Source organism: Pseudomonas sp. Ps21-P2 (genome assembly GCF_039672565.1).
Taxonomy (GTDB): domain Bacteria; phylum Pseudomonadota; class Gammaproteobacteria; order Pseudomonadales; family Pseudomonadaceae; genus Aquipseudomonas.
In genome coordinates this window covers 114,368-170,360 of sequence record NZ_JBDFPL010000006.1, presented here as the reverse complement: position 1 = coordinate 170,360, position 55,993 = coordinate 114,368, and the positions used below count along the sequence as shown (strand labels likewise).

Genomic DNA, 55,993 nt, shown 5'->3' with positions numbered 1-55,993 from the left:
GGCTTGCAGGCCGGAGCGGACGATTACCTGCTCAAGCCCTTCGACCTGCGTGAACTCAGCGCGCGCCTGCACACCCTGGTGCGCCGCATGGCCGGGCGCAGCGTCAACGTGATCGAACACGGCGTGCTCAGCTACGACCCGAGCAGCCGGGAAACCCGCCTTGCCGGTCAGCCGGTTGATCTCTCCCGTCGTGAACAGGCCTTGCTGCAAGCGTTACTCAACAACAGCGGCCGCGTGCTTTCTGGCGAACAGTTAAAGGACTGCGTGTACGGCTTCGGCGACGAAGTCGAGAGCAACGCCCTTAACGTTCACATTCACCACCTGCGGCGCAAACTGGGCGGCCGGATCATCGAAACCGTCCGCGGTCTGGGCTATCGCCTCGGCCCGGCCGGCCTTGATTCGGAGTCAGCGCCATGATGAGCCTGCGCACGCGGCTGAGTCTGATCCTGGGCTCGGCGTTCATCCTGATCTGGGTGCTGGCCGCAGCGTGGATGCTGAGGGACTTGCGCACGCAGATGATGCAATCCCTCGATCAACGCCTTGAGGCCTCGGCGCGCATGGTGGCCGGGCTGCTCGAACAGATGCAGATGCCCACCGGCAGTGAAACCCGCTCGCTGCGGGCCGACGATCCGGCGCTGCCCAGTGGCATGGCCTGTCAGCTGAGTTCCCTGCGCGGGCAGGTCCTGGCGCGCACCGACAGCTCGCCGAGTGAACCGCTGAAGGCCGACGCCAGCGGCTTCCATGACCAGATGATCAACGGCGACCACTGGCGCGTGTACACGATGATGCATGACAACGTGCGGGTGACGACCGCCGACCGGCAGATCGAGCGCGACGTGCTGGGGCATTCGGTGCTCCTGGCGGCGTCGGTGCCGGTGCTGGTCGCGCTGTTCGGCAGTCTGGCGCTGGTCTGGTTCGGCATCGGCCGGGGGCTGGCGCCGCTCAACCGCATGCGCGACGCCTTGAATCGCCACAGCGCCGACTCGGTCGAACCGCTGGACGTGCCGAACCTGCCCAGTGAGTTGCAGCCACTGCTGGTCAGCCAGAATCAGCTGTTTCAGCGCATCGCCCAGACCCTCGAGCGCGAGCGGCGGCTGACCGGGGACGCTGCCCATGAACTGCGCAGCCCGCTCACGGCCATCAAGACCCATCTGCAAGTGGCGCGCATGACCGACGGCCAGAAGCGTGACACGGCGCTGGCCCATGCGGAGGAGGGCGCCGACCGGATGCATCGCACCCTCGAACAGCTGCTGCTGTTGGCGCGGGTCGAGGGCAGCCTGTCGTTTGACGACGGAGTGCAGTGCGACGCCGAGCAGGTCGCGCGGCTGGCCATCCACGATGCCAGTCACGGCGACGAACAGCGCATCGAACTGATCCTGCCGTCGCAGTTGTCCCGCGCCGCCGTGCAGATGCCGGCGGCACTGGCGGTCGCCGCGTTGCGCAATCTGCTGGACAACGCGCTGCGCCACAGCCAGGCCGATGCGAAGGTGGAACTGAGTGTCGAAACCTTCGACGGGCAGGCCCATTTCCGCGTTCGCGATCACGGCCCCGGCATTCCCGAGCCGGACCTGGACAAGCTCACCCAGCGCTTCTGGCGCAACGGCAAGAGCCCCGGCGCCGGGCTGGGATTGGCGATTGTTCAGGCCATTGTTCAGCGTTGCGCGTGCTCGCTGCGCTTTGACAGCCGTCACGACGGTTTGCGGGTGGAGCTGAGCATGCCGTTGCGGCGGGATGTCGCAGGCGAGTGACGTGTGGGAAGGGTCTGAAAGTGGAGTCGGCCGACGTTGGACGTCAGGCCGAGGGTTTGCTGAATGTTCGCTACTCCGGCATGGCCGAAGAGTGGTGGGAGGTAATCAGCCATTGGTTATTCACAAGTGCGTAAGTAAAGGTGTACCGCGCCTGGACTTCTGAATTGTCGCTGAAACGAAACGTGTAAAGGCCGGTATCGATTGCGCTATTGCAACTTGTAATAACAGTGCTGCTGTCGAGGGTGCCGACCGGTTTGTTTTTAAGGAAGTGATTGAAGTAATCGACTTTGCCGGCAAGATCTGTTCTGGGCTGGTTGGAGAGGGTCGGCAACAGCACGGCGTCTGGCGTGTAGTTCGCGGCGACCTTTCCGGAATCGCCAGTCTGCAGTGCGTTGTTCCAGCGGTCGAACAGGATTTTCGCTTGTTGCTCATCAAGTGTTGCGCATTGTGCGGGAGCGTTGTTTGCACTCGCGTAAGTGCTTGCAGTGAGAAACGTGATGACGGCAAAAGTCTTGAGCACGCGTTACCTTCCATGGGCGGTTGAATGTGGGTCGAGAGCCTAATGGAGGGTTAACGGAAGTTGTACTCCCATGGATTTACAATACGTTTCGCACACTAATTCGTCCGTTTTCGGTGTGGGAATTGTCTGGTTTGTTAGGTAAGAAGCGTTGCTGATTTGTGCAGGAAGTTAAGCGGGTTTGTAACTTCCATCATCCGGCCCCGCAGGCTTTTGGTCCGACAAGCCTTTGATTCTGCTCTCTAATCCCGGACAATCGCGCCCCTTTCCCTGTAGAGAACCGGTCAGGGGCGCCGACTGCCACGTTTTTCGACGCGCTTTTGACCATGTAGCTATCACCGGCAACGGAGAATCGACCGGATGAATGATCAGGCCAACAGCGTCGAACACACCGTCGACGCCGCACCCGCGAGCGTGACTACCTGGAACCGCAACGACACCACCTGGATGCTCGGACTGTTCGGCACCGCCATCGGCGCGGGCACGTTGTTTCTGCCGATCAACGCGGGCATCGGCGGGTTCTGGCCGCTGGTGATTCTGGCCCTGCTGGCCTTCCCGATGACCTTCTATGCGCACCGCGGGCTGACCCGGTTCGTGCTCTCGGGCCGGGATGGCGCGGACATCACCGAGGTGGTCGAGCAGCATTTCGGCAAGAAAGCCGGTGCCCTGATCACGCTGCTGTATTTCTTCGCCGTGTTTCCGATCCTGCTGATCTACAGCGTGGCGCTGACCAACACGGTCGGCAGTTTCATGGAGCACCAACTGCACGTGCAGCCGCCGCCGCGAGCGCTGCTGGCGTTCGTGCTGATCCTCGGCCTGCTGGCGGTAGTACGTTGCGGTGAGCAGATCATCGTCAAGGCCATGAGCCTGATGGTGTACCCGTTTATCGTGGCCTTGCTGTTCCTCGCGGTGTTCCTGATTCCCCACTGGAACGGCGGCATTCTCACCACGGCAAGCAGCCTTCCGGCACCTTCGGCGCTGCTGCACACGCTGTGGCTGGCGATTCCGGTGATGGTGTTCTCGTTCAACCATTCACCCATCATTTCGGCGTTTGCCGTCGACCAGAAGCGCCAGTATGGCGAGCAGGCCGAACCCCGCAGCGCGCAGATCCTGGCCCGTGCCCATCTGCTGATGGTGGTCATGGTGCTGTTCTTCGTCTTCAGCTGCGTGCTGACCCTGGCGCCGGAGCAACTGGCGGAAGCCAAGGCGCAGAACCTGTCGATCCTGTCCTATCTGGCCAACCATTTCAGCAACCCGACCATCGCGTTCGCGGCGCCGTTGATTGCATTCGTCGCGATCACCAAGTCGTTCCTGGGCCACTACATCGGCGCCAGCGAAGGCCTCAAAGGTCTGGTGATAAAGACCGGCCGCCGTCCTTCGCCACGTACGCTGGACCGGCTGACCGCAGGCTTCATGCTGGTGGTCTGCTGGCTGGTGGCAACCCTCAACCCAAGCATTCTCGGGATGATCGAAACCCTTGGCGGCCCGGTGATTGCGGCGCTGCTGTTCCTCATGCCGATGTACGCCGTGCGCAAAGTGCCCGCCATGCGCCGCTACGCGGGAAAACTGTCGAACGTGTTTGTGGTGGTGATAGGGTTGATCTCGATCTCGGCGCTGGTTTATTCGTTGATGCAGTGATCAACAATCGCAGTCAGGGAAGCGGCGAACATGGCCAATAGCGACACACTCGATTTTACCCTGCGCCCTGCCACGCAATCGGATGTGCTCACGATTGCGGTGTTGGGGATGCAGGTGTTCATGGATACCTATGCGACCGAGGGCGTGCGTGACGCCATCGCTCGGGAAGCGCTCGAGTCGTTCGCGCCCGAAACCATTTCTTCGATTATCGAGCGGCCTGACTCCATATTCCTGCTCGCGGAAGTCGATGAGCATCTGGTCGGCTTTACGCAGATCTGTCTGCAAACGGGTCACCCTCTGGTTAGCGACCAGCATGCGGCCGAGCTCAAGCGCCTTTATGTGCAGGAGCGATTTGCCGGGCATGGGATAGGGTGGCAGTTGCTCCGCAGCGCGGAACGTGAAGCAGCGGCCAGGGGCGCTTCAAAGATATGGGTGACGGTTTGGGCGAGGAACACCCGTGCCTTGCAGTTTTACCCTCGACAGGGCTACGAAGAAACCGGCATGGCGGTACATCGCCTGCAGGCTGAATCCCACCCAAACGTGTTTTTCTGCAAGTCGCTTAGCGTGTCAGGACATGTCCAGCCTGTGGTTTGACAGGGCGCCAGAGTGCGCCCCATGATCCTGCTCGTTTCTGATCGATTCAGCTCTCTATCGAGGCCTTATGTCCGCCAACCCCGAAGCATTCCCCGGCGAGCGTCAGCGTTTGATCTCCGAGCGTCTGGCCGTGCACGGTCGGGTGATTGCGGCGGAGCTGGCGGCCGAGTTCAATGTGTCCGAGCATTCCATTCGCCGCGATCTCGGCGCTTTGGCGTCCGCCGGCCTGTGCAAACGCGTGTACGGCGGGGCGATTTCTCTGGCGTCGGACGGGCCGATCGCTGCGCGTGTCGAGCATGAGCCCGGGCGCAAGCGTCAGTTGGGTATCGCGGCGGCGGGATTGATCAGCGCCGGGCAGCACGTGTTTATCGACGGCGGCTCGACCAATCTGGCGATCGCCAAAGCCCTTGATCCGCACATGCCGTTGACCGTCACCACCAACGCGCCGCTGATCGCCGTCGAGCTGATGAAGCTGCCGTCGGTGGAAGTGATTCTGCTCGGCGGGCGCCTGAGTCCCGTGGCGGGCAGCACCTACGGCTTCACTACGATTCAGCAACTCACCCACTTCAACTTCGATCTGTGCTTTCTCGGCGCCTGTGCGCTGGATGCGCTGAAGGGCGTAACCGCGTTCGACATGGACGTCGCCGAGTTCAAGCGCGCCGTGGTGGCGCGCAGCGGTCAGGTGGCGGTGGCGGTGATCAACGAGAAGCTCTCCAGCATCGCGCACTATCAGGTCGCGCAGTGCGAGGAAGTCGGCGCGCTGGTGGTTGAACATGACGCGCCGGCTGATCGGCTGGAGCTGTTTCGCGGCAAGGTCGCGCAGATCGTTACGGCGCGGGCAGCGCACTGAGCACAGTCGATTCCTGCCAGGCAACGGTGCGATTGCGGCCCTGGTGCTTGGCGGCATACAGCGCGGCATCCGCGCGTTTGACGAAGTCTTCCATGGTCTGGCATTCCTGCGCTTTACAGCCATAAACCCCCAGGCTGATGCTGACGATGCCGATCGGATTGCCCTGATGTTCGAGGGCTCGGGTGAGCACGGCCAACCGGATCTTTTCCGCCAGGCTCACCGCGCCGTGCACGTCGCTGTAGGGCAGGAACACGGCCATTTCTTCCCCGCCGTAGCGCACCGCCAGGTCGCCGGTACGGTTGAGGTTGCTGCGAATGCACTCGGCCACGGCGACGATGCATTTGTCGCCGGCGACGTGGCCGTAGTTGTCGTTGTAGCTCTTGAAAAAATCAATGTCGATCATGATCAGGCTCAGCGGATGCAGGTTGGGCTCACCGTTGCGAAACTCCAGGCTGAGGATCTCCTGAAAATGCCGACGATTGGCCAGGCCGGTGAGGCTGTCCTGCAGCGCGAGTTTTTCCAGCGAGTGGCTGGCGATGCGCAGCTGTGATTCGGCGTTGAGGCCGAAACGGATCTGCTGGAACAGCAAGACGCCAAACAGCAGGTTGGCGACCACTACGCAGATGATGATCGCCAGCGAGCGCCATGCGTATTGCCGCCACTCGTCGAGCACTTCGCGCTGGGACAGGCCGGCGAGCACCACCATCGGGTAGCGGTCCAGTTTCTTGTAGCCATACAGGCGCTGTTCGTGGTCAAGCATCGACACGACGTTCGCCGTGCCTTCGTAGTGTTCCCTGACGTGAAGACGGAACAATTCGCCGTCGGCGATGGACGTACCGCGTACGTTTTCGAGAAGCGGGCGTCGCGCCAACAAGGTCCCGTCGGCCATTGCCAGGGTGATGACACCATGCTTGCCGATGTCGAAGCGCTCGAAGAACCGCTCGAAGTAGTTCAGCTCGACGGTGGCCAGCACAACGCCGGCGAAGTTGCCCATCTCATCGTTCACCCGTCGCGACACCGGGATGATCCAGTCGCCGGTGGAACGGCTCTGGATGGCCGCCCCGATATGGGGGAGGGTGCTGTCGATGGATTGGTGAAAGCGGAAATATTCTCGGTCCGCGTTGTTGGCGTTGGCCGGCATGTGGTTGAGAGAGGTTGCCGCCCAGTTGCCGTCCTTGTCGTAGATGAACAGGCCCTGGATCTGCTCGACGCTGGCGGCCGTGGCGCGCAGATAATCGTGCATGCGCGAACCACTGGCGGCGCCAAAGCCATCGAAGGAAAGCCGTTCGACCACCGACGACACGGCGATGTGGGCCTGGTCGAAGGCGTCATCGGCGTGCTGCGCCATTGAGCGCGAAAGGTTGGCGACGTTGGTATTGGCGATTTCCAGCTCGTGCATGCGCGTCTGGCGTAACTGCCAGACGGTGATGCTGGTGATGGAGATGCACACCAACAAGGTAAACAGCCCCGCCAGCCACAACACCGGCATGCGTTTGAGTCGTCGGTTTCTGACGCCGAACTCCGATCCTTCTACCTGTCTCAAACCCCACCCTCGCTGACTGCCACGATTTCAGACCCGCCACTGTGACGAACAATCCTCTCGTTCGGACACGCAGCATCGCAACAGCGACCCGTCTGACTCACAGCGTAGGACAAGTGCGGGATTTTGAAGGGAAATTTATGGCGTATAAATCATCTGCGGGAGATGTGCCGCGGTGTGGGCGTGACGTGGTTATAGGGCCGTGTGCGAGTTTGGCTGAGGTTGACATGTGGGAGCGAGCTTGCTCGCTAAGGGGCCAGTACATCCGCTAAATGTTCAGCGGGTGGAATGCCGTCTTCGCGAGCAAGCTCACTCCTACAGGGATCGCGTTCACCGGGCTATAACTGCGTTCTTGGGGCCGCGTGCGTTCCCAGCAATACGTTGCAGGTTATCAATCAGACCCGACGCCCTTGCACCTCATCCAGATTCGCCTGCCAGTCCTTCTGCGCCATCGTGGTGTGTTCGGGGATCGGTGCCTTGAGCAGCACGAAGTAGGCGACCGCTGAGAGCAACGCGACGATGGCGCTGACCGCGAAGGCGGTGGCGAAGGTGCCGGAATATTGCACGCTGAACCCGGTGACGATCGGCGCGATGGAGCCGGCGATGTAGCCGCCGAAATTCTGGATTGAACCCAGGGACGCCACGCGTTTGGTGTCGACCACGGTATTGACCACCATCCACGCCGTGGCGCTGGACAGGTTGATGCCGAACAGCGCCAGGCAGAGCAGGGCGACGCAACCGCTCAGGCCGGTGACGAACGTCAGCGGCAGGGTGAACACGGCGGCAAACACCAGCCCGCCGATCACTGTGTATTTGCGGCTGTTGAGCACGCCGACGCCGCGCTTGACCAGCCGATCGCAGATTCGCCCGGCGGCGATGGTGCCGATCGCGCCGAACACATAAGCGAACGACACCACCCAGGCGGTTTGATAGGGGTCGAGGCCGTGTTCGCGCTGGAAGTAGCCGGGCAACCAGGTCAGGTGCAGCCAGAGCATGTAGATCACGCCCATGAAACCGAGGAACGTGCCCCAGGTGCTGCGGTGCTTGAACAGGTCGAGCCAGCCGGCGAAGAACGAAGCCTTCGGCCCGGCGTCGGCCTGAACCACCTGAACGGTCGGTTCGCGTCCCTCGGCTGCCAGCTCCTTCAGGTACTGCGCACGGCTTTTGTAGAACATCAGCCAGCACAGCGACAGCACGATGCCGAGCACGCCGGTGATGATGAACATCCCGCGCCAACTGAAGTTGACCATGAACAGCGTCAGCAGCGGCGGCGCCAGGCACGGGCCGATGCAGGTGGCCGACCAGACGATGCCCGTCGGCGTGCCGCGCTCGTGCTCTTCGAACCACTCGTTGAGGGTTTTGGCGGCTGACGGAAACATCGGTGCTTCGCCAATCCCCAGCAAAACGCGCAGGGCGAAGAAGCCGCTGAAGCTGTTGACGAAGCCCGACGCTGTCTGCGCGATAGACCACACCATCAGCGCGCCACCCAATGCGATCTTGCTGCCGAGCTTGTCGATGATCATGCCCATCGGCAACTGCGCGAAGGCATAGGCCAGCGAGAACGCCGACAACAGAATGCCCATCTCTGACGGGCTGATGAGCATGTCTTTCTGGATCGTCGTGTTGGCAATGGACAGCGCGCTGCGGTCCAGATAATTGACCACGCCGAACAGCATCAGAAAGACGATGGTGATCGTCTGGTAGGTCTTGAGGGATTTCATTGCGCACCTTTTTTATTGTTGTAAGGCTTGAAAGCTTCCCGGCTGAAGCCGGTCCCACGAAGAGCGTCGATTGCTCGACAGACCTCAGGTCACCGCACCGATGTGCCACGGAACAAACTCGTTTTGCCCATAACCGTGCTGCTCGCTTTTGCTGCGGGCGCCGGAGGCGATGTCCAGCATCATCTGGAACACATACGCGCCGCGTTCTTCAATCGTCGTGGTGCCGTCGGCGATGCCGCCACAATTGACGTCCATGTCCTCCTGCTGAAATTCGAACACGCGGTTATTGGTCGCCAGCTTGATCGACGGCGTCGGCGCGCAACCGTACGCAGAACCGCGACCGGTGGTGAACGCGATCAGATTAGCGCCGCCGGCCACTTGCCCCGTGGCAGACACCGGGTCGTAGCCAGGGGTGTCCATGAACACCAGGCCTTGGGCGCGAACGGCTTCGGCGTATTCATACACGCCCATCAGGTTGGTCGAGCCGGCCTTGGCCACCGCACCCAAGGATTTCTCCAGAATGGTCGTCAGCCCGCCCGCCTTGTTGCCGGCGGAGGGGTTGTTGTTCAGCTCGGCGTTCATGCGCTGGCAGTAGTCCTCCCACCAGTGAATCCGCTGGACGAGCTTCTCGCCGATGGCCTGACTGGCCGCCCGCCGCGTCAGCAAATGCTCGGCGCCATAGATTTCCGGGGTCTCAGACAGAATCGCCGTACCGCCCGCCGCCACCAGCCGGTCCACCGCATTGCCCAGCGCCGGGTTGGCGGTGATGCCGGAATAGCCGTCGGAGCCGCCACATTGCAGACCGACGATCAAGTGCCGGGCGCTGACGGTTTCGCGGGTGATCCGGTTGGCCTGGGGCAGCAGCGATTGCACCTGGGCGATACCGCTGGCGATGGTCTTCGACGTGCCGCCGGTGCCCTGAATGGTGAACGCGCGCAGTTGGTCGCTGGCCTTCAGGCCCTGGCTGTCGAGCATGTCCTGGATCTGGTTGGTCTCGCAGCCCAGGCCCACCACCAGCACCGCCGCAAAGTTCGGGTGCACGGCGTAGCCCGCGAGGGTGCGACGCAGCAGGTCGATGGCCTCGCCTTTGGAATCGATGGCGCAACCGGAGCCGTGGGTCAGCGCGACCACGCCGTCTATGTTGGGGTAGTCCGCGAGGGCTTCTGGGAAAATGTCGCGACGAAAGCGGTCGGCGATGGCCCGGGCCACGGTGGCCGAGCAGTTCACCGAGGTGAGTATGCCGATGTAGTTGCGCGTCGCCACACGGCCGTCGGCGCGCACGATGCCCTGAAAGAACGCCTCGGTTTTCGGCGTTTCGTGGGCATCGACGCCAAAGGCGTAGTCACGGGAGAAGTCGCCCATCTCGACGTTGTGCACATGCACGTGCTGCCCGGCGTCGATGGGCTGTGAAGCGAAACCGATGATCTGGCCGTAACGCCGCAGCGGCTGACCCTGCTCGACCCGGACCGCCGCGACCTTATGCCCGGAAGGAATCGGCTGCGAGACCGTGACGTTTTCTTCGTCCAGGTGCGTGCCTTCGTTCAGCGCCTGGCGAGCGATCAGCACGTTATCGAGGGGGTTCAGGCGGATGAACAGCGCGCTGCTGTCGAACGCGGCGGTTTTGGCAATGAGTTCCATGCGGCCTCTCATGACGGTGGCGGCCTGCGTCAGCAGTGCGAGGCAACGGCTCCCCGTGGGAAGCGCACCGTGGCTGGCCGGTTATTGTTATCACGACGTACACGACGCCGCTTTAAAAGCGCGGACGTTGTTGGCCGATTTTCAGCCACTCTATGAAGCCAGCGGGTAATTTCCCAATGAAAGGTTTCGATTACGCGATAACGCAGGGTTATCGATTCACGCCGCTATGGGAGACTTTAGAAATGTCAGCAGCGCCTTCACCGCTGCCGACATCGGTCGGGCTTTCGACGTCATCAGCCCAAGATTGGCCATGCTCAGCGGCAGCTCGACCGGCAGGATAGCGATCATGCCGTAACGGGCGTAATGCTCGGCGACGTCATTGGGCACCACGGCGATCATGTCCGAAGATTCGAGCATCGAGGTGGTGGCCAGAATCGAACGGGTTTCGATGATGTCCAGCGGCTCAATCAATTGCGCCGCCTGCAACGCGTTTTCAACCTGGCGCCGCATGGGGCTGCCGATGGGATGAAGGATCCAGGTCAGCGGCGCCAGCTCCGTCAGAGTCAGGCCGCTGTGGTCGACCAGCGGGTGCCCCGGCCGGGCGATGATGCGCATGCGTTCGCCCTGTTCGAACAGCTGAATGTCGAGGCTCTGGCCGTCGAGCTGATCCGGCAGCCGACCCAGCACCACATCGAAATCGCCACGAATCAGTGCAGGCAGCAGCTCATCGCTGGTGCCGACTTCCAGGGCGATGCGCACTTTCGGGTGCGCGGTCTTGAACGCCAGCACGCCGCGGGTCAGCAGCGTCGGCACCGGGCCCATGACCGTGCCGATGCGCACCATCCCCGTCGCCCCTCGTGCCAGCTCGGCCAACTGCGCTTCGGCGTATTCGAATTCATGCAGCGCGCCCTGGGCGTAGCGAATCATCACCTCGCCGAACAGCGTCGGCTGCATGCCGCGCGGCAAGCGCTCGAACAGTTGCACGCCGAGGCGTTCTTCCAGCTGTTGCAACAACAGGCTGGCGGCGGGCTGGGTGGTGTGAATGGCAGCGGCGGCCTTGCGCAGATTGCCCAGTTCGCCCAACGCGTTGAGCAATGCGATCTGCCGGCTGGAAATTTTCAGCATCGGGAAGGTGCCAGGCAGACCGGCGGAGGGTGACGTGTCTGACATATCGGATTTGGTATCGATGATTAGGATTTGGCGATTATGCCTGTATCGCGGTTCGGTCTACAGTGAGTCCATCAAGGGCTGCCTTGCTGCTGCCCTATTCTAAAAACAACAAGGGTCTTCCATGCAGATCACCTCCATTTCCGTCCGCGACATCCGCTTCCCCACCTCCCTGTCCCTCGACGGCTCCGACGCGATGAACAGCGCGCCGGACTATTCCGCCGCCTATGTCGTGCTGCACACCGATTCGTCCGACGGGCTGGAGGGCCATGGCCTGACGTTCACCATCGGCCGTGGCAACGAAATCTGCGCGGCAGCGATTCACTCCCTGGCGCCCTGCGTGGTGGGGCTGACCCTGGAATCGATCACTGCGGACATGGGCGCCTTCTGGCACAGCATCACGGCAGGCGACAGCCAGTTGCGCTGGTTGGGGCCGGAAAAAGGCGTGATCCATCTGGCCACCGCCGCGCTGGTCAATGCGGTGTGGGACCTATGGGCCAAGGTCGAGGCCAAGCCGGTCTGGAAGTTGCTGGCCGACATGACCCCCGAGCAGTTGGTTAAGTGCCTGGACTTCAGCTACGTCACCGACGCCATCACCCCCGAAGAGGCCATTGCGCTGCTCCGTCGGCAAGTGCCGGGCAAAGCGAAGCGCGAGGCGCAGATGCGGGAGGAGGGCTATCCGGGCTACACCACCGCGCCGGGCTGGCTGGGTTATTCGGAAGAGAAGATGCGCCGGCTGGCCCGCGAAGCCGTCGCCGAAGGCTGGACCCACATCAAGCAGAAGATCGGCTCGGACATCGAAGAAGACATGCGCCGCGCCGCGATCCTGCGGGACGAACTGGGCTGGGAGCGCACGCTGATGATGGACGCCAATCAGGTCTGGAGCGTCGAGCAATCGATCAGCAACATGCGCCGGCTGGCGGCGTTCGAGCCTTGGTGGATCGAAGAGCCGACCCACCCCGATGACATCCTCGGCCACGCGACGATCCGTCAGCGCATCGCGCCGATTGGCGTGGCCACCGGCGAGCATTGCCACAACCGGGTGATGTTCAAGCAGATGTTCCAGGCCGGCGCGCTGGATTTCTGCCAGCTCGACGCGGCCCGACTGGGCGGGCTGAACGAAGTGCTGATCGTGCTGCTGATGGCGGCCAAATTCGACATCCCGGTATGCCCCCACGGCGGCGGCGTTGGGTTGTGCGAATACGTGCAGAACATCTCGCTGTTCGATTACATCGCCGTATCGGGCTCCCTGGACAAACGCGTGCTGGAGTACGTCGATCACCTGCACGAGCATTTCCTTGATCCGGTGGTCATCCGCCGCGGCCGCTACATGCCGCCGCAGCGGCCGGGGTACAGCATCGAAATGCACGCCGAGACGCTGGAGCGGTACCAATATCCCGATGGCGCAGTGTGGGTGGAGCTGGCTGCCAACAGATGATTTAAATGTTGGTCACTCCGTCTCACGGATGCTGCACGGTGGCGCAGCAAACATAGATCCTGTGGGAGTGAGCTTGCTCACGAAGACTGCGTTTCAACCGCTGAAGATTTAGCGGATGTACTGGCCCCTTCGTGAGCAAGCTCACTCCCACGCGCTCGTCATCGCCACGAATATCGGTGACATGGCCCTATTTGAGAAACCCCGCGCTGCGCCAACAGACACCCCCATGTCGCTGTGGACACGGGCCTTTCCCGGGCATGACCGGTATGATCCGTCGCATCTACCCGACCACGGTGCGACATGAATTCCTCCGAGCCCGGCAACGTCATTCCTCCCGCCCATGCCCCCGTCACGCCGCCGGAGCGTGATCGGCTGTCGGCTTCGCTGCTCGGTGGCGGCTGCGAGCCTGACCCGCGCTTCACCCTCGCCAACGAACGCACCTTTCTCGCCTGGATCCGCACGGCGCTGGCTTTTCTGGCCGGTGGCATCGCGGTCGAAGCCTTCACCAGCGACGTGTTCAGCCCCGGCCTGCGTCGGGCTGTGGCCCTGTCGTTGCTGGTATTGGCCTTGTTGGTGAGCGCCAGTGCCTGCGTGCGCTGGCTGAAGGTCGAGCGGGCGATGCGTCAACGCAAGCCGCTGCCGTTGCCGGTGCTGGTGCCGATTCTGTCGATGGGGGGCGCACTGGTGGCGGCGGGGCTGATCGTCTTTCTGATTTACGGCGCGTCGTGAACCGGCGCGGACATGCCGTATCGTCGACGCCCTTGCGCCACGACGATCCCGGCCTGCAACCCGAACGCACACTGCTGGCGTGGCGCCGCACGCTGCTGACGTTGATCGGCGTGTGCCTGTTGTTCCTGCGCTGGATTCCGCCGTTTGGGTGGGTGGCCCTGCTGCCGGTCATCCTTTCCCTGATCGCGGGCATCCTGATCCAGATCGGTCTCAACGCCCGCTACCGCAAAAGCGCCCGAGGGATGACTCAAGAGCGCATCCCACCGCCGTTGCGTGAGGTGGCGGTGCTGGGTTGTACGGTGATGGTGTTGAGTCTGGTGGGGATTGTTGCGGTGGTGTCTGGCTGAAGAAGGGCATGGGTCTAATGAAATCCCTGTAGGAGCGATCGGAGTGGCGCCCTACCTTGCCCGCAAAATCAGGTCTGTCAGTGACCTGTCAGTTGTCTGACACGCCGCAATCTCTCAGCTGACTCGATCCCTGTGGGAGTGAGCTTGCTCACGAAGACGGCATTTCAGCCGCTGAAGATCTTGCGGACGTTCCTGCCCCTTCGCGAGCAAGCTCGCTCCCACAGGTTTTGCGTCAGCCGTAGGATCGAGTGGGACCGGCTTCAGCCGGGAAGGGGCCTCCACCAAATCCCTGTCAGATCAATAAGCCGCCACCAACCCATCTTTCCTCGGATCGGTCCCGCCCACATACCCATGGGCCGTGCGCTGGATGATCTGTGCGCCGCCGAAGGCAAACACGCCGCTCGGGTCTTCAACCTCCACGTCATGACCCTTGGCGCGCAGCGCTTCAATCACCTTCGGATCAAACGAGCGCTCCACCGCGACCTTCAGGCCTGACTCGATACGCCAGCGCGGTGCGTCGGCGGCGGCTTGGGGGTTCTGCTTGTAGCGCAGAATGCGCAGCATCATCTGCAAATGCCCCTGGGCCTGCATCGGCCCGCCCATCAGGCCAAAAGACATCAACGGCGTGCCGTCGGCGTTCATCACGAAGCCCGGAATGATGGTGTGAAACGGCCGCTTGCCGGGTGCCACGGTGTTGACGTGATCAGGGTCCAGGGTAAAACCCGCCCCCCGATTCTGCAGGCTGATGCCCGTGCCCGGTACCACCACACCGGAACCGAAACCCATGTAGTTCGACTGGATGAACGAGACCATCATGCCGCTCTCGTCCGCCGCCGACAGGTACACCGTGCCGCCGGCCTTGGGCGCGCCGTGCAGCGGGTCTTGCGCCTGTTCGCCCACCAACGCCGCGCGGTCGCGCAAGTAGGCCGGGTCGAGCATGTGTTCCGCGGCGACGCGCATGTGATCGTTATCGGTGACGTGCTGGTTGAGGTCGGCCAGCGCCAGCTTCATCGCTTCCAGCACAGGGTGCACGGTCTCGACGCTGTCCACCGGCTGCTCACCCACGCCCAGCGCTTCGAGAATGCCCAGACCCGCCAGCGTGGCAATGCCCTGACCATTCGGCGGCAGCTCGTGGACCACGGCGCCGGCGTACGGTACCGACAGGGTGTCAATCCAGTCCACGCGATGGGTGGCCAGATCCTCAAGGCTCATCACACTGCCATTGGCGTTGGCGTGGCTGATCATCGCCTGGGCCAGCTCGCCGCGATAGAACGCTTCGCCCTTGGTCTGAGCAATCAGCTCCAGGGTTTTCGCGTGATCCTTCAGCGTGACTTTCTCGCCGGCCTTTGGCGCTTTGCCGCCTTGCAGAAAGCACTCGGCAAAGCCCGGTTGATCCTTCAGCAGCCCGGCGCCGCGCCGCCACAGTTCGGCAATGATCGGCGTGACCTGATAACCGTCCCGCGCATAGCCGATGGCGGCTGCGGCAAGGGTCGCGAACGGCAGCTTGCCGTAGCGCTCGGACAACGCGACCCAGGCCGACACCGCGCCCGGCACCGTCACCGAGGCCCAGCCGCGCTGGGGCATTTCCTGCTGACCGGCAAAATGCTCCGGCGTCCAGGCGTTCGGCGAGCGGCCCGAGGCGTTCAGGCCCTGCAGCGTCTTGCCGTCCCAGACGATGGCAAAGGCGTCGCTGCCGATGCCGCAGCCGGTGGGTTCGACCACGGTCAGCACCATGGCGGCGGCGATGGCGGCATCAACGGCGTTGCCGCCCTGACGCAGCATGTCCAGCCCGGCCTGTGCGGCCAGCGGTTGCGAGCAGGCGACCATGTTGTTGCCCATCACCGGCGAGCGGGCGGACGCGTAAGGTTGGCTGTAATCCAGATCATCGAACATGCAGTCGTTCTCTTCTTGGCAGTTGATCGGTTATCGAGTGGGCGGCTTCGGCGGATGAGCGCGAGCGCTGTCAGCTTTTCGGGTCGAGGGCATCGCGCAGCCCGTCGCCCAGCAGGTTGAAACACAGCACGGTGATGTAGATCGCCACGCCCGGCGCGATGGACATCCACGGCGCCTGTTCCATGAAGTTCTTCGCGGTGTTGAGCATCGAGCCCCAGGACGGCGAGGGCGGTTGCTGACCCAGGCCGAGGAACGACAGGCTCGCCTCCGCCAGAATCGCCGAGGCGATGGTCAGCGTCGCTTGCACCACCAGCGGCGAGAGCACGTTCGGCAGCACGTAGCGCAGGATGATCCAGCGGTCCGGCAGGCCGATGGCACGGGCGCCTTCCAGGTAGTCTTCGTGACGGATCGCCAGCACCTGACCGCGGGTCAGACGCGAGAAAATCGGCATCGCCGACAGCCCGATGGCAATCATGGCGTTACTCAGGCTCGGGCCGAGAAACGCGCCCAGGGCAATCGCCAGCACCAGAAACGGACACGACAGCAGCGCTTCCATGATGCGCGAAATCACCGCGTCGAGTTTGCCGCCGAAGTAACCGGCCAACAGGCCCAGCGGCACGCCGATGACCATGGCAATCGCCACCGAAACCCCACCGGCCAGCAGTGAACTGCGCGCGCCCCAGAGCAGGCGGGAAAACAGGTCACGGCCCAGCTCGTCGGTGCCCAGCCAGTAGATCAGCGAAGGCGCCTTGCGCACGGCGAGGAAGTTGGCCTTTAGCGGATCATGGGGCGCAATCCACGGCGCCAGCAGCGCGGCAAGAATGAAGATGATCAGCACCACCGCGCCGACCACCGCGCCCTTGTTGGCGAGGATTTTCTTCACAAACGGCGAACGCGTGCGCGGCCGCAATGGTTCTTTCAACGGTGCCTGGGACGGCGCATTCAGCGGCGCTGAAGGATGGGTCGCAATCGAAGTCATCAGGCAGTCCTCAGACGCGGATTGATCAGGCGATAGAGCACGTCGGCCAGCAGATTCAGCAGCAGGAAGCCGATCGCGACGCACAGCACCACGCCTTGCACCACGGCGTAGTCGCGGTTGAACACAGCATCGACAATCATCTTGCCGAAGCCGGGAATGCTGAACACCTGCTCGGTCAGCACCGCGCCGCCGAGCAATTCACCGAACAGCAATGTGGTGAGCGTGACGATCGGCATCAGCGCGTTGCGCAGGGCGTGCTTCAGAATCACCGTCCGCGGGAACAGCCCTTTGGCCCGCGCCGTGCGCACATAGTCGGCGCGCAGCACTTCGAGCATCGCGCTGCGGGTGTGGCGCATCAGCACGCCCGACAGCCCGGCGCCCAGCACGAAGGCCGGCAGGATCAGGGTTTTCAGGTTCTGCCCGACGTCTTCACCCAGCGGCACGAAACCCGACGCCGGAAGCCATTGCAGCTTCACGGCGAAGATCATGATCAACAGAATCCCCAGCCAGAAGTGCGGAATGGAGATCCCCGACAGGGCGAACACGTTGGCCGCGTAATCCACCGACGTGCCCTTGCGCACCGCTGAAATCACTCCGGTGGGAATGCCGATCACCAACGCGATGATCAACGCCAGCACCGCCAGCTCGATGGTCACAGGCAGCTTCGACGCCAGCAGCACGGTCACCGGTTGTTCGGTGCGCAGTGAAGTGCCGAAGTCGCCCTGCAGGACATTGCCGACCCAGTGCACATATTGCAGCGGCAGCGGGTCGTTGAGCCGGTATTTCTCGCGCAGGTATTCCATCACCGCCGGGTCGCGCTCTTCACCCGCCATGGCCTGGACCGGATCACCGGGCAGCAGCTTTTGCAGGGTGAAGACGAACAGCGAAACCAGGATCAGCGTCGGAATGGCACTGAGCAGGCGTCGCAGGATGAAAGTCAGCATGACGAATCCTCGCGGCCGAAGCGGTTATCCACGGGCGCCGCTGTCATTTGAAAGCGACGTTGGTCAGGCGAATCAAACCATCGGGATTGGGCACGAAACCGGTGAGGTTGCTGCGCATGGCGATGATTCGTGGATCGAAATACAGGTAGCTGGTCGGCACGTCTTCGGCGAGCAGGCGCAGGGCCTCGAAGTAGATGGCCTGACGCTGGGCCTGATCGTTCACGGTGCGCGCCTTGTTCAGCAGATCGTCGAGTTTCGGGTCACAGAAATGCCCGTCGTTCTGGCCGCCCTTGCAGGTCACGAACTGGTGGATATCACCATCCGGATCAGGACGGCCCGACCAGGCGCTCATGCCGATCTGGAAGTTGCCGGTCTGTTGCTCGCTGAGCAGCGTGGCGTATTCGGTGGCGATCAGATTGACCTTGAAGCCCGCTTCTTCAGCCATCGCCTGAATGATCTGGCCGACCTGCTGGGCGATGGGGTTGTTGGCGACTTTCAGCTCGACGCTGAGGGGCGTCTTCACGCCGGCTTCGGCGAGCAGTTTTTTGCTGGCTTCGACGTCGCGGGTCGGGACCGGCAGATCCTTGTCGTAATACGGACTGTTTTTCGGGAACGGCTGGGCGCTCGGCGCGTACAGGCCTTCGAAGACCACCTGATTGATCGCGTCACGGTCGATGGCCAGCTCGAAGGCCTTGCGCACGCGCTTGTCCTTGCCCAGCGGGTTGTTGGCCTTGTCGCCGTTGTTGGTGTTGTACATCAACTGCATGTAGCCCAGGCCCGGCGTGCTGAACACCTGGACGTGGCTGTCGGCCTTGGCGGTCTTCACGTCGGTGGGCGCGACGCGCTCGATGATGTCCAGGTCGCCGGAACGCAGGTTCGCCAGGCGCACCGAGGTGTCCGGAATCGGCAGGAAAATCACCTTGTCGAAGTGGTACGCCTGCTTGTTCCAATAGTTGTCGAAGCGCTCCAGCACGATGCGGTCCTGCTGCACGCGCTGAACGAATTTGTACGGCCCGGAACACACCGGCTTGGAGGCCACGTCGGTCGCTGAGGCCTTGGGTGCGAGCATCATGCCGGCGCGGTCCGACAGTTGCGAGATCAGCGTGGCGTCGGGCTGCTTGACCTTGATCGCCACGGTTTTCGCGTCGATCACCTCAACGCTGTCCACTGACGCCAGTTCGCTCTTGCGCAGGGAGTCGGGCAGGGTGCGGGCGCGGTCGAGGTTGAACTTCACGGCGGCGGCGTCGAACACCTCGCCGTCGTGGAAGGTCACGCCGTCGCGCAGAGTCATGGTCAGCGTCTTGCCGTCCTCGCTCCAATTCCAGGCGGTGGCCAGTTGTGGCGCGTAGGTCAGATCAGGATTGACGTCCACCAGCTTGTCGCACAGCGCGGTGTAGACCAGACGCCCCGAGTAGGTACGCGAGCGGTGCGGGTCGAGCATGTCAGGGTCGTCCTGGATGCCGATGCGCAAGGTGGTTTCGGCGACAGCCGCATTCGCAGCGAGTAGCAACAACGTGGTTGTCATCAGGTGGGCGAATTTCATGGCTGACTCTCCAGAGAAAGGGCTTGATGGCTTTTGAACAGGTTCAGGCGCTGGCTGTAGGCGGCGCTAGGCGTCGGCACGATCAGCGAACCGGCGCCGGCGTTGGCGATTTCGCGCCAGTAATGGCAGGCCACCTGACGCCCCGGCTCGACGGTTTCGAAGAGCGGCTTCACTTCGCGGCACAGCGGCTTGGCGTGGGGGCAACGGGTGTGAAAACGGCAACCGGACGGCGGCTTGCTCGGGCTTGGCATGTCACCGCCGAGCAGCGGGCGCGGGCGACGCAGGTCCGGGTGACTGACCGGCACGGCGGCCATCAGCGCCTGGGTGTAAGGGTGAAACGGCGTTTCGAACAGCGCGTTGACCGGCGCCAGTTCGACGATCTCGCCGAGGTACATCACGGCCACGCGGTCGCTCATGTGGCGGATCACCGCGAGGCCGTGGGCGACGATCAGCAGGGTCAGGCCGAACTGATGCTTGAGGTCTTCCAGCAGATTGACCACCTGGGCCTGCACCGAGACGTCCAGCGCCGAGACCGGCTCGTCGCCGAGGATCAGCCGTGGCTCCGAAGCCAGCGCCCGGGCGATGCCGATGCGCTGGCGCTGACCGCCGGAAAATTCGTGGGGGAAGCGGCTGCCGTGCTCCGGCGCCAGACCCACCGTGCGCAGCAGCTCGGCAACCTTGTCCTGACGCGCGCTGCGGCTGTCGTCGCGGTGCAGCCAGATCGGCTCGCCGATGATCGATTCGACACTCATGCGCGGGTTCAGCGAGGCGAACGGGTCCTGGAAAATGATCTGCAGATCGCGGCGCACCTGACGCAGCTTGTCGGCGGGCAGATTACCGAGGTTGCGGCCTTCATAAATAACGTCGCCCGCAGTGGGCTTGAGCAGGTTCAACAGCACCCGGCCCAGGGTCGATTTGCCCGAGCCGGATTCACCCACCAGCGCCAGAGTCTCGCCCCGGCGCACGGCCAGGGACACCTCGTTGACCGCCTGCACCGGCGGCTTCTTGCGCTGGAACAGTCCGGCTTCGCTGTGAAAGTGTTTGCTCACCGCGATGCTTTCCAGAATCGGCTTTTCGAGGGCCGACTCCGCACTCCCGGTGTCGACGATTTGTTGTCCTGACAGGCTCATGCGCTGACTCTCAGATGCTGTTCAAGTGGCACGCGGATGCAGGCGGCGAAATGCCCGGCGGAGACTTCCAACAACGGCGGGCGGGCTTCCCGGCAGGCGCCGATGACGAACGGGCAACGGCTGGCAAAGCGGCAACCGCTGGGCATTTCAGCCGGCGTCGGGACGCGTCCGTTGATCGTCGCCAGCCGCCCTTCGCGAGGGCCGACCGAGGGCATCGAACCCATCAGTCCGATGGTGTAGGGGTGCTGCGGATCATCGAACAGGGTTTTGACCGAACCGCTTTCGACGACGCGGCCGGCGTACATCACGATGACCTCGTCGGCCACTTCGGCGACCACGCCGAGGTCGTGGGTGATGAGCATCATCGAGGTGCCGGTTTCAGCCTGCAGGCTGGCGACCAGCGAAAGAATCTGCGCCTGAATGGTCACGTCCAGGGCGGTGGTAGGTTCGTCGGCGATGATCAGTGCAGGGTCGTTGGCCAGTGCCATGGCGATCATCGCGCGCTGACGCATGCCGCCGGACAATTCGTGGGGGTAGGCGTCGAGGCGCTGGAGGGCATCGGGCACGCGGACCTTTTCCAGCATTTCCAGCGCGCGCTGGCGGGCGGCGCTGGCGGACAGGCCCTGGTGGCGAATCACGCTTTCGGCGATCTGATCGCCGATGGTGAATACCGGATTGAGCGAGGTCATCGGCTCCTGAAAGATCATCGCCATGCGATTGCCGCGCACGTCCAGCAGGCGCTCGTCGGACATGCCCAGCAGCGGCTCGCCCAGCAGGTTCGAAGCACTGGCCTGGACCGTCGCGGTGTCGGGCAGCAAGCCCATCAATGCCATGGACGTCACGCTTTTGCCGCAGCCGGACTCGCCGACGATGGCCAGGGTCTTGCCCGGCTGAATGGCGAACGACACGCCGTCGACGACGTTGGCCGGGGCATCCTTGAAGCGCACGGTGAGGTCGCTGACGCTCAGTACCGATGGGGTGTTCGCGGGTGAAGCACTCATACGCTGGCCTCGAGGTCTTGCTGGATGACGTGATCGAGCGCCTGTTGCAGCGCACGCAGGTGACCGCGCATGGCGGTGGCGGCCTTGGCCGGGTCGCGACTTTCGATGGCGCCGATGATGTCGTGGTGATCGTGGCTGTAGGTGCTCAGGCGGTCGGTGTTGCGGGCGCGCTGGCGCAGGTCGCGCCATGCCGGATCAAGCCGGATCGCGTCGAGCATTTCGAAAATATCGAGCATCAGGCGGTTGCCGGCGGCTTCAGCGATCCCGCGATGCAGCGCGCTGTCCCACAGCTCAATGCCTTCGGCGTCGGGTTCGCTGGCGTGTTGCTGATGGGTCGTGCGCTCGGCCAATCGGCGCAGGATCGCCATCTGTTCGCCGCTGGCGCGCAGGGCGGCCAGAGAGGCGAGCGCCGGCTCCAGATAGATACGGGCTTCCATGACTTCGCTGAAATTGGTCCGGCTCGACAGCTTGGCAAAGCTCATGGCCGCGCTCGGCGGGGTAGGGCCGACGAAAGTGCCCTTGCCCTGCCGCCGCCAGATATGACCCTCGGCTTCGAGCACCGCCAGCGCGCGGCGAATGGCCCGGCGACTGACGCCGAAATCCACCGCCAGGTCGCGCTCGGTCGGCAACGGCCGCTGGGGAAACGCCGCCTGCTGCGCAACCAGCTGGCGCAGCGCGTCGAGGGCCATCTTCGACGAAGTGTCGTGGGTTGCGTCGGTGTCGATGCTGTCCATCTGCGTCTCTCGTCACGGGGTGAACCGGAGGCCTGGCCGTTTTGTGAAGCACGGCTGGGCTGTAGAGGACGAGTGCAATAGCGATGCCAATGGAAATTGGTTCACTGGCGAGGTCCGATGGCCGGACGTGCGGACAGGCGTGCTCCCGGCGCTTCGGGACAATCGGCAATGGTTCGGAAGTCTGGTTCGCGGGGAGGGCCGGAATTGGTTCAGGCGGGAAGCGAACCAATTTCAGCAATGGGCCAGGCAGGGCGCCTGTTTATGGTTCGGCTGCGTTATTAAGGGGCGTTGATTGGGGCGATTCTGGCCGAAGCCAGAATCAGGGCTGACATCAATCCCACTGCGGCGCGAGGCTGGCCGGGCTGGTCAGGCGATGACCGCGGTCCAGCTGGGCAATCTGTGCCATGTCGTCTTCGCTGAGCTTCAGGTCCACGGCTTTCAGGTTGCTTTCCAGATTGGCGCGTTTGGTCGACGACGGGATCACCGCGTAACCCAGCTGCATCGCCCACGCCAGCGTCACTTGTGCAGGCGTCGCATTGTGGCGCTGGGCGATCTGCTCGATCACCGGGTCCTTCAGCACTTCGCCGTAGGCCAGGGTCATGTACGACGTAATCTTGATCCCGTGCTGTTTGGCGAAATCGGCCACGGTGCGGTTTTGCAGGTAGGGGTGCAACTCGATCTGGTTGGTGGCGATGTTTTCGGCGCCGACCGCGGCAATGGCTTCTTTCATCAGCGCGACGGTGAAGTTAGAGATACCGATCTCGCGAGTCAGGCCTTGCTGTTTGGCTTCCAGCAGCGCGCCCATGAATTCGGCGACCGGCACCTGGCCCTTCGGCGATGGCCAGTGGATCAGCGTCAGGTCGACGTGATCGGTTTTCAGCTTGGTCAGGCTTTCCTTCAGGCTCGGGATCAGCTTGTCGGCGGCGAAGTTGTCGGTCCAGATCTTGGTGGTGATGTACAGCTCGTCACGGGGCACGCCGCTTTGCGCGATGGCCTGACCGACCTCGGCTTCATTGCCGTAGATCTGCGCGGTGTCGATCACCCGATAGCCCAGGTCGAGGCCGTTGCTCACCGAGTCGATGACGACCTGATCTTTCAGGCGGAAGGTGCCGAGGCCAAATGCGGGAACAGTCATGGGAAGACTCCAGGGTTCAAGGGGGAAGGGGAGGTATGAATCAGATGCCCAGTATCCCGCGTCGGCTGGCAGGGAAAAACCACAGCGCGGGCACGGGACTTTTGACGGGGGATCATGAATGCCATGGAGTTTGGGGCAGCGTGTAGGTGTGATCGTTCAGTGAAATGTGATTTCCGCAGGGGCCGCGCCTCTCCTCAGACGCTGCGATGCATGTAGGAAATGAAGATCCTGTGGGAGTGAGCTTGCTCACGAAGACCTTGGTTCAGCCACAGGAAATTCTGCGGATGTGCCAACGCCTTCGTGAGCAAGCTCACTCTCATCAAACAAAAAATAAGTCTCTGATTTCGTTTCACTATTCAAGAAGCCTTTACTAAGTCCAGCCCCAGCTTCCGGGCCTTGCGCAGCAAGGCCCGGTACTGCTTTTCCTTGCTCCGTTCTTCAAACGCTTCGATCCCCTGCTCAACATAGGGCTGCCCCTTGGTCAGCATGGCGTAGATCAAGCGTGCAAGTTGGTGAGCCGTTGCCTTGATGGCGCAGCTGGTATCCATCCGCGCCAGTCGGGCCCTGTGGCTGGCGCCGATAAAGCTTTTGTCATTTCGCGCGTTAGAGGCCGCTTGCTTGAGTGCCTGAGCTGCGTTGTTGAGGGTTTTCTGGCCTTTACCCGACAGTGAGCGACCACCCGAAATCCGTGTCGGTGGTGCCACGCCCAGCCATGAGCAGAAATGCTCCATCGTGGGAAATCGGGACAGATCCGGTCCAATCTCACCGGCAATGACCAAGGCCGTATCGACGCCGATGGTCGGTATGGCGGTGAGATCAACGCCCATGACGCGCCAAAGCGACTGATGCAGGGCCGCCTGATCTGCTGCGCAGCGGTGAGGGCTACGCAGGATTTTTCGTGAGGGTTGGGGGGCCTCCTCGCGCTCGGGCAATTGACTCAGTGCATCCGTAATAGCCTTGTCGCATGCCCCAATCTGCTGTTCAAAGAAGTCATAGCATTGCACTTCTTGTTCGAGCGCATGCAGGTGCTCTAAACGCCAATTACCGTGGAGGCTGCGGGCTACAGTCTCTTTGCTGGCCTTGATCCGCCGATCAGTCAAGTCGGCCAGAACAGACGGATCGCGCTCGCCGGCAATGATTGCGCGAAGGATTTTCATGCCGGTCACGCCCGAAATATCGCTGATGACGTTGGCGAGTTGGATGTTCATCTGGCTCAGCGCTTTCTGCATACGGTTCACGGTTTGAGCTTGGTTACGAACTTTGCTGGCTCGTTGGCGAATGAGCGCCCGCATAGAACAAATCGCATCGTCAGGGCGAAACGCTCCGCGCAGTAGGCCATGGCTCATCAGTTGCCATATCCACTGGCAATCGAGGACATCGGATTTACGACCGGAAATCTGCCGCGTTGCGCGTGAGTTGACCAAATAGACCTTGAAGCCTCGCGCATCAAGAAGCTCAAACAGCGGAATCCAGTAGACGCCAGTGGCTTCCATGGCCACGACCTCGATCTTCAGCGCTTCAAGCCAATCGGCCAGCTTGACCAGGTCGTCGGTGAAGGTAGAAAAGCTGCGTACCGGTTGCTCGTGGTCCCGATCAACGGCGACCCAATGCTCACGGCTACCGATGTCGATACCGGCACAATGGGGATGGACCAGTTCAAAACGCTGTCTGGATTGCTTGCGCGCCATGCTGTTTCCTCGCAGGATGATGGGCGCGCGGGGCACACGGTGGCGAAAGGGTTCACTCTCTCATACGTGGTCACGGCTAGCCGTGCCGACAAGGACTCTACGCCGATACCGTGCGGGCCACTCTCCCACGCGGGTGCTGTCACACCAATGTGAGTACCGGCCTCTGTCCCGCGCTCCTCAATCCTAGCAAAGCAAAGAGCGGCCACCCCTGACGGGGCAGCCGCTCTTTGCTTTTCAAGGTATCAGCATCACAACGGGAGATGAGTCGTGCACCCAGTTTGCTGCGCGACAGCGCGGCGCGTAGCGGCGGGACGACTCCCACAGGTATCGCGTCTGACTCCAGATTACACGTGCGCCGCAGGCCGTGATGGAAGCGCGCTAGCACATGAACCTCAGATCAAACATGCCCATCCCGCTTTACGAAATGCTTGTGCATGTCCGCCGTCAGCGCTTCCACCCGTTCGGTCAGCACTTTGGTCATTTCGGTGAGTCGGGTGTTCTGCTCCAGCAGCTCGAGCATCTGCGCGGTGTTTTGCGCCGCGCGGGCCATACGCTCTTCGTTGGCCGTCGCCAGCGCTTCACGGTGCTCCGCGTCGGCATCGGCACTGGCCTTGTCCCGGGCGGCCTGTCGGGTCTGGGCCAGCAGAATAAGCGGCGCGGCATAGGCCGACTGCAGGCTGAATGCCAGATTGAGCAGGATGAACGGGTAAAGATCGAACGACACCAGCCCGCTCAGGTTGGCGCCCACCCACAGCAACACCAGCAGCGTCTGTGCGCCGAGAAAAGTGGGCGTGCCGAAGAAGCGCGCGAACGCTTCGGCCTTGAGGGCGAAGGCATCGGTGCCAAAGGTCGGCGCCAGGTGCGCGTGGCGTTTGTGAAAGCGCAGGTGATCCACCGGCGCGTTGGCGGCGGGCGTGCCCGGTTCTGCGGGCGAAGGGACAGGCGGTGCAGTGGGCATGAGACTTTCCTGAAGACAAAAACATCTGCCCACTATAGGCCCACGCCCATTGGCGTTGTACTGAACCTCTGCTGAACCGGCGTCTGTCGCGAGTGAGCGGCGTCAGTCCACCGGTTCGGGGTACAGCGGCTTGGAGCGCTGCATGATGCTGGCGTAGTCGTAAACGTACTGGCGGCCGGCGTGACTGGTCATGCGCAGGCGGTCGATCAGTTGTCGCTCTTTCTTGTTCAGGTATCTCAACCCGTGGTGGTCACTGGACTTGAGGCGATCACGTTCATGGGCGTCAGGGAAAGTGATGACGTTCGTCATGAAATATCTCCTTGGTTAAATCCGTGTCCCCGGCTCCGTGTTCCGGGGTTCACCCTTTGTGGTGCGACCCTGCACCTTACCCACAAAAAGTCAGACGCTACAACCCTGCAAATGATCAGTGGGTCACAGGATTTGCGTGATCTCGAACGATTGACGGCTGCCGTTCACCACCACTTCCACCTCATCGCCATCGAACTTGCCAAGCAGGCTCTGACCCAGCGGCGAGCGTGCCGTGATCACCGTTATCACCTGCTCGTCCACGGTGATTTTTAGCCCCGCCGCGTCAGGCGCCAGAAACAACCGCTGTTCCGCACCGTTGTCCGCCAGGAGGGCAATAAGATCGCCGGTCTGGATGCCGCGCTGTTCATCAAACGGCTTGAGCACCAGGTTGCAACACAGGTTCAGCGACTGGCGGATTTCCTCCACGCGCCGCGCCTGACCCGCCGCCAGATACGACGCCTCCAGTCCCAGGGTGTCGTACTTGTTCTCGGCGATGTTCTCTTCGTGGGTCGCGGTTTCGTAGGCGGTTTGTGCGGCCCGCACCGCCACATCGAGATCGACCTGGAGCTTCTCGACGATGCACTGCAGGACGGTTTGCTTGTTCACGGGCATGGCGGACATGGAGTGTTCACGGACATGGGATGGCTCGACAAAGGGGATTCAACCGCAGAACTGATAGACGCTCGCACGGCTTTTCTCGCTGGGGGCGGTCTGGTTCTGCTGCATCCAGAACTGGCACTTGGGCCCGTTGAAGCTGCGTTGCCGCTCCGCCTGTACGGCCTCCTGGGTCTGTCGCGCTTCGCTGTCGCGCAGAATCTGCCGGTACTGATCGAACATCGGGTTATCACTTTCCGGCTTAGGCTTGGCCGCAGGCGGGGCGGTGATCTGCGCGGCCGCATTGTTCAGCGCCTGGGTATGCTCGGCGGGGAGCATTTTATAGATCAGCCACAGGCTCACCAGGACGGCGAGAAAGCCCAGCCAGATACCGGCGGCGATCGTCAGGATCAGCTTAAGCGGGCGCAGCGTGACGGACAGTTCGCGGTGGTTGACGTACATGACAGACTCCAGACTTGTATGCATGTGGCCAGCGGTGGCAGCGATTGTCGCACGACCGGGGCTGGTGATTCTGCGCCGCAATGAAGGACAATCGGTTTTTTTGAACATCCTCAGGGAGCCCGGATGAAAGCCTCTTGGGATATTTTCTGCAGCGTTGTCGATAATTTCGGCGACGTCGGCGTGACCTTTCGCCTGGCCCGACAACTGGTCGCCGAACACGACCTGAATGTTCGGCTCTGGATCGATGACCTGAACGCCTTCGCGCGGCTTTGCCCGGGCGCCGACCCGCTGGCGCAAGCGCAAGTACGCGACGGCGTGACCGTCTGTCACTGGCCGAAGGAATGGCCCAGGACCTGGCAACCGGCCGAGCTGCCGGACGTCGTGGTCGAAGCCTTCGCCTGTCGCCTGCCGCCGGACTACATCGAGGCCATGCTCGGGCGGGAGAGGCGGCCGCTGTGGTTCAACCTCGAATACCTCAGCGCCGAGGACTGGGTCTCCGGTTGCCACGGCCTGCCGTCGATCCAGTCCTCGGGCCTGCGCAAATATTTCTTCTTCCCCGGCTTCACCGACAAGACCGGTGGGTTGCTGCGTGAGGCGGGCCTGATCGACAAGCGTCGGGCGTTTCAGGCGGATTCTGCCGTGCGGCAATCCTTTCTCCAGCGCCTGAACATTGCGCCCCACGCCGATGCGCGGCTGATGTCGCTGTTTGCCTACGAACACGCCGGCCTTGGCAGCTGGCTGGATTGCCTGGCCCGGGCTGATCGGACGACCCATCTGCTGGTGCCTGAAGGCCGTATTCTGGGCGACGTTCAGCGTTGGTTGGGCGTGGATGAATTGAAGGCGGGCGCCGTGCATGTGCGCGATGGCCTGACGATTCAGGTGCTGCCGTTTGTGCGCCAGGAAGACTACGACCGGCTGTTGTGGTGCTGCGAATTCAATGTGGTGCGCGGCGAAGACTCATTCGTCCGCGCGCAATGGGCGGGGCGGCCGCTGATCTGGCACATCTACGAGCAGGATGACGACGCCCACTGGGCCAAGCTCGATGCGTTTCTGGAGCTGTACCGGGTGGGTTTGTCGGAGGAGGCGCAGCAGGCGCTGACCGAGGTCTGGCGCAGCTGGAATGGCGGAAAAGACATGACCCAGGGCTGGAATGCGCTTGAACAACATACCGACGAACTGGCCGCCCATGCCCAGCGCTGGTCTCTGGAACAGGCCTTGCAGGACGATCTGACGACTGCGCTGGTAAGGTTTTACCAAAGTTGGATATGATACGCGGCCTTGTATTAAGCCCTGTACGAAAAGTGGCTTTTCGTACAGGGCTTAGAAAGATCTTTCATCCAAATTCGGATACTCGTAATGAAAACTGGTAAAGAGCTTAAACCCGGTACCGTGATCAAGCTGGAAAACGACCCTTGGCTGGTTCAGAAAGCTGAATTCACCAAGTCGGGCCGTAACAGCGCGATCATGAAGACCAAGCTGAAGAACCTGCTGACCGGCTACAAGACCGAAATCGTCTACAGCGCCGATGACAAGCTGGAAGACGTGATCCTGGACCGTAAAGAAGCCACGCTGTCTTTCATCAGCGGCGACACTTACACGTTCATGGACACCACCGACTACACCATGTACGAACTGAACGCTGAAGACATCGAAGCCGTTCTGCCATTCGTCGAAGAAGGCATGACCGACGTCTGCGAAGCGATCTTCTTCGAAGACCGTCTGGTTTCCGTAGAGCTGCCGACCACCATCGTGCGCACCGTCGACTACACCGAAGGTTCGGCTCGTGGCGACACGTCGGGCAAGGTCATGAAGCCGGCCAAACTGGCCAACGGCACCGAGCTGCAGGTAGCTGACTTCATCGAAATCGGTGACAAGATCGAAATCGACACCCGTGAAGGCGGTTCCTACAAAGGCCGTGCCAAATAAGCACTGCGTTTGTAATGCCGGTAATGTGATGCCGGAAACGAAAAAGCCCGACCATCGAGTCGGGCTTTTTTGTGGGTGATGTAAAAGCGAGCTGCGAGACACGCTGACCTTGTAGGAGCAGGTGACGCCGCCGCAGATGCAGCTGTCGACAAAGAACTGGGGGAGCGAGCTTGCTCGCGAATAGGCCGGTACATCCGCCAAGTCTTCAGCGGCTGGAAATACGTCTTCGTGAGCAAGCTCACTCTCACAGGGACTGCGAATGCTGCGCGACAGTGCGGGATATGAACGACGGAATCCAGCAATGCAAACGGGTCGACCATTGCTGATCGACCCGTTTTTATACTGCATTTACTTCAGATGAACCTTCAGCTCTTGCGACGCCTGCAGCAGCGCCGAGCGCACTTCCGGCACCTGGCTGACCACGTTCAGCAAGCCGTAGTCGTGAATCATGCCGTTGTAGCGAACCGCTGTTACCGGCACACCGGCCTGGTCCAGCTTGCGAGCGTAGGCTTCACCTTCGTCGCGCAGCACGTCAGCACCCGCCGTTTGTACCAGGGCAGGCGGCAGGCCTTTCAACTGATCGGTCGTGGCCCGCAGCGGTGAGGCATAGATCTCGGCGCGCTGTTTCGGGTCGGTGGTGTAGTTGTCCCAGAACCACTTCATCATGTTGCGGGTGAGGAAGTGACCCTCGGCAAACTGATCGTACGAACCGGTATCGAAGTTGGCATCGGTCACTGGCCACAACAGCACCTGGTAACGGATGGCCGGGGTGCCTTTGTCTTTGGCCATCAGGCTGACAACCGCCGCCATGTTGCCGCCGACGCTGTTGCCTGCCACCGCCAGACGCTTGCCGTCGACGTTGATTTCCTTGCCATGCTCGGCAACCCATTTGGTCGCCGCATAGGCCTGGTTGATCGCCGTCGGGTAGTGGGCTTCAGGCGAAGGCGTGTAGTTGACGAACACCGCCACTGCGCCCGAACCCTCTACCAGATCCCGCACCAGACGTTCGTGGGTCGGATAATCGCCGAGCACCCAGCCGCCGCCGTGGAAGTACATGAACACCGGCAAGGTGCCTTTGACGCCAGCCGGACGAACGATCGTCAGGCTGATGTTCTGGCCGTCCACCGAAATGGTCTTCTGGCTGACATCGGCCTTGGGCAGGGTCAGCTTGACCCCGGCCTGGGCACCGGTCAGTACGGCGCGGGCATCTTTGGGCGAAAGCTGTTCGATCGGCTTGCCGCTTCCCGAATTCAGTGCGTCCAGAAACGCCTGCGTGTTGTGCTCGACGCCCGTGTCGGTCGCCGCGAAAGCGTTGCCGACGGACAGTGCGAGGAGCGAGCCAGCCAGAATCTTGCCAAACGTGTTCATGTTCTTCTCCCGGTCAGACGAGGTGTGGGGGCGGAGGTCTTACGCCAGGGTTTTACACAGTCACGTGCAGACGAACGTCGACGTTGCCGCGTGTGGCGTTGGAGTAAGGGCAGACCTGGTGGGCTGCATCGACCAGCGCCTGGGCTTCGGCTTGTTCAAGGCCCGGCAGGCTGATGTGCAGGTCGATGTCCAGACCGAAACCGCCAGGGATCTGGCCAATGCCGACGTGGGCAGTGATCGAGGCGTCAGCCGGGATGGTTTTCTTGCTCTGACCGGCGACGAATTTCAGTGCGCCGATGAAGCAGGCCGAGTAACCGGCAGCGAACAGCTGCTCAGGGTTGGTTGCTTCGCCGCCTGCGCCGCCCAGTTCTTTAGGGGTGGCCAGTTTGACGTCGAGGATTTTGTTGTCGGAAACAGCGCGGCCATCACGGCCACCGGTTGCGGTTGCGACTGCAGTGTAGAGAGCTTGCATGGTAATTCCTCACGTGCTGATGGTTAGGGATTTAATCTTTAGCTTGGCGCTAAATGTTTGTGCGTTAAGCAAGTGAGGGAGAATGTACTGCGCTAATGTTTAGTGCGCAAGATAAATCTTTGAGATTTTTTCAGAGGGCCGATTACGCGGTTTATCAGATGCTTTCGTGCAGATTTCCACGCAACGCGAGCAGGTCTTTCTGCAGGGCCTTGAGCTGCTCAAGGTTGATGCCGCTGGCGGCCAGAATGCACTGCGGAACGCTTTGGGCTTTTTTGTGCAGCGCCTTGCCTTGCTCGGTCAGGGTCAGCAGCACAACGCGCTCATCTTCCTTGCTGCGGGTCCGGCGGATCAGGCCTTCGACTTCCAGCCGTTTGAGCAGCGGCGTCAGCGAGCCAGGATCGGTGAGCAGACGGGTGCTGACTTCTCCGACGGTCAGGCCGTCGCGCTCCCACAACACCAGCATCGCCAGGTATTGCGGGTAAGTCAGGTTAAGCGCCTGCAGCAACGGCTTGTAGACCTTGGTCATCATTAGCGACGTCGAGTACAGGGCGAAACACAGCTGGATATCCAGCAGCAGTTCGTCGCAACTGCCAGCGCCGGCCGTGTGGGTGGGCTCGTTGGCGTTCATGGGTGTCCCTCGCTCAGTCAGTAATGCCCGGTAATTTAGTGCCCTGATGTTTAATGCACCAGATAATTTCGGTAATCGCCCGGCGCGTGGCTCTCTATCGATCGGAGGTAAACGTTGCTGTTTGCGTCGGTTGGGCATCCTGGATATCGCCAAAGCGGATTTCCTCGACGGCGCTGACTGCGTAGCATGCGCGCTGAAATCGATTCAGAGGATCGCCCGTGATTGTCGATGTATTGATGTACCTGCTGCTGGGCGCCGCCATGGGCACGCTGGGCGGACTGTTCGGCATCGGCGGCGGGCTGGTGGCCATTCCCGCGCTGGGCGTGTTGTTTGGGCTCGATCAGCAACTGGCCCAAGGCACGGCGTTATTGATGGTGCTGCCCAATGTGCTGCTGGCGCTGTGGCGTTACAACCAGCGCAATCGGGTGTCGGTGCGTCATGCGCTGATGCTCATCGTGCCCAGTTTCACGATGTCCTGGCTGACCTCGCTGTGGGCCGTGCGCGTTGATCCGCAAAGCATGCGCCTGGGCTTCGTCGGGTTTCTCGTCGTGCTGACGCTGTTCAACCTGATCCAGATGGTGTGGCGCAAAGGCAGCGCCAGCGCCGAGCTGCGTCACACCCGATGGTTGTGGCTGCTGGGCCTCGGTTCGGGTGTCACCGCCGGGCTGTTCGGCGTTGGCGGCGGGGTGATTGCGACGCCGATTCTGACCGGACTGTTCGGCGCGACCCAGGTGGCGGCCCAGGGCCTGGCGCTGGCACTGGCGGCGCCGAGCACCACGATCACGCTGGCGACCTACGCGTTGCACGGCCACGTCGACTGGCTGATGGGCATTCCGCTGGCGATTGGCGGGCTGGCCAGCATCAGTTGGGGCGTCGCGCTGGCCCACAGTTTACCGGAGCGCGTGCTGCGCTCGCTGTTCTGCGGCTTTCTGGTGATCTGCGCGATCATGCTGTGCTTCAAGCTGTGATCTAACGCAATGAGTACTTGTTACAGCCTGAACCCTTCAGCAATGTGATCGGCCAGGCATTCGGTGATCGGCGATGGGTTATTGGGGTTGCGCAGCAGCACGATGCTCGCCGACGGCAACTGCGGCAGCCCGTGCTGTTCACCCAGCACTTCCAGGTCCGAGGTGATCAGGCTTTGCAGCTGAGCCGTTACTGCCAGTCCTGCGCTGACCACTGCCATGATCGCTGACAGGCTCGCGCTGGTGTAGGCCACCCGGAATTCACGGCCGGACGCCTGCAGCGCGTTGATTGCCCACTGCCGGCAAAAGCAGTCGGTGTTGAACATCGCCAGTGGCATCGGCGTCTGCTCCTGTGGGCAAAAGCCTGCGCCGACGGCCCAGACGAAGCGCTCCTGGCGCAGGATCTGGCCGATTTCCTTGCCCGGCTCACGGGTGACGATGCTTAAATCCAGGTCCTGGCGTTGCAGTAACTGTGACGACGATTCGCAATGCACTTCCACCTGCACCAGCGGATACGCCTGGGCAAAGCGCTGCAGAATCCCCGGCAGAAAGCGCATCACGTAATCATCCGGCGTACCAATCTTCACCGTGCCGACCATGTGCGGCTCGCGCAGGGTGTTGAACACTTCGCTGTGCAATTTCAGGATCCGGCGCGCGTAGCCCAGCAGCACCTGGCCTTCCGCCGTGAAGCTGATGGTGCGGCCGTCTTTGAGAAACAACGGGCGCCGCACCACGTCCTCCTCCAGCCGTTTCATCTGCATGCTCACGGCCGACTGCGTGCGATTCACCACCTCGCCGGCCTTCGTGTAGCCGCCCTCATCGGCGATCGCGACAAAGGTGCGCAACAGCTCGCTGTCGATACTCGGGTAAGTGGTCATGCATCAATCTCCCAGATGCAGTGCATAAGAAACATTCGTTGGATTGATCTTAGGCGCGGCGAGAGAATCTGCCCATCCCCACTGGAGGGCAAGACGATGAAAGGTCAAAAAGGTTACGTACTGGTCGCAAAACCTCTGTCGCGGGAATCCGCGCCGGAACGTTGGTGGAAATCGGCTGTGGCGCAGGTCGCTCGCTGGCGCAAGCTGCATCACCAGCGTGTCGAACTGGCTGCGCTGAGCGATGACGCGCTGAAGGACATGGGCCTGAGTCGGGCGGATGTCTACGAAGAAGTGGAGCGTCCTTTCTGGGATGACCCGATGAAGCACTGACAGAGCAGCGGGTGATCGGTTAGCGTTGGGCACCGCCATGGAGGTCGAAATGCCCGCCGAACCGCCGATCAACCCGCCACTTTCCCTCAAGCACGCGCGCCGTCTGGCGCTGGCCGCCCAAGGTTTTAACAGTCGCCAGCCGCCTGCGACGATCAAGGCGGCGCACGTCACGCAACTGATCCAACGACTCGGCGTGCTGCAGATCGATTCGGTCAATGCGCTGGTGCGATCGCACTACTTGCCGCTGTTTTCCCGGCTCGGCCCTTATTCGCGCACATTGCTGGAGCAGGCGGCGTGGAGCCAGGGTCGGCACCGCAATCTGTTTGAATACTGGGGCCACGAGGCGTCGTTGCTGCCGGTCGAGCTGTACCCGCTGATGCGCTGGCGGATGCAGCGCGCGTCCCAGGGCGAGGGCATTTATCAGCAACTGGCGAAGTTTGGCCGCGAGCAGCAGACCGTTATCGCCCGGGTGTTGCAGACCGTCCGCGAGCAGGGTGCGTTGGGCGCGGGCAGCATCAGCACCCGGCAGGATCGCGCCGGACCCTGGTGGGACTGGAGCGCCGAAAAGCATGCGCTGGAATGGTTGTTTGCAGCGGGTGAGGTGACGGTTGCCGGCCGTCGCGGTTTCGAGCGGCTGTACGATTTGCCCGAGCGGGTTCTGCCGTCGGCGGTCGTCAATCACCCTGACGTCGAGGAGTCCGATGCCCAACGGGGCCTGTTGCTGCATGCCGTCAAAGCGCTGGGCGTGGGTACCGAAAAGGACGTCCGCGATTATTTTCGGCAGGACCCGGCACCGGCCAAGCGCGGGTTGGCGGAGCTGGTGGAGGAGGGCGCGGTTCAGCGGGTTCAGGTGCAGGGCTGGAAGCAACCGGCGTACGCCCTTCCGGGTCTGACCGTGCCGCGCAAGATTGCCGTCAGCGCGTTGCTGTCGCCGTTTGATTCACTGATCTGGGAGCGGGCGCGCACCGAGCGGCTATTCGATTTCCACTACCGGCTGGAGATCTACACCCCGGCGCACAAGCGGGTTTACGGCTATTACGTGCTGCCGTTTCTGCACAACGAACGCATCGCCGCGCGCATCGACTTGCGGGCTGAAAGGGCGGCGGGGCGTCTGGCAGTTCATGGGGTTCACGAAGAGCAACCCGGACTGGATGACGAAGGCATGCACGCCCTCGCATTCCACTTGCGGCAACTGGCCAACTGGCTGGAATTGCCAGATGTGCTGATCAACTGCCAGCGCGCCAGTGCGGCGCGCTTGCGGGAGGCGTTCGTGGCCAGCGGCTTCGATCATCTGTGACGGCAGCTGCCTGATTTTGTAGGACCGGCTTCAGCCGGGAAAGGGCCAGCGCGAGCACCCTCAATTCTAGGGTGTGACATCCGACGCTTTCCCGGCTAAAGCCAGTCCTACAGAAATAGCGCGCCGTTGTGGGACCGGCTTCAGCCGGGAAGGGGCCAGCGCGAGCACCCACAATTCTATGGTGTGACATCCGGCGCGTTCCCGGCTAAAGCCAGTCCTACAGACGCACCAACCCCTTTACCGGCGCACCTGCTTCAACGTCTCGGCAATCAAAAACGCCAGTTCCAGCGACTGATCGGCATTCATCCGTGGATCGCAGTGGGTGTGGTAGCGGTCCGACAAGCCATCTTCGGTAATCGGACGCGCGCCGCCGATGCATTCGGTGACGTTCTGACCGGTCATCTCGATGTGGATGCCACCGGCGTAGGTCCCTTCCGCCTGATGCACCTGAAAGAACTGCTTCACTTCCGCCAGGATCTGGGCGAAGTCGCGGGTCTTGTAACCGCTGCTGGCCTTGATCGTGTTGCCGTGCATCGGGTCCGAACTCCACAGCACCTTCTTGCCTTCGCGCTCCACGGCACGGATCAGCCCCGGCAAATGGTCGCCGACCTTGCTGGCGCCCATGCGCGCAATCAGGTTCAGGCGGCCCGGATCGTTGTCCGGGTTGAGGATATCGATCAGGCGAATCAGGTCATCGGTGTTCATGCTCGGGCCGACCTTGACGCCGATCGGGTTCTTCACGCCGCGCAGGAATTCCACGTGAGCGCCATCCAGTTGCCGCGTGCGGTCGCCAATCCACAGCATGTGCGCCGAGCAATCGTAGAATTCATTGGTCAGGCTGTCGCGGCGAACGAAGGCTTCTTCGAAATTCAGCAGCAGCGCTTCGTGGGCGGTGAAGAAACTGGTTTCGCGCAGCTGCGGCGAGGTGTCCATGCCGCAAGCGCGCATGAACGCCAGGGTCTCGTCGATGCGATCGGCGAGCTGGCTGTATTTGTCCGACAGCGCCGAGTTGGCGATGAAATCCAGGTTCCACTTGTGCACTTGATGCAGGTCGGCGAAACCGCCCTGGGCGAAAGCGCGCAGCAGATTGAGGGTCGCGGTGGACTGGTGATACGCCTGCAGCAGACGATCCGGGTCGGGCACGCGGCTCTTCTCGTCGAAACCGATGCCGTTGACGATGTCGCCGCGATAGGCCGGCAGCGTGATGCCGTCTATTGTCTCGTCGTTGGAAGACCGCGGTTTGGCGAATTGCCCCGCCATGCGCCCGACCTTGACCACCGGGCAGCCGGCGGCAAAGGTCATGACGATCGCCATTTGCAGCAGCACCTTGAAGGTGTCGCGGATTTTTGCAGCGGAAAACTCGAAGAAGCTCTCGGCGCAGTCGCCACCCTGCAGCAGAAAAGCCCGGCCCTCGGTCACCTCGGCAAACTGCCGGCGCAGCTCGCGTGCTTCCCCGGCAAACACCAGCGGGGGATAGCTGGCGAGGGTCTGCTCGACACGGCGAACATGGTCGGCGTCAGGGTATTGAGGTTGCTGCTGGATAGGCAGGTTCCGCCAGCTGTCGGGGCTCCAGGGTTGGCTCATGTTGAACTCGAAGTCAGTGCGATCGGACAGGCATGTTAGCAGCTCACCCCGAGAATTTGCGTGACCTGCGGGGCGCGATTCGCCGACAATCCGCGCTTTTCCGGGGCGCCTATTGCGCCCGTCTGCACCCGAGGTCCGCCGCGCGGCTACGGCGATCGCTGAGTGCGGCGAGGCCGATCCCTGCGGGGGCGATCCCGAATCACTCTGACCATGGGCACGAGAACAGCAATGACCGAGGAACGCGTAGAGCACGTGTTGGCCGAAGTTCACGACGAATTCGGCAAGATCCGTGTACTTGAAGTGGCCGATTACCGCTTCCTGGAGTTCGGTGACGCCATCGAGCAGAGCTGCACGTTCACGGCCGATCCGGCCTGGCTCGAATACGACTACACCCGCGCCATGTTCATTGGCGCCCTGTGCCATCCGGCCCCGGAAAGCGCGCTGTTCATGGGGCTGGGCGCGGGCACGCTGACCCAGGCGTGCCTGAAATTTCTGCCCCTGGACGACGTCGAGGCCATCGAACTGCGCCCTGACGTGCCGCGTCTGGCCATGGAATACATGGGCCTGCAGGACGATCCGCGGTTGTATGTGCGCATCGGCGATGCGCTCGATCTGCTGCCGACCGCCGAAGACGCGGACCTGATCTTCGTCGACCTGTACACCGACACCGGTCCCGCCGTGGGCCATCTGGCCTGGGGGTTTCTCGAGAAATGCCAACAGCGCCTCAACCCCGGCGGCTGGCTGATCATCAATCAGTGGGCGTCGGACGATGGCAAACCTTTGGGCGCGGCGCTGCTGCGCGGTTTGTACCACCGTCATTACTGGGAGCTGCCGGTGAAGGAGGGCAACGTCATCCTCATCGTGCCTGCCGACCTGGACCAGACGCTGGACATCGACGCCCTGACCCTGCGCGCCGAAAACCTCGCGCCGCACCTGGGCTATTCGCTGTTGCCGCTGATCAAGACGCTGCGGCCTGCGACCTGATCAGCAACCCCTGAACAGCGGCGGGCGTTTTTCCAGCAGCGCCTGCAGGCCTTCTTTGGCGTCCTCGCTGTCGAGCACCCGCCGGACCAGCGCCGGCAACGCCTCGGCCGCCACGTTCTCACCTTCGAGCAGCGCCTGACGCGCGGACTCCAGAGTGGTGCGAATCCCCAACGGTGCGCGGTCGGCAATGTGTTGGGCCAGGCGCAGCGCCGAGGGCAGAAGGTCCTCGGGTGCCATCACTTCCTGCACCAGGCCCATGCGGCAGGCTTCGTGGGCGTCGAATTCATCGCCCGTCAAAAGCCAGCGCATGGCATTGCCCCAACCTGCGATCTGGTGCAGCCGCAGAGTCGCGCCGGCGCAGGCAAAAATGCCGCGCTGCACTTCCAGATGGGCGAAGCGGGCATTGCTCGCGCACAAATTGATATCGGACGCGAGCATCAGCTCGATGCCCATTGTCAGGCACCAGCCCTGGGCCGCGACGATCACCGGCTTGCTGACCCGCGGACCGCTCGACAGCCCCCAGGGATCGTGACCGCCGGGCGGCAGCGTCCAGCCCTCTCTCAACGCCGGCCCGGCCTCAACCAGATCGAGCCCGCCGGTGAAATGCTCGCCATGGGCAAACACCACCGCGACCCGTGCCTGGTCGTTACGCTCGAACTCGCCGTAGGCCAGGCTCAGTTGATTGAGCATGTTCAAGTCGAAGGCGTTGCGTTTGGCGACCCGGTCCAGGCCGATGAGCATGATTGCGCCGCGCTGTTCCCGGCTGACGTGGCCTTTGATCGAAGAGGGCATGTCGCTATGTCCTGCAGATGAGGAGAAAGGGAGGGTGGGGTGTCGCACTGTCTGGGTGAATCGTTTAAGCTCTGCTCGCAACCGATACCGGGCACTTGAAAAGTAGACACTGACGCAGCTTTGCGCAAAGCCTGTGACAGTTGGCCGCAAGGGGCTGTTTCGCAAAAAAAATCCTCACTTGTTTCAGCAATTCCGGTATAGTGCGCGCCGGCCTTTCATAGGGCCCTCGTCACGGTTTAGGTTCGCGAAGCCATCTTCTCGAACCGGTTCGGTCACGAACCACCCCATGACGATCCATTCATCAATACGTTTTCGCAAATCCCCGCCGACAAAGCAGCCAGGGTGACTCTAGGGTCTTACACGGCACGCGCAGCTTTGAAGCATGGGTCTTTGCGGATGCACTCAGAGGCAGACCCATGACCCAGGAATCCGGCGGCTTCGCCGCTCTTAACCTTCACCCGACCATTCTTGCAGCTGTTATCGCTACCGGCTACGAAGAGCCTTCGGCCATTCAGCAGCAATCGATCCCGATTATTCTCGCTGGTCACGACATGATCGGTCAGGCGCAGACAGGTACCGGTAAAACCGCCGCCTTCGCTCTGCCCATTCTGAGCCTGATCGACCCGACGAAACGCGAGCCGCAAGCGCTGATCCTCGCGCCGACTCGTGAGCTGGCCCTGCAAGTGGCCACCGCGTTCGAAACCTACGCCAAGCAAATGCCGGGCGTGACCGTTGTGGCTGTCTACGGCGGCGCGCCGATGGGCCCGCAGCTGAAAGCCATTCGTAACGGCGCTCAAATCGTCGTCGCTACCCCGGGCCGTCTGTGCGACCACCTGCGTCGTGACGAGAAAGTCCTGGCGACCGTGAACCACCTGGTTCTCGACGAAGCCGACGAAATGCTCAAGCTGGGCTTCATGGATGACCTCGAAGTCATCTTCAAGGCCATGCCTGAGACGCGTCAGACCGTACTGTTCTCGGCGACCCTGCCGCAGTCGATCCGCGCGATCGCCGAGCGTCACCTGAAAGACCCGAAACACGTCAAGATCCAGAGCAAGACCCAGACCGTCACCGCGATCGAGCAGGCTCACCTGCTGGTTCACGCTGACCAGAAGACCTCTGCCGTTCTGAGCCTGCTGGAAGTCGAAGATTTCGACGCCCTGATCATGTTCGTGCGCACCAAACAGGCCACTCTGGACCTGGCCAGCGCCCTTGAAGCCAAAGGCTACAAGGCTGCTGCGCTGAACGGCGACATCGCCCAGAACCAGCGTGAACGCGTCATCGACTCCCTCAAGGATGGCCGTCTGGACATCGTTGTTGCGACTGACGTTGCTGCCCGTGGTCTGGACGTTCCGCGTATCACTCACGTGTTCAACGTTGATATGCCGTACGACCCGGAAGCCTACGTTCACCGTATCGGCCGTACTGGCCGTGCCGGTCGCGAAGGTCGCGCGCTGTTGCTGGTAACGCCGCGTGAGCGTCGCATGCTGCAAGTGATCGAGCGCATGACTGGTCAGAAAATCGCCGAAGTCCGCCTGCCGGATTCCCAGGCCGTTCTCGATGCCCGCATCAAGAAACTGACCAACAGCCTGTCGCCGCTGGTCGCTGATGCCGAAGCAAGCCATGGCGAATTGCTGGACCGCCTGACTGCCGACATCGGTTGCACCCCGCGTGCCCTGGCCGCTGCTCTGCTGCGCAAGGCCACCAATGGTCAGGCGCTGACCCTGAGCGCGATCGAGAAAGAACGTCCATTGGTGCCGAACAACGCGCCACGTGGTGATCGTCCTGAGCGTCCAGCCGGCGATCGTCCTGATCGTGGCGACCGCGAACGTCGTGCCCCGGTGCCGTTGGCCGAAGGCCGTGCTCGCTGCCGTACCGCGCTGGGTGCCCGTGATGGCATCGCTGCGAAAAACCTGCTGGGCGCCATCCTCAACGAAGGTGGTCTGGCTCGCGAAGCAATCGGTCGCATCCAGGTGCGTGACAGCTTCAGCCTCGTCGAGCTGCCGGAAGACGGCCTCGAGCGCCTGCTGGCCAAGCTGAAAGACACCCGCGTTGCCGGCAAGCAGCTGAAGCTGCGTCGCTATCGCGAGGACTGATCTGCTCTTGAGCTGATCGTCTGAATAAAAAATCCCCGACTGGTTCGGGGATTTTTTTTGTGTTCAAACTGTATGGCCAACAAGTAAATACAGACTGCGTGAATGGGACTGACCGTTAAAGCGACCCGCTCGCCCATGAAAGTCTCTGATGCGTGTCATCTTCAATAGACCGTCATTCGACGTTGCAGGTGAGTTGGCAAATATGGCGGTCATCAAAGAATTTCCTGCCAGCCAACGCCTCAATCGCTAAAGCCTGCTGAGGATTCAGGTTGTAACCTTCGTCGCCACGTTGTGGATTCAACCATCCCATGATGTCGCTCAGGTCGGCATCGCATCCCTCCGGCAGGCTGATTTCAAGCTCCAGCAGTTCGCTCTCTCTGTCGAATACTTCAACGATGTATTTCAAGGTTCAACCTCGCGTGTGCTGTCTGCACTTTTGGTTTGAGTGCCTGTTTCTACGTCGAACTCTCCCAAGTGTTTTCCTCGCTTGTTGTATTTTTCAACTGTCCCGTGCTGGCTGTCCCATTCGAAAATCTCGCCTGCCTGGGTTTTCCACCGTTTGCGCAGACCTCCACCGCCCTTGATCGACGTCTTCCGAGGCGCAACCTTTGCATCGGGAAATGCCGCGAGCTCTTTCGGAGGCGGATGATACCCATGATCCCCATTAAAAGGCCGCGCATACACCACATACATCGACCTCAGCCCCGAATCAGCGGGGAAGACCAGGATGCAGTCTTCTGCGGTGATGTCGTCGCCGGGGAGGCCTTCGAGCTGGCTGTCGGCGTCGTCCGGGATCGGGTGGACGAGAATGGTGCCTAAACGGGCATCGCTGTTTTCAGGGTAGACCAGCGGTTCCAGCGTCCCGTATCGACCTCGGCGGGGCGTCATGAGAATGGTGACGCCGTTGAGATGGGCTTCCATCGCGCTTTTGTCGGCATTCCAGCGGGCTTGCACGGTGCGGACCGAATCGTCGCCGGATGCCTTGGAATGGATGCCGTAAATCTGCAACTCGCCTTCGGCATCACGGCGCAACTGAAAGCGCACCCTTGTGGTCGCCTGAGTCAGGTTGCGCAATTCGTCGTCGGTGTAGAGCGTGCCGTCGCCCATCTTCGCCGGGAGCATGCCCACGATGAAGAGACTCGCCGGTCCGCCGGCTCCGCGAAGCAGCCAAGTGTGGCTGCGTTGCATGATGCCGCCACCGGCCATGCGGCCCAGTCCCATGTCTGCGCCGAGTGCGGCGGCAATGGCGTTGGAGGCGGAGGGCAGCAGCATGGCGCCCGCCATCATGATCGCGCCGAAGTTGGAGGCGGGCTCTACCTCAGTGCCGGCGTCAGTGCTGCACCATTCCCCGGTGCAGGATTTGGCGAAGACCTTGTCCGTGCGCTCCTTCGGGGCCGGCCAGCGCTCTGGCATCGGAGTGGGCACCCGCACGGGTTCGGGAGGCGGATTCCACGCTGCCCACGACGCGCCTCCGTTGGGAAGCGTAGTGCCTTCGAAGATCGAGTTAGCCCAAAAGGGATCTTCTTTATCGTCCTTGAACATGACCTTCCTGATGTCCGCCAATTTAAGGCGGCGCAGGATGCAGGCGGTCCGACGAGTGGTCAACGGTAGGGCGGTTACGGGATGTTGCCGTGCCGACAGGCTTTTGATGTCAGTGGGACCGGCTTTAGCCGGGAAAGCGTCAGATGGCACACCACATAATTGATGTCGACTGAGCTGGCCTCTTCCCGGCTAAAGCCGGTCCCACATGAGTCCGCGTCGTCCGGGCTGGAGCTGCCGTCTGAACTTGAACAGGTAGACGCGTGGGGCGTATCTGGTACGCCGCCATCAAGCTTTGGATCTCTGCGGGACCGGCTTTAGCTGGTAAAGCGTCAGATGGCACACCACATAACTAATGGCGCCTGAGCTGGCCTCTTCCCGGCTAAAGCCAGTGCTACGGAGCTGAATCAGCGCTCCTCAACCAAACCGATAAATGTCCATCCCCAGCGCACCCATGGTGAAGCCCTGGTGCTCAATACTGAATTCCCCGCCCGCCGCCCGCGCGAAATACAGCGGCAGCAGGTGTTCATCCGTCGGGTGATTGCGCGCAGCGTGCGGCGCCTGGTTTCGATAGTCGTGCAGGGCTTCAAGGTCGTCCGCCGCCAGCTTGTCCACCATCCAGTCGCGGAACACCAAGGCCCACGGCGTGATGCTTTCCGGCCCCGCCTGCCAGTCCAGCTCTCGCAAGTTATGGGTGATGCTCCCCGAACCGATCAGCAACGCGCTCTCCTCGCGCAGTCGGTTCAATGCCTGCCCCACCTTCGTCTGCAGGGCAGGGCCCATGCGCGAGGGCAGTGAAACCTGCACGATGGGGATGTCCGCCTGCGGGTACATCAACGACAGCGGCACCCAGACCCCATGGTCGAACGGCCGTTGGGTGTTCATGCGCGCCGGCAGGTCCGCCTCCGCCAACAGTTCCAGCACGCGGTGAGTCAGCTCCGGCATGCCGGGCGCCGGATACTGCACGGCGAAGAGTTCAGGAGGGAAGCCGCCGAAGTCATGCCAGGTCTCCGGCTGGGGATTGCCGTTGACCAGCAGTTCATTGCTTTCCCAGTGCGCCGAGACAATCACGATGGCCTTGGGCCGCGGCAGGGCGGCGGCCAGACGCGCGAGTGCAGGCCCGCTTTCGCCCGGTTCGAGCGCAAGCATAGGCGAGCCGTGGGAAATGAACAGGGTAGGCAGCATTTGCAGTGTCCGGAGCGTATAAGGTGAGTGGCATGATCGGGCAGTACATCCATCTAAATCTAATATAAGTTTTTGTCCGTTTTGATCGGGATATCAGGAGTGTCTATGGAGCCGCGTTTTTGGCATGAGCGCTGGGCGATCAATCAGATCGGTTTCAATCAGGCGTCTGTGAATTCGCACCTGTTGCGCCTGTGGCCAGAGCTCACCGCCATGCCGGGGGAACGCGTGCTGGTGCCGTTGTGCGGCAAAAGCATCGACATGGTCTGGCTGCTCAACCAGGGTTTTCACGTGGTGGGCGCGGAATTGTCTGAGATAGCGGTGGCGGGATTCTTCAGCGAGAACGGCTTGCAGCCGACGCTCGAGGAGCGTGGCGCGCTTAAGCTTTATCGTGCGGAGGGCTGCGAGATCTGGTGCGGCGACTTCTTTGCCCTCAAGCCCGAAGACGTTGGTGACTGCACCGCATTCTACGACCGAGCCGCCCTGATCGCGCTGCCACCGGACTTGCGCTGGCGTTACGTCAAACAGCTCAATAACTTACTGTCGAACGACGCCTGCGGCTTACTGGTGACGCTGGACTATGATCAGTCGCTGATCGCCGGTCCGCCGTTCTCGGTGGATGAGGATGAGGTGCTGCAGCTGTTGTCCCCCGATTGGCGGGTCAAGCGCGTCGGGGATCTGGATGTGCTGGAGCAGGGCGTGAAGTTCAAGCAGGCGGGCGCGACGTCCCTGATGGAATATGCGTATCGGCTGTATCGCCGATAGCACAGCACCAAGAAACGAGCATAAAAGAAAAGGGCGACTTCATGTCGCCCTTTTTCGTTGCAGCTATCACGGAATCAACCGCGGCGACGAAGCGCCTCGATGCGTTCTTCCAGCGGCGGGTGGCTCATGAACAGCCCGGCCAGGCCGTGCTTCAAACCACCGTTGATGCCGAACGCCGTCATGCTCTCAGGCATTTGCACCGGAACGCCCTGTTCCGAACGCAGACGCTGCAGAGCGCTGATCATCGCGCCCGTACCGGCCAGCCGGGCACCGGCGTCGTCGGCGCGGTATTCACGCTTGCGCGAGAACCACATGACGATGGCGCTGGCGAGGAAGCCCAGCACGATTTCGGCAAAGATGGTCGCGATGTAGAACGCGATGCCACGGCCTTCTTCGTTCTTGAAGATCACCTTGTCGACGAAGTTGCCGATGATCCGTGCGAAGAACATGACGAAGGTGTTGACCACGCCCTGGACCAGCGCCAGCGTGACCATGTCGCCGTTGGCCACGTGACCGATCTCGTGAGCCAGCACCGCCTTCACTTCATCGGGCGAAAAGCGCTCCAGCAGGCCCTGACTCACCGCAACCAGCGCGTCGTTCTTGTTCCAGCCGGTGGCAAAGGCGTTGGCCTCGTAGGCGGGGAAAATACCCACTTCCGGCATCTTGATGCCCGCATCGCGGGACAGTTGTTCTACGGTCTGCAGCAGCCATTGCTCATGGCGGGTGCGGGGTTGGGTAATGATCTCGGTGCCCGTGCTCATCTTCGCCATCCACTTGGAGATGAACAGCGAGAACAGCGAACCGGCGAAACCGAACACAGCGCAGAAGATCAGCAGCTGACTGAGGTTCAGATCAACCCCGTTGGCCGCCATGAACCCGTTGAAGCCAAAAAGGCTCAGGGTGATGCTGGCAATCAGCACGACCGCAAGGTTAGTGGCCAAAAACAGCAAAATGCGCATCATGGTTAAGAGTTTCTCCTCAGGAAGAATATGTAACGTACTGCGGGGGTATATAAGGTGATGTCGGAGCGTATTCAACCGGGCGATCATTTCAAACTGTGTCGTTTGCTGTCGCCCCGTCGATAAGAGTCATCGGCGAGAGGGTGAGGGCAGAGCGATTGCGCCTGAATCGGCCGGAGCCGGCTTGCAGGAGGGCACCTGCGAGCCGGCTCCATCAGGTCCGTTACTGCTTGTAAGTCTTCAGAAAATTGCCGATCCGGCCAATGGCCTGTTCCAGGTCATCCACCCGCGGCAGCGTCACCACGCGGAAGTGGTCCGGCCACGGCCAGTTGAATGCCGTACCCTGAACGATCAGCAGTTTTTCCGAGAGCAACAGGTCCAGCGCGAACTTCTCGTCGTTGTGGATCGGGCAGACTTTCGGGTCAATGCGCGGGAAGGCGTACAACGCGCCCATCGGTTTCACGCAACTGACGCCCGGGATGTCGTTGAGCAATTCCCAGGTCCGGTTGCGCTGTTCCAGCAAGCGGCCCGGCGGCAGGATCAGGTCATTGATGCTCTGATAGCCACCCAGGGCGGTCTGGATCGCGTGCTGGCTGGGCACGTTGGCACACAGCCGCATGTTTGCCAGGATATCGATGCCTTCGATATAGCTGACTGCGTTGTGCTTGGGCCCGGAAATGGCGATCCAGCCCGAACGGAAACCCGCCACGCGGTAGGATTTCGACAGCCCGTTGAAGGTCAGGCACAACAAGTCTGGAGCCAGAGACGCGGTGCAGATGTGCACGGCGTCGTCGTAAAGAATCTTGTCGTAGATTTCGTCGGAGAAGACCACCAGATTGTGCTGACGGGCAATCTCCAGCATCCCCAGCAACACTTCACGGGAATAGACGGCGCCGGTCGGGTTGTTCGGGTTGATGATCACCATGGCCTTGGTGTTCGGCGTGATCTTGGCCTTCATGTCTTCCAGATCAGGCCACCAGTTGGCCTGCTCGTCGCACAGATAATGCACCGGGTTGCCACCGGACAATGCCACGGCTGCGGTCCACAGCGGGTAGTCCGGCGCCGGCACCAGTACTTCGTCGCCGTTATTGAGCAAGGCCTGCATCGACATCACGATCAGTTCCGAGACGCCATTGCCCAGATAGATGTCTTCGATGCCGACACCTTCGACCTGCTTCTGCTGGTAGTACTGCATCACCGCCTTGCGCGCGCTGAACAGACCTTTCGAATCGCTGTATCCCTGAGCCATGGGCAGGTTGCGGATCACGTCCTGCAGGATTTCGTCCGGCGCCTCGAAACCAAACGGCGCCGGGTTGCCGATGTTCAGCTTGAGGATGCGATGGCCTTCCTCTTCCAGGCGCTTGGCGTGCTTGAGCACCGGCCCGCGAATGTCGTAGCAGACGTTGGCGAGCTTGTTCGATTTGCTGAACTGCATGGTGATTGGTCCCGAAAAGAGACGGCCCGCTGTGTGAAGAAGCGCAGACCGCTGAGCATGACGCCATCAAAATGGGTTTGTACGCGAGAAACGCGGGTGACAGACTGGCGTCCAACGAAGGCGCAATCATACGTGCCACCCGATCCGTGGAAAAGACACAGATCGGGCTTTTTCATGTACGGAGGTCTACCCGTGGCTAAGCTGGATAAAACCCTTGAAGAATGGAAAGCGATGCTCGATCCGGAGCAGTACAACGTCTGCCGGCTGAAGGGCACTGAGCGTCCATTCAGTGGCAAATACAACGAGACCAAGACCGACGGCATTTACCATTGCATCTGCTGCAACGAGCCCCTGTTCGATTCGAAGACCAAGTTCGATTCGGGTTGCGGCTGGCCGAGCTTCTACGCGCCGCTTGAAGGGAGTGCAGTGGTCGAAGAGCGCGACGTCAGTCACGGCATGATCCGCACCGAAGTGGTCTGCAGCAAATGCGATGCTCACCTCGGCCACGTGTTCCCGGACGGTCCGCCGCCCACCGGTCTGCGCTATTGCATCAACTCCGTGTGCCTGGACCTGGTGCCGCGCAGCGCCTGATGCAGGCTTATCACCGGCAACAATGGGATAGCGCGCCGGACAATGGCGCGCTAGCTTGGCGGTTTACAATTTCGAGGCATCGCCATGAGCGACGAACTGCTGAACATTCCAGTGCAAACGATCAAGGGCGAGCAAAAGACCCTGGCTGATTTCGGCGGCAAGGCGGTATTGGTGGTGAACACCGCCAGCAAGTGCGGTTTCACCCCGCAATACAAGGGCCTTGAGGAGTTGTGGCAGGGCTACAAGGATCGCGGGCTGGTGGTGCTGGGCTTTCCGTGCAACCAGTTCGGCAAGCAGGAGCCGGGCAACGAAGGCGCGATTTCCGACTTTTGCGAACTGAACTACGGGGTGAGCTTTCCGCTGTTCAAGAAGATCGACGTCAACGGCAGCCACGCCCACCCTCTGTTCGTGCAGCTCAAGAAGCGCGCGCCGGGGCTGCTGGGTTCGGAAGGCATCAAGTGGAACTTCACCAAGTTTCTGGTGGGCCGTGACGGCAAGCTGGTCAAGCGTTATGCCCCATTGACCAAGCCGGAAGACATCAAGGCCGACATCGAAGCGCTGTTGAAAGAACACGCGACCAGTTGATCGAAGCAGCCTTTAATGCGGCTGTTCCACGGGGATCCACTGATCCAGCAATGCCATCAATTCCTCGCGACGAAACGGCTTGGCCAGGTAGTCGCTCATGCCCGCGGCTTTGCAGTGTTCGCGTTCTTCCGGCATCGCGTTGGCCGTTAGCGCGATGATCGGCAGATCCGACCAGCGCCCGATTTCCCGGATTCGTCGGGTGGCGTCGTAGCCGTTCATTACTGGCATGTTGCAGTCCATCAGCACCAGATCGAATTGGTCCTGCTCGAGTTGCTGCAGCGCCTCGGCGCCATTGCTGCTGATGACCACATCGCAGCCGAGCTTGCCGAGCATGCCCTTCGCCACCAGTTGATTAACCGGGTTGTCCTCCACCAGCAAAATACGCGCCCGATGGGTGGGTGAGGGGCCACCCTGTTCGTGGCTGATACCTGCCTGACCGTCGGCATCCAGAATGCGCTCAAGGCTCTGATGCAGGACGTTGCGCGGCAACGGCCGCGCCTGCTGCTGCAGCGGTGCCAGGATCGCAACCTGCTCGCCGGGCATGAAATTGCCGTACGCCGTCACCAGCAACACCGGCACCGTGCACGCTTCGCGGATCGCCACCAGGCATTGCGGGCAATCGGTGATTAGCAGGTCGGCGTCGGCGTCGGGTGGCGCGCCTTCTGCCAGCGGCTGACAGGTAACGCCCCATTCCGGCAGCAGTCCGCTGAGCATTTCCAGCAAACCGCTGCCTGTGTCGCTGGCCACCAGTACCTTGCCCTTCAGCAACGGCCATTGCAGCGGGGGCGTGTGTGCCGGCAGCGGCAGGTCCACACGAAAGCGGCTGCCGACGCCGACAGCGGACTCGATACTCAATTGCCCGTTCATGGCATCGGTCAGGTTGTGGGTCAGGGTCAGTCCCAGGCCGGTCCCGCCGTACTGCCGGGTGATTGCGGCTTCGGCCTGGGTAAACGGCTGGAAGATTTTCGCCTGAGCGTCCTGCGCGATGCCGATGCCGGTGTCGCAGACCTCGATGCGCACGTGGCCGCCGTGCTGACTGAGGCGCACGTCCACGCGGCCGGCTCGGGTGAACTTCAGCGCGTTCGAGAGCAGATTGCTGACGATCTGCCGCACCCGGGTCGGGTCACCCAGCACGGACGCCGGAAAGCGCGGGTCGATCAGGCAGGTCAGCTCGACATTCGGCGCCGCGTTTTGCGACAGCAGGCTGGCGGTGTCTTCGATCAAGGCGGCGAGATCGAACGGAATGCGCTCAAGCTCTACCTGGCCGGCGTCGAATTTCGACAGGTCGAGAATGTCGTTGAGCAGTTCGACCAGCACCTTGCCCGAGTCGTGGGCGATGGACAGCTGCTGGCGCTGTTCCGCACTCAGCGGGCCATCGAGCGACAGCGCCAGCATGCCCAACAAGCCATTGAGCGGCGTGCGGATTTCATGGCTCATGTGGGCCAGAAACGCCGAGCGCGCGTGGGCCATGTCTAGCGCGGTACTGCGCGCGATCTGCAGTTCTTCGTTGGACTGACTGAGCCGGGCGTTGCTGGCTTCGAGCTGATTGGTGCGCGCGGAGACGATGTCTTCCAGCTCGTTGAGATGATCGGTGAGCCGGTTTTCCGCCTCCCGCCGCCGTGCGAACTCACTGGCCACGCTCTCGAACTGCCGATTGGTGACCGCCACCAGCACGCCGATTTCGTCTTGCTCATGGCCGCGCGGGCAGGGCACTGGCGGCTGAACGGGGCTGCGCGGATCCCGTTCGGACAGCGCACGGATCATGCCCGTCAGCGGTTTGGTGAGGGTGAAGTAAAACAGCGCCAGCAACAGGCCGGCCAGCACCAGGCTGCGCACGAAGCCGTTGACCAGGGTAATCACGGCCCGCTGCAGGAAATGGCTGCCGAATGCGAAGGTGTCGACGTCCAGGTGCAAGGTGCCGATCGACTCGTCAGGCATGTGGTCCAGATGCAGCATGTCTTCGAACTGCCGACTCCCGCCGAACAGGAAATCACTGACCATCCGGTAAGCGCTGTTCGCCAAGGGTCGAGACACGGCAGCGAGCTGAACGTTGTTGTTATCGGTCAGCCGCGCGCCGACCACGGCCGGGGAGTGCAGCAGGCCGAGGGTCAGCTCTTGCGCCAGTTCTGCGTCCAGGTTGTACGCAATACGCGAGGCGGGGTTGTGGCTGATTTGCAGCAAGGAGCGAATTTCACGATCGATGGACGCGTCTTCGCTGGCATAATCGAGGGCAATTTGAAACAGGCTGAGCAGCGTGCCCAATACAAAGCCGATCAGCACAGTCAAACGGGCCTGTTTGAATGACAGCCGGTGGGTGATCGGTATATCCATAAAGGCACTGTCACTTCTTGTGTCCGTCGCATGGCAAGCATAGCCGATCGCGGCCGGGCTTTAACCCGTTAAATCAAGGAGAAACCGTGGATTCTCGATTGAACGCATTTCTGGAGCGCGCCGAGTCGGTACTGGCGCGTCTCGAACCTCTGTTGCCGGCGGTGCGTCAGCCCGTCGATTGGGAGACGACGCTGGCCGCGCGCTGGGTGCACGAAGGCCGCGGCGGTTACCTGATGCCGCTGGAAGTCACGCTGGACATGCGCCTGTCCGACCTCATCGGCGTCGACCGCCAGCGCGAGCAACTGGGCCGCAATACCCAGCAGTTCATCGACGGCCTGCCTGCCAACCATGCGCTGCTCTGGGGATCCCGTGGCACGGGCAAGTCGTCGCTGGTCCGCGCCTTGCTGGCCGAGCACGCCAAAGCCGGTCTGCGCCTGATCGAGATCGAGCGCGATCATCTGGGCGATCTGCCGCGTGTGGTCGAGCAACTGCAGAAGTTGCCCCAGCGCTTCGTACTGTTCTGCGATGACCTGTCGTTCGAATCCGGTGAAGGCGACTACCGGGTGCTCAAAAGCGTGCTCGACGGTTCGCTGGAGCAAGCGCCGGACAACGTCCTGCTGTACGCCACGTCCAACCGCCGTCATCTGGTGCCGGAGAAGGAGAGCGATAACGCTCACTGGCAGCGTGGTGACGACGGCGAGATTCACCCGAGCGAAGCGGTCGAGGACAAAATTGCGTTGTCGGACCGCTTCGGGCTCTGGCTTTCGTTTTATCCCTTCACCCAGGAGCATTTCCTGGATGTGGTGGAACACTGGATTGGCGAGCTCGCGACCAAGGCCGGTCTGCAATGGCAGCGCGATGAAGCGCTTGAGATCCACGCCGTGCGCTGGGCGACCGGCCGTGGCAACCGCAACGGTCGTTGCGCGTATCAGTTCGCCCGTTATTGGGTAGGTTTGAAAATGCTGGAGCAAGACGCATGATCGATTTGAATTCTGCAGGGGAGGGCCTTGATGGCTACCGCCTGCTGGCTGCACAACTGGAATCCCTGCTGGCCGACGAGCGCGACTTCATCGCCAATGCGGCGCAGTTTTCGGCTTTCCTTTATAGCCAGCTCGACGACTTGAACTGGGCAGGCTTCTACCTCAATCGCAACGAAGAGCTGGTGCTGGGTCCGTTCCAGGGCCAGATCGCCTGCGTGCGCATTCCGTTCGGCAAGGGCGTCTGCGGCACGGCGGCACAGAGCCGCGAAACCCAGCGCGTGCACGATGTCCATGAGTTTCCCGGACACATCGCCTGCGACAGTGCTTCCAATAGCGAGGTGGTGGTGCCTTTGATAAAGGACGGAAAGCTGATTGGCGTTCTGGATCTGGACAGCCCGAGTGTCGGGCGCTTCAGCGAGGAAGATCAGGCGGGGATTGAGCGGCTGGCGGCGATTTTCCTGAAATCAACCGATTGCTGAGATGAGGTCCTGACGCACCGTGTTGCGCGGGGCGTCAGGCATCAGCCATCAGTCGTAGATGGCTTTCTTTTTCCACTCGGCGTCGGCGTCCACGACCTTCAAGCCTTCGGTCAGCTCGTTATTGTCGTCTTCAGTCGGTGCAATGGTGTCCAGTACCATGGAGTTGGCCTTGGCCAGTTGCCGTTCCATGGCCTGCAAGTGGGCTTTCCACGGCGCGGGCTCAGGCTGATTTTTCAGGTATTGAACGCCGCGCTCAAAGGCCAGACGGGCCTGGCCAGGCTGCTCCTGACTCATCGCGTGCTGGCCCAGGTTGTTGAAGAACTCGATGTGCAGCAGCACCAGCAAATTGCGGATCTCGCGAATCCAGTGCTTGGCTTCAGCCGTTTGCAGGAAACCATCGTGGGCCGCTCGCGTGACCTGGCCGTGCATGGCTTCTAACAGAAAGCGCACGTCCTTGGCCTTGGCTTCGGTCTGAATCGGGCTCGCCGGGTTGCTGACCGTGATCGCGTCACCCTGGGCCACCAGCGCTTCCAGTTCAGCCTGGCGTTCCTGAAGGTTCGGGTTGTTCCTTTTTTCCAGAGCGAGCAGGCGCTTGACCACGTTCAGCTCCAGGCGCACCAGCAGCAGCTTGAGCGCCGGTGTCATCAGCTGACCGGGGAAGGTTTCCGACAGCTCGCTGCAGCGACGCAACCGATCATTGAGCTCGACCATGCTTCGCGCGCGCTCGACCTTTTTGCCTTCTGCGACATGATTCAGATAGCCCACCGCAATGAGGAGCACGATGCCTGCTACAACCAAGAAGGTGATAAAGAGTGGTGTCACCGCACAAGCCTCAGTCAAGTAATTTGCGCGAGTGTAGTGGCTATCCACTATCGCGGGAAGGTGGTCCTGTCACTCCGCCTGATATTCCCCATCGCGGCTGACACGTGTGTATCGGCCGTCCATTGCCTAAATAGAGGGCGAAGTCATTGATTTGAATATATTTTCACTGAGGGGTTGACGACCCCTATATCCATCCATAGAATGCGCGCCACTTGCAGCGTAAAGCACACAGCAGAGCGTAGCAGGGAGTGAATGTTGTAGCGTGTCCCCTTCGTCTAGTGGCCTAGGACACCGCCCTTTCACGGCGGTAACAGGGGTTCGAGTCCCCTAGGGGACGCCATTGCGGGAATAGCTCAGTTGGTAGAGCACGACCTTGCCAAGGTCGGGGTCGCGAGTTCGAGTCTCGTTTCCCGCTCCATTTTTAAGCAGCTTTGCTTTCGGGCGAAGTTGAGTGAAACCAGAAAGCGTCTTCGGATGTGTTTCTGGAACTGGAACACAACACCATGGTGTTTCCAGGCTGTGTCCCCTTCGTCTAGTGGCCTAGGACACCGCCCTTTCACGGCGGTAACAGGGGTTCGAGTCCCCTAGGGGACGCCATTTGCGGGAATAGCTCAGTTGGTAGAGCACGACCTTGCCAAGGTCGGGGTCGCGAGTTCGAGTCTCGTTTCCCGCTCCAAATTCTCAAAAACGCCGCTCACTAGAGCGGCGTTTTTGTTTGTCCGGGATTTGAGGAAAATGAGCTCTCTTAAAGTGGCGCAGGCAGCGTCCTCATTTTCGGCGAGTGAGCAAGTGCGTAGCCTTGGCGGGCAGTGGATCAGGCTCGTGGCACATGCAACTCCACTTCCATAGCGTCATGAAGCAGCCTGACGACCTCAATTGCTTCGTCTTTAGCCACACGATACAACACGAGATGTCTCGGGCTTTTGACTGGACCATGGCTGTGCCTGGCATGCTGGCGAGCGTAAGTGAGGTGGAAGCTGCGAAGACCCGGTGCAAGTTCATCCCGCTGACAGCTGCCGATGCGGTGGGGCGCGTTAGCGATGAGCTGCAGCGCTTCAAGGATCAGGGCTTGATAGACGTTGTTGTGCTTGGTCGCCAAACTGCGCCTGAGAGTGCTTAAGCGTGTCGATGATGTCGGCGCGCGCTGCGCTGGATATACGATAGTGCGACTTGCTCAGTTCTTCGCGCGTGTGGCGACATTGGCCTCAACGCTCAAATCTTCGAGGTACTGCTTGAGGTCGCCTTCGTAGAGTTCGGTGAAGCGACCGTGTTCAAGGTCCATCAAACCGATCGAGGTGGCTTGGCGAAGGGCCTCAACTTTTGCCGTATCTTCAGCGATTCGCTGTTCCAGCAGCCGCAGTCCTTCGCGCATTACTTCGCTGGCATTTTGGTACCGCCCGGACTGGACCAGTTCGTGAATTACCTGTTCCTGATGCGTGGTCAGTACAACGTTACGCGTAGCCATAGTCCGCTCCAGGTTGAGAGATGTGAGCCCAATGAATGTTGGCATACTATGCCATTGCCCCGTAGTCGCCTGGTTCGGGATGATCGGCGAGTGATGCAATACGTACTTCTTTAAGCAAAATCGTTAGGTTTATCAAGCTCACGCATTTTCGCGGCTTCCTGCACATTCCGCATATTTCCATATAACTATATTGAATTTATTTAATATAACGTTCGATGCTATGGTTCTGATCCCTGACGCTGCTTCGCCCGGCGCAGGCCCAAGAATCGGCTACCGCACAGGCGGACCGGCGTTCATTTCATGATCCGGTTCCGATGGAGCCTCCCCGGAGATTGCCTGTGTCGATCAAATCCCTTCTGTTGCGCCCTGTGTTATCCCTTCTCCTATTCACCGGCTCACTCAGCGCGGTGCATGCCGCAGAACTGGTGGTGGGCGATCAAAGCTATGGCGCCCGAACCGTCATGGAAGCCGCTGGCGTTCTCAACGATTTGCCCTACACGCTGGAATGGAAACAGTTCACCGCCGGCTCACCCGTCGCGGAAGCGCTGAATGCCGGCAGCCTCGACGTCGGCTTGCTGGGTGATGCGCCGGTGTTGTTTCTCGGCGCGTTAGGGGCGCCCATCAAGGTGATTGGCGTTTCACGGCAGAACCTGGCGGGGGTGGCGATCGTGGTGGGCAAGGATTCGCCGATCAAATCGGTGGCCGACCTTAAAGGCAAGCGGGTGGCGATCTGGAAGGGTTCGTGGAGCCAGCAATTGATGCTGACTGCGCTGGACAAGGCCGGCATCGCGCGGGATGCGGTGGAATATCGATATTTGAGTGCGCTGGACGCTTCCCATGCTCTGGACGGTGGTTCGGTTGACGCCATCGCCACGTGGGATCCCTACGTGATTCAGCAGGAGCGCCAGGGCGGGCGGGTGATCACCACCGCGCAAAACCTGATCCCGGCGCAGAGCTTTGTCGTCGCCAATGACCGCTCGATCAAAGACAAGCGCCCGGAAATCACCGACTTCCTCCAGCGCCTGCAAAAAGCTCGGGCCTGGTCGGTCGCCAACAAGCAGAACACCGACACGTACGCTAATGCGTGGGCGGTCCTGTCCAAGGCCGACCCCGAGGTGGCGCGGGGCTGGTTCGAGCGTTCGGCGACGGTGGTGCTGCCGATTTCACCCCAGGTCATAACCCAGGCGCAGCAGACCATCGACTTTTTCAACGCTGCGGGGCTGACGAAGTCCTATCCGGCTGGCACTGTGTTCGACGACTCCTTTGCCGCTGCGCTTGACGCCGGGGCTGACGCGTCGGCGCAAGCGGCGCGTTGATCGATCACGGCAGTCACCGCACAGGCCCACTTGCTGGAGCATTGACCCATGAGTTTCACCTCGTTGCATTGGGGCGCTTACCGTCCGCGGGTTGTTGACGGACGGCTTCAGGCCATGGATCCGGTGGAGTGGGACGCGGACCCTTCGCCGATTGGTTCGTCTATTCCCGGGGCAATCGACTCGGCCACGCGTATCCGTCGGCCGGCCGTGCGCCGCAGTTTTCTCGAGCGTTTCGACGATCATCCGGCCCTGCGCAACCCGCACTTGCGCGGCCACGAAGCCTTCGTCGAGGTGCCGTGGGATGTTGCGCTGGATCTGGTCGCCACCGAGTTGTCGCGGGTAAAGAGTGAGCATGGCAACAAAGCGATATTCGGCGGCAGTTACGGCTGGGGCAGCGCGGGGCGGTTTCATCATGCGCAAAGCCAGTTGCACCGTTTCCTCAACAGCTGCGGCGGCTACGTCTACAGCGTTGACAGTTACAGCCTCGGCGCGGGCCGGGTGTTGATGCCGCACATCGTCGGCAACATGGACTGGCTGCTCGCAGCGCACACCTCCTGGCAGAATCTGGCGGAGCATTGCGAGCTGTTCGTCGCGTTTGGCGGGTTGCCGTTGAAGAACGCGCAATGCAGCCCCGGCGGTGCCAGCGATCATCTGGTCAGCAACGGCATTCGCAGGATGTCGGATGCCGGCGTGCAGTTCGTCAATGTCAGCCCACTGCGTGATGATTTAACCGGACCGCAGCGCAATGAGTGGCTCGCCGTGCGGCCCGGCACCGACACTGCGCTGATGATGGCGCTGTGCTGGGTGCTGGTGGACGAAGGACTGCACAACGTAGATTTTCTGCGTCGTTATACGGTGGGGCATGAGCGCTTCATCGAATATGTGCTCGGCGCGGTAGATGGCGTGGCGAAGACGCCGGAGTGGGCGGCA

General features: G+C 61.6%; 54 protein-coding genes, 4 tRNA genes and 1 pseudogene (2 of these 59 cut by a window edge). 26 read left to right on the top strand and 33 right to left on the bottom strand.

From position 1 onward, the window contains the following. Positions 1–417 carry the 3' portion of a response regulator gene (locus ABEH28_RS16695; protein WP_282367483.1) on the top strand. Its footprint begins 267 nt before the window's first position, so only the last 417 of its 684 coding nucleotides appear in the window; its start codon lies off the left edge, out of view; its stop codon occupies positions 415–417. Further along, positions 414–1,748: an ATP-binding protein gene (locus ABEH28_RS16690; protein WP_346630590.1), complete on the top strand. Its 1,335-nt coding sequence runs from the start codon at positions 414–416 to the stop codon at positions 1,746–1,748. Before ABEH28_RS16695 ends, ABEH28_RS16690 begins: the two co-directional genes overlap by 4 nt. A 70-nt stretch (positions 1,749–1,818) precedes the next feature. On the opposite strand, the gene ABEH28_RS16685 is transcribed toward ABEH28_RS16690, so the two are convergent. Further along, the gene (locus ABEH28_RS16685; protein WP_282367479.1) at positions 1,819–2,268 is read right to left on the bottom strand and encodes an SgcJ/EcaC family oxidoreductase; all 450 of its coding nucleotides are present in this window, start codon (positions 2,266–2,268) and stop codon (positions 1,819–1,821) included. A gap of 357 nt (positions 2,269–2,625) precedes the next feature. On the opposite strand from ABEH28_RS16685, the gene ABEH28_RS16680 reads away from it, so the two are divergent. The 3 genes from ABEH28_RS16680 (at position 2,626) to ABEH28_RS16670 (ending at position 5,347) form a co-directional block, all read left to right on the top strand. Then, entirely contained in the window at positions 2,626–3,903 is a 1,278-nt protein-coding gene (locus ABEH28_RS16680) for a serine/threonine transporter (protein ID WP_282367477.1), read from the top strand. 30 nt (positions 3,904–3,933) lie between these two features. Further along, positions 3,934–4,497 (top strand): GNAT family N-acetyltransferase, encoded by a 564-nt coding sequence (locus tag ABEH28_RS16675; protein WP_192172802.1) that lies wholly within the window; start codon positions 3,934–3,936, stop codon positions 4,495–4,497. Positions 4,498–4,564: 67 nt separating this feature from the next. Beyond that, the gene (locus ABEH28_RS16670; protein ID WP_346630589.1) at positions 4,565–5,347 is read left to right on the top strand and encodes a DeoR/GlpR family DNA-binding transcription regulator; all 783 of its coding nucleotides are present in this window, start codon (positions 4,565–4,567) and stop codon (positions 5,345–5,347) included. Here ABEH28_RS16670 and ABEH28_RS16665 read toward each other — a convergent pair. The 4 genes from ABEH28_RS16665 to ABEH28_RS16650 all read right to left on the bottom strand — a co-directional run bounded on the left by ABEH28_RS16665 (position 5,325) and on the right by ABEH28_RS16650 (position 11,371). Then, positions 5,325–6,890 (bottom strand): diguanylate cyclase, encoded by a 1,566-nt coding sequence (locus ABEH28_RS16665; protein WP_192172800.1) that lies wholly within the window; start codon positions 6,888–6,890, stop codon positions 5,325–5,327. The two genes, ABEH28_RS16670 and ABEH28_RS16665, sit on opposite strands and share 23 nt — an antisense overlap. 392 nt (positions 6,891–7,282) lie before the next feature. Then, the gene (locus ABEH28_RS16660; protein WP_346630588.1) at positions 7,283–8,608 is read right to left on the bottom strand and encodes an MFS transporter; all 1,326 of its coding nucleotides are present in this window, start codon (positions 8,606–8,608) and stop codon (positions 7,283–7,285) included. A gap of 84 nt (positions 8,609–8,692) precedes the next feature. Then, positions 8,693–10,246 (bottom strand): altronate dehydratase family protein, encoded by a 1,554-nt coding sequence (locus tag ABEH28_RS16655; protein WP_346626539.1) that lies wholly within the window; start codon positions 10,244–10,246, stop codon positions 8,693–8,695. 216 nt (positions 10,247–10,462) lie between these two features. Then, positions 10,463–11,371, bottom strand: a complete 909-nt coding sequence (locus ABEH28_RS16650) for a LysR family transcriptional regulator (protein WP_346630587.1) — start codon at positions 11,369–11,371, stop codon at positions 10,463–10,465. A 166-nt stretch (positions 11,372–11,537) separates the two neighbouring features. Here ABEH28_RS16650 and ABEH28_RS16645 point away from each other — a divergent pair, with 166 nt between their 5' ends. The 3 genes from ABEH28_RS16645 to ABEH28_RS16635 all read left to right on the top strand — a co-directional run bounded on the left by ABEH28_RS16645 (position 11,538) and on the right by ABEH28_RS16635 (position 13,927). Continuing rightward, complete coding sequence (locus ABEH28_RS16645) at positions 11,538–12,851, top strand: L-fuconate dehydratase (protein ID WP_346630586.1); 1,314 nt, start codon at positions 11,538–11,540, stop codon at positions 12,849–12,851. Positions 12,852–13,151: 300 nt separating this feature from the next. Next, positions 13,152–13,580, top strand: coding sequence for a DUF202 domain-containing protein (locus ABEH28_RS16640; RefSeq protein ID WP_346630585.1), 429 nt, complete (start codon positions 13,152–13,154; stop codon positions 13,578–13,580). Further along, complete coding sequence (locus ABEH28_RS16635) at positions 13,577–13,927, top strand: DUF202 domain-containing protein (protein ID WP_282367461.1); 351 nt, start codon at positions 13,577–13,579, stop codon at positions 13,925–13,927. The genes ABEH28_RS16640 and ABEH28_RS16635 overlap by 4 nt, the downstream gene beginning before the upstream one ends. Positions 13,928–14,224: 297 nt before the next feature. Here the strand turns inward: ABEH28_RS16635 and ABEH28_RS16630 are convergent, their stop codons facing one another. The 13 genes from ABEH28_RS16630 to ABEH28_RS16570 form a co-directional block, all read right to left on the bottom strand. Then, positions 14,225–15,820, bottom strand: coding sequence for a gamma-glutamyltransferase family protein (locus ABEH28_RS16630; protein ID WP_346630584.1), 1,596 nt, complete (start codon positions 15,818–15,820; stop codon positions 14,225–14,227). A 70-nt stretch (positions 15,821–15,890) separates the two neighbouring features. Beyond that, entirely contained in the window at positions 15,891–16,799 is a 909-nt protein-coding gene (locus ABEH28_RS16625; RefSeq protein WP_346630583.1) for an ABC transporter permease, read from the bottom strand. Beyond that, positions 16,799–17,743 (bottom strand): ABC transporter permease, encoded by a 945-nt coding sequence (locus ABEH28_RS16620; RefSeq protein ID WP_037011865.1) that lies wholly within the window; start codon positions 17,741–17,743, stop codon positions 16,799–16,801. The genes ABEH28_RS16625 and ABEH28_RS16620 overlap by 1 nt, the downstream gene beginning before the upstream one ends. A gap of 43 nt (positions 17,744–17,786) precedes the next feature. After that, positions 17,787–19,286, bottom strand: a complete 1,500-nt coding sequence (locus tag ABEH28_RS16615) for an ABC transporter substrate-binding protein (RefSeq protein ID WP_346630582.1) — start codon at positions 19,284–19,286, stop codon at positions 17,787–17,789. Then, complete coding sequence (locus ABEH28_RS16610) at positions 19,283–20,416, bottom strand: oligopeptide/dipeptide ABC transporter ATP-binding protein (RefSeq protein WP_346630581.1); 1,134 nt, start codon at positions 20,414–20,416, stop codon at positions 19,283–19,285. The genes ABEH28_RS16615 and ABEH28_RS16610 overlap by 4 nt, the downstream gene beginning before the upstream one ends. Continuing rightward, the gene (locus ABEH28_RS16605) at positions 20,413–21,417 is read right to left on the bottom strand and encodes an ABC transporter ATP-binding protein (protein WP_346630580.1); all 1,005 of its coding nucleotides are present in this window, start codon (positions 21,415–21,417) and stop codon (positions 20,413–20,415) included. The genes ABEH28_RS16610 and ABEH28_RS16605 overlap by 4 nt, the downstream gene beginning before the upstream one ends. Then, positions 21,414–22,151, bottom strand: a complete 738-nt coding sequence (locus tag ABEH28_RS16600) for an FCD domain-containing protein (protein ID WP_065993032.1) — start codon at positions 22,149–22,151, stop codon at positions 21,414–21,416. Before ABEH28_RS16600 ends, ABEH28_RS16605 begins: the two co-directional genes overlap by 4 nt. Positions 22,152–22,482: 331 nt before the next feature. Next, positions 22,483–23,286 (bottom strand): 2,5-didehydrogluconate reductase DkgB, encoded by an 804-nt coding sequence (gene dkgB / locus ABEH28_RS16595; protein WP_192172788.1) that lies wholly within the window; start codon positions 23,284–23,286, stop codon positions 22,483–22,485. Positions 23,287–23,642: 356 nt separating this feature from the next. Further along, complete coding sequence (locus ABEH28_RS16590) at positions 23,643–24,974, bottom strand: IS110 family transposase (protein ID WP_346630579.1); 1,332 nt, start codon at positions 24,972–24,974, stop codon at positions 23,643–23,645. A gap of 397 nt (positions 24,975–25,371) precedes the next feature. Next, the gene (locus ABEH28_RS16585; protein ID WP_346626549.1) at positions 25,372–25,932 is read right to left on the bottom strand and encodes a DUF1003 domain-containing protein; all 561 of its coding nucleotides are present in this window, start codon (positions 25,930–25,932) and stop codon (positions 25,372–25,374) included. Between the two features lie 102 nt (positions 25,933–26,034). Beyond that, complete coding sequence (locus tag ABEH28_RS16580) at positions 26,035–26,241, bottom strand: hypothetical protein (RefSeq protein WP_065993044.1); 207 nt, start codon at positions 26,239–26,241, stop codon at positions 26,035–26,037. 123 nt (positions 26,242–26,364) lie between these two features. Continuing rightward, on the bottom strand, positions 26,365–26,847 hold the full coding sequence (locus tag ABEH28_RS16575; protein ID WP_282367603.1) for a GreA/GreB family elongation factor: 483 nt from the start codon (positions 26,845–26,847) through the stop codon (positions 26,365–26,367). A gap of 54 nt (positions 26,848–26,901) precedes the next feature. Continuing rightward, a complete protein-coding gene (locus ABEH28_RS16570) occupies positions 26,902–27,297 on the bottom strand; it encodes a hypothetical protein (protein ID WP_346630578.1) in 396 nt (131 codons plus the stop codon). A 123-nt stretch (positions 27,298–27,420) separates the two neighbouring features. On the opposite strand from ABEH28_RS16570, the gene earP reads away from it, so the two are divergent. After that, positions 27,421–28,566: an elongation factor P maturation arginine rhamnosyltransferase EarP gene (gene earP, locus ABEH28_RS16565; protein WP_346630577.1), complete on the top strand. Its 1,146-nt coding sequence runs from the start codon at positions 27,421–27,423 to the stop codon at positions 28,564–28,566. An 87-nt stretch (positions 28,567–28,653) separates the two neighbouring features. Next, positions 28,654–29,223, top strand: coding sequence for an elongation factor P (locus ABEH28_RS16560; RefSeq protein WP_037011849.1), 570 nt, complete (start codon positions 28,654–28,656; stop codon positions 29,221–29,223). A gap of 348 nt (positions 29,224–29,571) precedes the next feature. Here the strand turns inward: ABEH28_RS16560 and ABEH28_RS16555 are convergent, their stop codons facing one another. The 3 genes from ABEH28_RS16555 to ABEH28_RS16545 all read right to left on the bottom strand — a co-directional run bounded on the left by ABEH28_RS16555 (position 29,572) and on the right by ABEH28_RS16545 (position 31,691). Next, entirely contained in the window at positions 29,572–30,591 is a 1,020-nt protein-coding gene (locus tag ABEH28_RS16555; RefSeq protein ID WP_346630576.1) for an alpha/beta hydrolase, read from the bottom strand. Positions 30,592–30,643: 52 nt separating this feature from the next. Next, the gene (locus ABEH28_RS16550; RefSeq protein ID WP_065993050.1) at positions 30,644–31,063 is read right to left on the bottom strand and encodes an organic hydroperoxide resistance protein; all 420 of its coding nucleotides are present in this window, start codon (positions 31,061–31,063) and stop codon (positions 30,644–30,646) included. A 154-nt stretch (positions 31,064–31,217) separates the two neighbouring features. Next, entirely contained in the window at positions 31,218–31,691 is a 474-nt protein-coding gene (locus ABEH28_RS16545; protein ID WP_346630575.1) for a MarR family transcriptional regulator, read from the bottom strand. Positions 31,692–31,912: 221 nt separating this feature from the next. Between ABEH28_RS16545 and ABEH28_RS16540 the strand changes: the two genes are divergently transcribed. After that, a complete protein-coding gene (locus tag ABEH28_RS16540) occupies positions 31,913–32,659 on the top strand; it encodes a sulfite exporter TauE/SafE family protein (protein ID WP_346630704.1) in 747 nt (248 codons plus the stop codon). A 20-nt stretch (positions 32,660–32,679) separates the two neighbouring features. Here ABEH28_RS16540 and ABEH28_RS16535 read toward each other — a convergent pair whose 3' ends face one another. Continuing rightward, a complete protein-coding gene (locus tag ABEH28_RS16535; RefSeq protein WP_065993052.1) occupies positions 32,680–33,534 on the bottom strand; it encodes a LysR substrate-binding domain-containing protein in 855 nt (284 codons plus the stop codon). Positions 33,535–33,630: 96 nt separating this feature from the next. Between ABEH28_RS16535 and ABEH28_RS16530 the strand changes: the two genes are divergently transcribed. Beyond that, a complete protein-coding gene (locus ABEH28_RS16530) occupies positions 33,631–33,864 on the top strand; it encodes a DUF1127 domain-containing protein (RefSeq protein WP_346630574.1) in 234 nt (77 codons plus the stop codon). A gap of 49 nt (positions 33,865–33,913) precedes the next feature. Further along, a complete protein-coding gene (locus ABEH28_RS16525; RefSeq protein ID WP_346630573.1) occupies positions 33,914–35,161 on the top strand; it encodes a winged helix-turn-helix domain-containing protein in 1,248 nt (415 codons plus the stop codon). A 237-nt stretch (positions 35,162–35,398) separates the two neighbouring features. Here the strand turns inward: ABEH28_RS16525 and ABEH28_RS16520 are convergent, their stop codons facing one another. After that, positions 35,399–36,745: a 3-deoxy-7-phosphoheptulonate synthase class II gene (locus ABEH28_RS16520; RefSeq protein WP_346630572.1), complete on the bottom strand. Its 1,347-nt coding sequence runs from the start codon at positions 36,743–36,745 to the stop codon at positions 35,399–35,401. Between the two features lie 228 nt (positions 36,746–36,973). Between ABEH28_RS16520 and ABEH28_RS16515 the strand changes: the two genes are divergently transcribed. Further along, positions 36,974–37,729 carry a spermidine synthase gene (locus ABEH28_RS16515; protein ID WP_192172778.1) on the top strand — a complete coding sequence of 252 codons (756 nt, stop codon included), beginning with the start codon at positions 36,974–36,976 and terminating at the stop codon, positions 37,727–37,729. On the opposite strand, the gene ABEH28_RS16510 is transcribed toward ABEH28_RS16515, so the two are convergent. After that, positions 37,730–38,521, bottom strand: coding sequence for a crotonase/enoyl-CoA hydratase family protein (locus tag ABEH28_RS16510; RefSeq protein WP_346630571.1), 792 nt, complete (start codon positions 38,519–38,521; stop codon positions 37,730–37,732). A gap of 416 nt (positions 38,522–38,937) precedes the next feature. Here ABEH28_RS16510 and ABEH28_RS16505 point away from each other — a divergent pair, with 416 nt between their 5' ends. Continuing rightward, positions 38,938–40,614: a DEAD/DEAH box helicase gene (locus ABEH28_RS16505; protein WP_192172776.1), complete on the top strand. Its 1,677-nt coding sequence runs from the start codon at positions 38,938–38,940 to the stop codon at positions 40,612–40,614. A 172-nt stretch (positions 40,615–40,786) separates the two neighbouring features. On the opposite strand, the gene ABEH28_RS16500 is transcribed toward ABEH28_RS16505, so the two are convergent. The 3 genes from ABEH28_RS16500 to ABEH28_RS16490 form a co-directional block, all read right to left on the bottom strand. Beyond that, on the bottom strand, positions 40,787–41,020 hold the full coding sequence (locus ABEH28_RS16500) for a hypothetical protein (protein WP_346630570.1): 234 nt from the start codon (positions 41,018–41,020) through the stop codon (positions 40,787–40,789). Next, the gene (locus ABEH28_RS16495) at positions 41,017–42,156 is read right to left on the bottom strand and encodes a colicin E3/pyocin S6 family cytotoxin (protein WP_192172774.1); all 1,140 of its coding nucleotides are present in this window, start codon (positions 42,154–42,156) and stop codon (positions 41,017–41,019) included. Before ABEH28_RS16495 ends, ABEH28_RS16500 begins: the two co-directional genes overlap by 4 nt. A gap of 414 nt (positions 42,157–42,570) precedes the next feature. Further along, a complete protein-coding gene (locus ABEH28_RS16490; RefSeq protein ID WP_192172773.1) occupies positions 42,571–43,338 on the bottom strand; it encodes a class III extradiol ring-cleavage dioxygenase in 768 nt (255 codons plus the stop codon). A 105-nt stretch (positions 43,339–43,443) separates the two neighbouring features. Between ABEH28_RS16490 and ABEH28_RS16485 the strand changes: the two genes are divergently transcribed. Further along, positions 43,444–44,100, top strand: a complete 657-nt coding sequence (locus ABEH28_RS16485) for a thiopurine S-methyltransferase (protein ID WP_192172772.1) — start codon at positions 43,444–43,446, stop codon at positions 44,098–44,100. 74 nt (positions 44,101–44,174) lie between these two features. Here ABEH28_RS16485 and htpX read toward each other — a convergent pair whose 3' ends face one another. Together htpX and ABEH28_RS16475 are read right to left on the bottom strand one after the other, a co-directional pair. Beyond that, positions 44,175–45,062 (bottom strand): protease HtpX, encoded by an 888-nt coding sequence (gene htpX, locus ABEH28_RS16480; protein ID WP_265388907.1) that lies wholly within the window; start codon positions 45,060–45,062, stop codon positions 44,175–44,177. 220 nt (positions 45,063–45,282) lie between these two features. After that, a complete protein-coding gene (locus tag ABEH28_RS16475; protein ID WP_065993069.1) occupies positions 45,283–46,494 on the bottom strand; it encodes a pyridoxal phosphate-dependent aminotransferase in 1,212 nt (403 codons plus the stop codon). Between the two features lie 192 nt (positions 46,495–46,686). On the opposite strand from ABEH28_RS16475, the gene msrB reads away from it, so the two are divergent. Both msrB and ABEH28_RS16465 read left to right on the top strand, forming a co-directional pair. Next, a complete protein-coding gene (msrB, locus tag ABEH28_RS16470; protein WP_346630569.1) occupies positions 46,687–47,085 on the top strand; it encodes a peptide-methionine (R)-S-oxide reductase MsrB in 399 nt (132 codons plus the stop codon). 84 nt (positions 47,086–47,169) lie between these two features. Continuing rightward, positions 47,170–47,670, top strand: coding sequence for a glutathione peroxidase (locus ABEH28_RS16465; RefSeq protein WP_346630568.1), 501 nt, complete (start codon positions 47,170–47,172; stop codon positions 47,668–47,670). 12 nt (positions 47,671–47,682) lie between these two features. Here the strand turns inward: ABEH28_RS16465 and ABEH28_RS16460 are convergent, their stop codons facing one another. Next, positions 47,683–50,001: an ATP-binding protein gene (locus ABEH28_RS16460; RefSeq protein WP_346630567.1), complete on the bottom strand. Its 2,319-nt coding sequence runs from the start codon at positions 49,999–50,001 to the stop codon at positions 47,683–47,685. Positions 50,002–50,087: 86 nt separating this feature from the next. On the opposite strand from ABEH28_RS16460, the gene ABEH28_RS16455 reads away from it, so the two are divergent. Both ABEH28_RS16455 and ABEH28_RS16450 read left to right on the top strand, forming a co-directional pair. Beyond that, positions 50,088–50,981, top strand: a complete 894-nt coding sequence (locus tag ABEH28_RS16455) for an ATP-binding protein (protein WP_282367379.1) — start codon at positions 50,088–50,090, stop codon at positions 50,979–50,981. After that, a complete protein-coding gene (locus ABEH28_RS16450; protein WP_122535595.1) occupies positions 50,978–51,460 on the top strand; it encodes a GAF domain-containing protein in 483 nt (160 codons plus the stop codon). The genes ABEH28_RS16455 and ABEH28_RS16450 overlap by 4 nt, the downstream gene beginning before the upstream one ends. Positions 51,461–51,508: 48 nt before the next feature. Here the strand turns inward: ABEH28_RS16450 and ABEH28_RS16445 are convergent, their stop codons facing one another. Beyond that, positions 51,509–52,282, bottom strand: a complete 774-nt coding sequence (locus ABEH28_RS16445) for a hypothetical protein (protein ID WP_192172765.1) — start codon at positions 52,280–52,282, stop codon at positions 51,509–51,511. A 264-nt stretch (positions 52,283–52,546) separates the two neighbouring features. On the opposite strand from ABEH28_RS16445, the gene ABEH28_RS16440 reads away from it, so the two are divergent. The 4 genes from ABEH28_RS16440 (at position 52,547) to ABEH28_RS16425 (ending at position 52,958) form a co-directional block, all read left to right on the top strand. Continuing rightward, positions 52,547–52,622: transfer RNA gene (locus ABEH28_RS16440), tRNA-Glu, on the top strand. A gap of 2 nt (positions 52,623–52,624) precedes the next feature. Continuing rightward, positions 52,625–52,700 (top strand) — tRNA-Gly (locus ABEH28_RS16435). Positions 52,701–52,803: 103 nt separating this feature from the next. Beyond that, positions 52,804–52,879: transfer RNA gene (locus tag ABEH28_RS16430), tRNA-Glu, on the top strand. A 3-nt stretch (positions 52,880–52,882) separates the two neighbouring features. Next, positions 52,883–52,958 (top strand) — tRNA-Gly (locus tag ABEH28_RS16425). Positions 52,959–53,096: 138 nt separating this feature from the next. On the opposite strand, the pseudogene ABEH28_RS16420 reads toward ABEH28_RS16425, so the two are convergent. Then, positions 53,097–53,460, bottom strand: a pseudogene (locus ABEH28_RS16420) (type II toxin-antitoxin system RelE/ParE family toxin). After that, complete coding sequence (locus ABEH28_RS16415; RefSeq protein ID WP_346630566.1) at positions 53,457–53,747, bottom strand: type II toxin-antitoxin system ParD family antitoxin; 291 nt, start codon at positions 53,745–53,747, stop codon at positions 53,457–53,459. Before ABEH28_RS16415 ends, ABEH28_RS16420 begins: the two are co-directional and overlap by 4 nt. Positions 53,748–54,115: 368 nt before the next feature. Between ABEH28_RS16415 and ABEH28_RS16410 the strand changes: the two genes are divergently transcribed. Both ABEH28_RS16410 and ABEH28_RS16405 read left to right on the top strand, forming a co-directional pair. Beyond that, a complete protein-coding gene (locus ABEH28_RS16410; protein WP_282367598.1) occupies positions 54,116–55,063 on the top strand; it encodes an ABC transporter substrate-binding protein in 948 nt (315 codons plus the stop codon). Between the two features lie 48 nt (positions 55,064–55,111). Further along, a protein-coding gene (locus ABEH28_RS16405; protein WP_346630565.1) for a molybdopterin guanine dinucleotide-containing S/N-oxide reductase crosses the window boundary here: on the top strand, positions 55,112–55,993 show its beginning. It continues 1,407 nt past the right edge of the window; 882 of the gene's 2,289 nt are visible here — the first part of the coding sequence; its start codon is at positions 55,112–55,114; its stop codon lies off the right edge, out of view.

Coding starts and splice junctions, on each gene's coding strand:
- ABEH28_RS16485 (WP_192172772.1), top strand. CDS start 43,444: ATGGAGCCGCGTTTTTGGCATGAGCGCTGGGCGATCAATCAGATCGGT.
- ABEH28_RS16490 (WP_192172773.1), bottom strand. CDS start 43,338: ATGCTGCCTACCCTGTTCATTTCCCACGGCTCGCCTATGCTTGCGCTC.
- ABEH28_RS16600 (WP_065993032.1), bottom strand. CDS start 22,151: ATGGACAGCATCGACACCGACGCAACCCACGACACTTCGTCGAAGATG.
- ABEH28_RS16475 (WP_065993069.1), bottom strand. CDS start 46,494: ATGCAGTTCAGCAAATCGAACAAGCTCGCCAACGTCTGCTACGACATT.
- ABEH28_RS16650 (WP_346630587.1), bottom strand. CDS start 11,371: ATGCTGAAAATTTCCAGCCGGCAGATCGCATTGCTCAACGCGTTGGGC.
- ABEH28_RS16605 (WP_346630580.1), bottom strand. CDS start 21,417: ATGAGTGCTTCACCCGCGAACACCCCATCGGTACTGAGCGTCAGCGAC.
- ABEH28_RS16550 (WP_065993050.1), bottom strand. CDS start 31,063: ATGCAAGCTCTCTACACTGCAGTCGCAACCGCAACCGGTGGCCGTGAT.
- ABEH28_RS16525 (WP_346630573.1), top strand. CDS start 33,914: ATGCCCGCCGAACCGCCGATCAACCCGCCACTTTCCCTCAAGCACGCG.
- ABEH28_RS16690 (WP_346630590.1), top strand. CDS start 414: ATGATGAGCCTGCGCACGCGGCTGAGTCTGATCCTGGGCTCGGCGTTC.
- ABEH28_RS16415 (WP_346630566.1), bottom strand. CDS start 53,747: ATGGCTACGCGTAACGTTGTACTGACCACGCATCAGGAACAGGTAATT.
- ABEH28_RS16675 (WP_192172802.1), top strand. CDS start 3,934: ATGGCCAATAGCGACACACTCGATTTTACCCTGCGCCCTGCCACGCAA.
- ABEH28_RS16560 (WP_037011849.1), top strand. CDS start 28,654: ATGAAAACTGGTAAAGAGCTTAAACCCGGTACCGTGATCAAGCTGGAA.
- ABEH28_RS16625 (WP_346630583.1), bottom strand. CDS start 16,799: ATGACTTCGATTGCGACCCATCCTTCAGCGCCGCTGAATGCGCCGTCC.
- ABEH28_RS16610 (WP_346630581.1), bottom strand. CDS start 20,416: ATGAGCCTGTCAGGACAACAAATCGTCGACACCGGGAGTGCGGAGTCG.
- ABEH28_RS16655 (WP_346626539.1), bottom strand. CDS start 10,246: ATGGAACTCATTGCCAAAACCGCCGCGTTCGACAGCAGCGCGCTGTTC.
- ABEH28_RS16580 (WP_065993044.1), bottom strand. CDS start 26,241: ATGACGAACGTCATCACTTTCCCTGACGCCCATGAACGTGATCGCCTC.
- ABEH28_RS16645 (WP_346630586.1), top strand. CDS start 11,538: ATGCAGATCACCTCCATTTCCGTCCGCGACATCCGCTTCCCCACCTCC.
- ABEH28_RS16545 (WP_346630575.1), bottom strand. CDS start 31,691: ATGAACGCCAACGAGCCCACCCACACGGCCGGCGCTGGCAGTTGCGAC.
- ABEH28_RS16620 (WP_037011865.1), bottom strand. CDS start 17,743: ATGCTGACTTTCATCCTGCGACGCCTGCTCAGTGCCATTCCGACGCTG.
- ABEH28_RS16535 (WP_065993052.1), bottom strand. CDS start 33,534: ATGACCACTTACCCGAGTATCGACAGCGAGCTGTTGCGCACCTTTGTC.
- ABEH28_RS16585 (WP_346626549.1), bottom strand. CDS start 25,932: ATGCCCACTGCACCGCCTGTCCCTTCGCCCGCAGAACCGGGCACGCCC.
- ABEH28_RS16555 (WP_346630576.1), bottom strand. CDS start 30,591: ATGAACACGTTTGGCAAGATTCTGGCTGGCTCGCTCCTCGCACTGTCC.
- ABEH28_RS16660 (WP_346630588.1), bottom strand. CDS start 8,608: ATGAAATCCCTCAAGACCTACCAGACGATCACCATCGTCTTTCTGATG.
- ABEH28_RS16505 (WP_192172776.1), top strand. CDS start 38,938: ATGACCCAGGAATCCGGCGGCTTCGCCGCTCTTAACCTTCACCCGACC.
- dkgB (WP_192172788.1), bottom strand. CDS start 23,286: ATGACTGTTCCCGCATTTGGCCTCGGCACCTTCCGCCTGAAAGATCAG.
- ABEH28_RS16530 (WP_346630574.1), top strand. CDS start 33,631: ATGAAAGGTCAAAAAGGTTACGTACTGGTCGCAAAACCTCTGTCGCGG.
- ABEH28_RS16640 (WP_346630585.1), top strand. CDS start 13,152: ATGAATTCCTCCGAGCCCGGCAACGTCATTCCTCCCGCCCATGCCCCC.
- ABEH28_RS16615 (WP_346630582.1), bottom strand. CDS start 19,286: ATGAAATTCGCCCACCTGATGACAACCACGTTGTTGCTACTCGCTGCG.
- ABEH28_RS16450 (WP_122535595.1), top strand. CDS start 50,978: ATGATCGATTTGAATTCTGCAGGGGAGGGCCTTGATGGCTACCGCCTG.
- ABEH28_RS16460 (WP_346630567.1), bottom strand. CDS start 50,001: ATGGATATACCGATCACCCACCGGCTGTCATTCAAACAGGCCCGTTTG.
- earP (WP_346630577.1), top strand. CDS start 27,421: ATGAAAGCCTCTTGGGATATTTTCTGCAGCGTTGTCGATAATTTCGGC.
- ABEH28_RS16515 (WP_192172778.1), top strand. CDS start 36,974: ATGACCGAGGAACGCGTAGAGCACGTGTTGGCCGAAGTTCACGACGAA.
- ABEH28_RS16510 (WP_346630571.1), bottom strand. CDS start 38,521: ATGCCCTCTTCGATCAAAGGCCACGTCAGCCGGGAACAGCGCGGCGCA.
- htpX (WP_265388907.1), bottom strand. CDS start 45,062: ATGATGCGCATTTTGCTGTTTTTGGCCACTAACCTTGCGGTCGTGCTG.
- ABEH28_RS16670 (WP_346630589.1), top strand. CDS start 4,565: ATGTCCGCCAACCCCGAAGCATTCCCCGGCGAGCGTCAGCGTTTGATC.
- ABEH28_RS16465 (WP_346630568.1), top strand. CDS start 47,170: ATGAGCGACGAACTGCTGAACATTCCAGTGCAAACGATCAAGGGCGAG.
- ABEH28_RS16590 (WP_346630579.1), bottom strand. CDS start 24,974: ATGGCGCGCAAGCAATCCAGACAGCGTTTTGAACTGGTCCATCCCCAT.
- ABEH28_RS16570 (WP_346630578.1), bottom strand. CDS start 27,297: ATGTACGTCAACCACCGCGAACTGTCCGTCACGCTGCGCCCGCTTAAG.
- ABEH28_RS16680 (WP_282367477.1), top strand. CDS start 2,626: ATGAATGATCAGGCCAACAGCGTCGAACACACCGTCGACGCCGCACCC.
- ABEH28_RS16520 (WP_346630572.1), bottom strand. CDS start 36,745: ATGAGCCAACCCTGGAGCCCCGACAGCTGGCGGAACCTGCCTATCCAG.
- ABEH28_RS16630 (WP_346630584.1), bottom strand. CDS start 15,820: ATGTTCGATGATCTGGATTACAGCCAACCTTACGCGTCCGCCCGCTCG.
- ABEH28_RS16495 (WP_192172774.1), bottom strand. CDS start 42,156: ATGTTCAAGGACGATAAAGAAGATCCCTTTTGGGCTAACTCGATCTTC.